At 72.5% G+C, this 55,757-nt stretch carries 56 protein-coding genes and 1 pseudogene (1 of these 57 only partly in view); 25 read left to right on the forward strand and 32 right to left on the reverse strand.

The window, feature by feature from the left end:
- Positions 1–139 precede the first annotated feature (139 nt).
- Complete coding sequence (locus ACZ6TI_RS37600; protein ID WP_465350009.1) at positions 140–1,726, forward strand: tetratricopeptide repeat-containing diguanylate cyclase; 1,587 nt, start codon at positions 140–142, stop codon at positions 1,724–1,726.
- Here ACZ6TI_RS37600 and ACZ6TI_RS37605 read toward each other — a convergent pair.
- Entirely contained in the window at positions 1,723–2,592 is an 870-nt protein-coding gene (locus ACZ6TI_RS37605; RefSeq protein WP_465350010.1) for a hypothetical protein, read from the reverse strand. The two genes, ACZ6TI_RS37600 and ACZ6TI_RS37605, sit on opposite strands and share 4 nt — an antisense overlap.
- The gene (locus ACZ6TI_RS37610) at positions 2,589–3,104 is read right to left on the reverse strand and encodes a SigE family RNA polymerase sigma factor (RefSeq protein WP_465350011.1); all 516 of its coding nucleotides are present in this window, start codon (positions 3,102–3,104) and stop codon (positions 2,589–2,591) included. Before ACZ6TI_RS37610 ends, ACZ6TI_RS37605 begins: the two co-directional genes overlap by 4 nt.
- Before the next feature lie 284 nt (positions 3,105–3,388).
- Between ACZ6TI_RS37610 and helR the strand changes: the two genes are divergently transcribed.
- Positions 3,389–5,530 (forward strand): RNA polymerase recycling motor ATPase HelR, encoded by a 2,142-nt coding sequence (gene helR / locus ACZ6TI_RS37615; protein ID WP_465350100.1) that lies wholly within the window; start codon positions 3,389–3,391, stop codon positions 5,528–5,530.
- Here helR and ACZ6TI_RS37620 read toward each other — a convergent pair.
- From ACZ6TI_RS37620 to ACZ6TI_RS37640, 5 genes are read right to left on the reverse strand one after another with little or no spacing between them, the layout of a single operon-like run.
- Positions 5,527–6,687 (reverse strand): thaumatin family protein, encoded by a 1,161-nt coding sequence (locus tag ACZ6TI_RS37620; protein ID WP_465350012.1) that lies wholly within the window; start codon positions 6,685–6,687, stop codon positions 5,527–5,529. The two genes, helR and ACZ6TI_RS37620, sit on opposite strands and share 4 nt — an antisense overlap.
- Before the next feature lie 21 nt (positions 6,688–6,708).
- Positions 6,709–7,464, reverse strand: a complete 756-nt coding sequence (locus ACZ6TI_RS37625) for an endonuclease/exonuclease/phosphatase family protein (protein WP_465350013.1) — start codon at positions 7,462–7,464, stop codon at positions 6,709–6,711.
- On the reverse strand, positions 7,461–8,879 hold the full coding sequence (locus tag ACZ6TI_RS37630; RefSeq protein ID WP_465350014.1) for a phosphatase PAP2 family protein: 1,419 nt from the start codon (positions 8,877–8,879) through the stop codon (positions 7,461–7,463). The genes ACZ6TI_RS37625 and ACZ6TI_RS37630 overlap by 4 nt, the downstream gene beginning before the upstream one ends.
- A 30-nt stretch (positions 8,880–8,909) precedes the next feature.
- A complete protein-coding gene (locus ACZ6TI_RS37635) occupies positions 8,910–9,872 on the reverse strand; it encodes a YihY/virulence factor BrkB family protein (protein ID WP_465350015.1) in 963 nt (320 codons plus the stop codon).
- Positions 9,869–10,840 carry a diacylglycerol/lipid kinase family protein gene (locus ACZ6TI_RS37640; RefSeq protein WP_465350016.1) on the reverse strand — a complete coding sequence of 324 codons (972 nt, stop codon included), beginning with the start codon at positions 10,838–10,840 and terminating at the stop codon, positions 9,869–9,871. The genes ACZ6TI_RS37635 and ACZ6TI_RS37640 overlap by 4 nt, the downstream gene beginning before the upstream one ends.
- Positions 10,841–10,898: 58 nt before the next feature.
- Here ACZ6TI_RS37640 and ACZ6TI_RS37645 point away from each other — a divergent pair, with 58 nt between their 5' ends.
- The 4 genes from ACZ6TI_RS37645 to ACZ6TI_RS37660 all read left to right on the forward strand — a co-directional run bounded on the left by ACZ6TI_RS37645 (position 10,899) and on the right by ACZ6TI_RS37660 (position 14,580).
- Complete coding sequence (locus ACZ6TI_RS37645; RefSeq protein ID WP_465350017.1) at positions 10,899–11,693, forward strand: MBL fold metallo-hydrolase; 795 nt, start codon at positions 10,899–10,901, stop codon at positions 11,691–11,693.
- On the forward strand, positions 11,690–12,349 hold the full coding sequence (locus ACZ6TI_RS37650; protein ID WP_465350018.1) for a DedA family protein: 660 nt from the start codon (positions 11,690–11,692) through the stop codon (positions 12,347–12,349). Before ACZ6TI_RS37645 ends, ACZ6TI_RS37650 begins: the two co-directional genes overlap by 4 nt.
- Entirely contained in the window at positions 12,346–13,299 is a 954-nt protein-coding gene (locus ACZ6TI_RS37655; RefSeq protein WP_465350019.1) for a DUF2332 domain-containing protein, read from the forward strand. The genes ACZ6TI_RS37650 and ACZ6TI_RS37655 overlap by 4 nt, the downstream gene beginning before the upstream one ends.
- A gap of 96 nt (positions 13,300–13,395) precedes the next feature.
- Entirely contained in the window at positions 13,396–14,580 is a 1,185-nt protein-coding gene (locus ACZ6TI_RS37660; protein WP_465350020.1) for an MFS transporter, read from the forward strand.
- 93 nt (positions 14,581–14,673) lie between these two features.
- Here ACZ6TI_RS37660 and ACZ6TI_RS37665 read toward each other — a convergent pair whose 3' ends face one another.
- Both ACZ6TI_RS37665 and ACZ6TI_RS37670 read right to left on the reverse strand, forming a co-directional pair.
- Entirely contained in the window at positions 14,674–15,219 is a 546-nt protein-coding gene (locus tag ACZ6TI_RS37665; protein ID WP_465350021.1) for a carboxymuconolactone decarboxylase family protein, read from the reverse strand.
- Positions 15,220–15,235: 16 nt separating this feature from the next.
- The gene (locus ACZ6TI_RS37670) at positions 15,236–15,730 is read right to left on the reverse strand and encodes a TetR/AcrR family transcriptional regulator (RefSeq protein WP_465350022.1); all 495 of its coding nucleotides are present in this window, start codon (positions 15,728–15,730) and stop codon (positions 15,236–15,238) included.
- A 54-nt stretch (positions 15,731–15,784) separates the two neighbouring features.
- Here ACZ6TI_RS37670 and ACZ6TI_RS37675 point away from each other — a divergent pair, with 54 nt between their 5' ends.
- The 3 genes from ACZ6TI_RS37675 to ACZ6TI_RS37685 all read left to right on the forward strand — a co-directional run bounded on the left by ACZ6TI_RS37675 (position 15,785) and on the right by ACZ6TI_RS37685 (position 19,029).
- Positions 15,785–16,114, forward strand: coding sequence for a VOC family protein (locus ACZ6TI_RS37675; protein WP_465350023.1), 330 nt, complete (start codon positions 15,785–15,787; stop codon positions 16,112–16,114).
- The gene (locus ACZ6TI_RS37680) at positions 16,111–16,536 is read left to right on the forward strand and encodes a DoxX family protein (protein WP_465350024.1); all 426 of its coding nucleotides are present in this window, start codon (positions 16,111–16,113) and stop codon (positions 16,534–16,536) included. The genes ACZ6TI_RS37675 and ACZ6TI_RS37680 overlap by 4 nt, the downstream gene beginning before the upstream one ends.
- A gap of 75 nt (positions 16,537–16,611) precedes the next feature.
- Positions 16,612–19,029, forward strand: coding sequence for a P-loop NTPase fold protein (locus ACZ6TI_RS37685; protein WP_465350025.1), 2,418 nt, complete (start codon positions 16,612–16,614; stop codon positions 19,027–19,029).
- Between the two features lie 26 nt (positions 19,030–19,055).
- Here the strand turns inward: ACZ6TI_RS37685 and ACZ6TI_RS37690 are convergent.
- Positions 19,056–19,649 (reverse strand): annotated as a pseudogene (locus tag ACZ6TI_RS37690) (DUF2306 domain-containing protein); the annotation flags it as partial.
- Between the two features lie 109 nt (positions 19,650–19,758).
- Between ACZ6TI_RS37690 and ACZ6TI_RS37695 the strand changes: the two are divergent.
- Genes ACZ6TI_RS37695 through ACZ6TI_RS37705 form a run of 3 tightly spaced genes read left to right on the forward strand, consistent with a single transcriptional unit; the run spans position 19,759 to position 22,762 of the window.
- The gene (locus ACZ6TI_RS37695) at positions 19,759–21,039 is read left to right on the forward strand and encodes a sensor histidine kinase (protein ID WP_465350026.1); all 1,281 of its coding nucleotides are present in this window, start codon (positions 19,759–19,761) and stop codon (positions 21,037–21,039) included.
- Positions 21,040–21,044: 5 nt separating this feature from the next.
- Entirely contained in the window at positions 21,045–21,722 is a 678-nt protein-coding gene (locus tag ACZ6TI_RS37700) for a response regulator (RefSeq protein ID WP_465350027.1), read from the forward strand.
- Positions 21,723–21,775: 53 nt separating this feature from the next.
- Positions 21,776–22,762 carry an NAD(P)-dependent alcohol dehydrogenase gene (locus ACZ6TI_RS37705; protein ID WP_465350028.1) on the forward strand — a complete coding sequence of 329 codons (987 nt, stop codon included), beginning with the start codon at positions 21,776–21,778 and terminating at the stop codon, positions 22,760–22,762.
- A 48-nt stretch (positions 22,763–22,810) separates the two neighbouring features.
- On the opposite strand, the gene ACZ6TI_RS37710 is transcribed toward ACZ6TI_RS37705, so the two are convergent.
- Complete coding sequence (locus ACZ6TI_RS37710) at positions 22,811–23,644, reverse strand: phosphotransferase family protein (RefSeq protein WP_465350029.1); 834 nt, start codon at positions 23,642–23,644, stop codon at positions 22,811–22,813.
- Between the two features lie 178 nt (positions 23,645–23,822).
- On the opposite strand from ACZ6TI_RS37710, the gene ACZ6TI_RS37715 reads away from it, so the two are divergent.
- Entirely contained in the window at positions 23,823–25,199 is a 1,377-nt protein-coding gene (locus tag ACZ6TI_RS37715; RefSeq protein ID WP_465350030.1) for a right-handed parallel beta-helix repeat-containing protein, read from the forward strand.
- A 34-nt stretch (positions 25,200–25,233) separates the two neighbouring features.
- On the opposite strand, the gene ACZ6TI_RS37720 is transcribed toward ACZ6TI_RS37715, so the two are convergent.
- Genes ACZ6TI_RS37720 through ACZ6TI_RS37730 form a run of 3 tightly spaced genes read right to left on the reverse strand, consistent with a single transcriptional unit; the run spans position 25,234 to position 26,850 of the window.
- On the reverse strand, positions 25,234–25,647 hold the full coding sequence (locus ACZ6TI_RS37720) for a DUF998 domain-containing protein (protein ID WP_465350031.1): 414 nt from the start codon (positions 25,645–25,647) through the stop codon (positions 25,234–25,236).
- A gap of 59 nt (positions 25,648–25,706) precedes the next feature.
- A complete protein-coding gene (locus tag ACZ6TI_RS37725) occupies positions 25,707–26,183 on the reverse strand; it encodes a DUF3291 domain-containing protein (protein WP_465350032.1) in 477 nt (158 codons plus the stop codon).
- A gap of 22 nt (positions 26,184–26,205) precedes the next feature.
- Positions 26,206–26,850 (reverse strand): helix-turn-helix transcriptional regulator, encoded by a 645-nt coding sequence (locus ACZ6TI_RS37730; RefSeq protein ID WP_465350033.1) that lies wholly within the window; start codon positions 26,848–26,850, stop codon positions 26,206–26,208.
- Here ACZ6TI_RS37730 and ACZ6TI_RS37735 point away from each other — a divergent pair.
- Complete coding sequence (locus tag ACZ6TI_RS37735; protein WP_465350034.1) at positions 26,849–27,115, forward strand: hypothetical protein; 267 nt, start codon at positions 26,849–26,851, stop codon at positions 27,113–27,115. The two genes, ACZ6TI_RS37730 and ACZ6TI_RS37735, sit on opposite strands and share 2 nt — an antisense overlap.
- A gap of 22 nt (positions 27,116–27,137) precedes the next feature.
- On the forward strand, positions 27,138–27,383 hold the full coding sequence (locus ACZ6TI_RS37740) for a hypothetical protein (RefSeq protein WP_465350035.1): 246 nt from the start codon (positions 27,138–27,140) through the stop codon (positions 27,381–27,383).
- Positions 27,384–27,393: 10 nt separating this feature from the next.
- Here ACZ6TI_RS37740 and ACZ6TI_RS37745 read toward each other — a convergent pair whose 3' ends face one another.
- Entirely contained in the window at positions 27,394–28,311 is a 918-nt protein-coding gene (locus ACZ6TI_RS37745) for a serine hydrolase (protein ID WP_465350036.1), read from the reverse strand.
- Positions 28,312–28,448: 137 nt separating this feature from the next.
- Here ACZ6TI_RS37745 and ACZ6TI_RS37750 point away from each other — a divergent pair, with 137 nt between their 5' ends.
- Both ACZ6TI_RS37750 and ACZ6TI_RS37755 read left to right on the forward strand, forming a co-directional pair.
- The gene (locus ACZ6TI_RS37750; RefSeq protein ID WP_465350037.1) at positions 28,449–29,123 is read left to right on the forward strand and encodes a hypothetical protein; all 675 of its coding nucleotides are present in this window, start codon (positions 28,449–28,451) and stop codon (positions 29,121–29,123) included.
- Between the two features lie 137 nt (positions 29,124–29,260).
- Positions 29,261–32,287 carry a glycosyl hydrolase gene (locus tag ACZ6TI_RS37755; protein WP_465350038.1) on the forward strand — a complete coding sequence of 1,009 codons (3,027 nt, stop codon included), beginning with the start codon at positions 29,261–29,263 and terminating at the stop codon, positions 32,285–32,287.
- Positions 32,288–32,361: 74 nt separating this feature from the next.
- Here the strand turns inward: ACZ6TI_RS37755 and ACZ6TI_RS37760 are convergent, their stop codons facing one another.
- Together ACZ6TI_RS37760 and ACZ6TI_RS37765 are read right to left on the reverse strand one after the other, a co-directional pair.
- The gene (locus tag ACZ6TI_RS37760; RefSeq protein WP_465350039.1) at positions 32,362–33,399 is read right to left on the reverse strand and encodes a S1 family peptidase; all 1,038 of its coding nucleotides are present in this window, start codon (positions 33,397–33,399) and stop codon (positions 32,362–32,364) included.
- Positions 33,400–33,603: 204 nt separating this feature from the next.
- Positions 33,604–34,956 carry an FAD/NAD(P)-binding protein gene (locus ACZ6TI_RS37765; protein ID WP_465350040.1) on the reverse strand — a complete coding sequence of 451 codons (1,353 nt, stop codon included), beginning with the start codon at positions 34,954–34,956 and terminating at the stop codon, positions 33,604–33,606.
- A 148-nt stretch (positions 34,957–35,104) separates the two neighbouring features.
- Between ACZ6TI_RS37765 and ACZ6TI_RS37770 the strand changes: the two genes are divergently transcribed.
- Positions 35,105–35,632, forward strand: coding sequence for a GrpB family protein (locus ACZ6TI_RS37770; RefSeq protein WP_465350041.1), 528 nt, complete (start codon positions 35,105–35,107; stop codon positions 35,630–35,632).
- A gap of 138 nt (positions 35,633–35,770) precedes the next feature.
- Here the strand turns inward: ACZ6TI_RS37770 and ACZ6TI_RS37775 are convergent, their stop codons facing one another.
- The 8 genes from ACZ6TI_RS37775 to ACZ6TI_RS37810 form a co-directional block, all read right to left on the reverse strand.
- Positions 35,771–36,490, reverse strand: coding sequence for a winged helix-turn-helix domain-containing protein (locus ACZ6TI_RS37775; RefSeq protein WP_465350042.1), 720 nt, complete (start codon positions 36,488–36,490; stop codon positions 35,771–35,773).
- Between the two features lie 353 nt (positions 36,491–36,843).
- The gene (locus tag ACZ6TI_RS37780) at positions 36,844–37,533 is read right to left on the reverse strand and encodes a hypothetical protein (RefSeq protein ID WP_465350043.1); all 690 of its coding nucleotides are present in this window, start codon (positions 37,531–37,533) and stop codon (positions 36,844–36,846) included.
- On the reverse strand, positions 37,530–37,958 hold the full coding sequence (locus ACZ6TI_RS37785) for a hypothetical protein (RefSeq protein WP_465350044.1): 429 nt from the start codon (positions 37,956–37,958) through the stop codon (positions 37,530–37,532). Before ACZ6TI_RS37785 ends, ACZ6TI_RS37780 begins: the two co-directional genes overlap by 4 nt.
- 54 nt (positions 37,959–38,012) lie before the next feature.
- Complete coding sequence (locus ACZ6TI_RS37790; RefSeq protein WP_465350045.1) at positions 38,013–39,356, reverse strand: S8 family serine peptidase; 1,344 nt, start codon at positions 39,354–39,356, stop codon at positions 38,013–38,015.
- A gap of 391 nt (positions 39,357–39,747) precedes the next feature.
- Complete coding sequence (locus ACZ6TI_RS37795) at positions 39,748–40,374, reverse strand: response regulator (protein WP_465350046.1); 627 nt, start codon at positions 40,372–40,374, stop codon at positions 39,748–39,750.
- Positions 40,371–41,540: a sensor histidine kinase gene (locus ACZ6TI_RS37800; protein WP_465350047.1), complete on the reverse strand. Its 1,170-nt coding sequence runs from the start codon at positions 41,538–41,540 to the stop codon at positions 40,371–40,373. The genes ACZ6TI_RS37795 and ACZ6TI_RS37800 overlap by 4 nt, the downstream gene beginning before the upstream one ends.
- Positions 41,541–41,550: 10 nt before the next feature.
- Complete coding sequence (locus ACZ6TI_RS37805) at positions 41,551–41,973, reverse strand: ABA4-like family protein (protein WP_465350048.1); 423 nt, start codon at positions 41,971–41,973, stop codon at positions 41,551–41,553.
- The gene (locus ACZ6TI_RS37810) at positions 41,970–42,863 is read right to left on the reverse strand and encodes a hypothetical protein (protein ID WP_465350049.1); all 894 of its coding nucleotides are present in this window, start codon (positions 42,861–42,863) and stop codon (positions 41,970–41,972) included. The genes ACZ6TI_RS37805 and ACZ6TI_RS37810 overlap by 4 nt, the downstream gene beginning before the upstream one ends.
- Before the next feature lie 87 nt (positions 42,864–42,950).
- Between ACZ6TI_RS37810 and ACZ6TI_RS37815 the strand changes: the two genes are divergently transcribed.
- From ACZ6TI_RS37815 to ACZ6TI_RS37845, 7 genes are read left to right on the forward strand one after another with little or no spacing between them, the layout of a single operon-like run.
- Complete coding sequence (locus ACZ6TI_RS37815) at positions 42,951–44,264, forward strand: hypothetical protein (protein WP_465350050.1); 1,314 nt, start codon at positions 42,951–42,953, stop codon at positions 44,262–44,264.
- A gap of 9 nt (positions 44,265–44,273) precedes the next feature.
- On the forward strand, positions 44,274–44,825 hold the full coding sequence (locus ACZ6TI_RS37820; protein WP_465350051.1) for a nucleotidyltransferase family protein: 552 nt from the start codon (positions 44,274–44,276) through the stop codon (positions 44,823–44,825).
- Complete coding sequence (locus ACZ6TI_RS37825) at positions 44,818–45,921, forward strand: XdhC family protein (protein WP_465350052.1); 1,104 nt, start codon at positions 44,818–44,820, stop codon at positions 45,919–45,921. The genes ACZ6TI_RS37820 and ACZ6TI_RS37825 overlap by 8 nt, the downstream gene beginning before the upstream one ends.
- Positions 45,922–45,930: 9 nt before the next feature.
- Positions 45,931–46,893 (forward strand): DUF389 domain-containing protein, encoded by a 963-nt coding sequence (locus ACZ6TI_RS37830; RefSeq protein ID WP_465350053.1) that lies wholly within the window; start codon positions 45,931–45,933, stop codon positions 46,891–46,893.
- A gap of 9 nt (positions 46,894–46,902) precedes the next feature.
- Positions 46,903–47,790, forward strand: a complete 888-nt coding sequence (locus ACZ6TI_RS37835) for a pyridoxal-phosphate dependent enzyme (protein WP_465350054.1) — start codon at positions 46,903–46,905, stop codon at positions 47,788–47,790.
- 21 nt (positions 47,791–47,811) lie between these two features.
- Positions 47,812–48,525 (forward strand): glucose 1-dehydrogenase, encoded by a 714-nt coding sequence (locus ACZ6TI_RS37840; RefSeq protein WP_465350055.1) that lies wholly within the window; start codon positions 47,812–47,814, stop codon positions 48,523–48,525.
- Positions 48,522–49,316: a class I SAM-dependent methyltransferase gene (locus ACZ6TI_RS37845; RefSeq protein ID WP_465350056.1), complete on the forward strand. Its 795-nt coding sequence runs from the start codon at positions 48,522–48,524 to the stop codon at positions 49,314–49,316. Before ACZ6TI_RS37840 ends, ACZ6TI_RS37845 begins: the two co-directional genes overlap by 4 nt.
- Here ACZ6TI_RS37845 and ACZ6TI_RS37850 read toward each other — a convergent pair.
- From ACZ6TI_RS37850 to ACZ6TI_RS37880, 7 genes are all read right to left on the reverse strand, one after another.
- Positions 49,289–50,086 (reverse strand): SAM-dependent methyltransferase, encoded by a 798-nt coding sequence (locus ACZ6TI_RS37850; protein ID WP_465350057.1) that lies wholly within the window; start codon positions 50,084–50,086, stop codon positions 49,289–49,291. The genes ACZ6TI_RS37845 and ACZ6TI_RS37850 overlap by 28 nt on opposite strands.
- A gap of 172 nt (positions 50,087–50,258) precedes the next feature.
- Positions 50,259–51,212 carry a nucleotidyltransferase domain-containing protein gene (locus ACZ6TI_RS37855; protein WP_465350058.1) on the reverse strand — a complete coding sequence of 318 codons (954 nt, stop codon included), beginning with the start codon at positions 51,210–51,212 and terminating at the stop codon, positions 50,259–50,261.
- Entirely contained in the window at positions 51,212–52,057 is an 846-nt protein-coding gene (locus ACZ6TI_RS37860; RefSeq protein ID WP_465350059.1) for a DUF72 domain-containing protein, read from the reverse strand. Before ACZ6TI_RS37860 ends, ACZ6TI_RS37855 begins: the two co-directional genes overlap by 1 nt.
- Positions 52,041–52,964 carry a sugar kinase gene (locus tag ACZ6TI_RS37865; protein ID WP_465350060.1) on the reverse strand — a complete coding sequence of 308 codons (924 nt, stop codon included), beginning with the start codon at positions 52,962–52,964 and terminating at the stop codon, positions 52,041–52,043. Before ACZ6TI_RS37865 ends, ACZ6TI_RS37860 begins: the two co-directional genes overlap by 17 nt.
- Positions 52,961–53,617: a bifunctional 4-hydroxy-2-oxoglutarate aldolase/2-dehydro-3-deoxy-phosphogluconate aldolase gene (locus tag ACZ6TI_RS37870; protein WP_465350061.1), complete on the reverse strand. Its 657-nt coding sequence runs from the start codon at positions 53,615–53,617 to the stop codon at positions 52,961–52,963. Before ACZ6TI_RS37870 ends, ACZ6TI_RS37865 begins: the two co-directional genes overlap by 4 nt.
- 21 nt (positions 53,618–53,638) lie before the next feature.
- Positions 53,639–54,223 carry a hypothetical protein gene (locus ACZ6TI_RS37875; protein ID WP_465350062.1) on the reverse strand — a complete coding sequence of 195 codons (585 nt, stop codon included), beginning with the start codon at positions 54,221–54,223 and terminating at the stop codon, positions 53,639–53,641.
- A gap of 26 nt (positions 54,224–54,249) precedes the next feature.
- Positions 54,250–55,757, reverse strand: the 3' portion of a protein-coding gene (locus tag ACZ6TI_RS37880; RefSeq protein WP_465350063.1) for an AfsR/SARP family transcriptional regulator. Its footprint extends 1,414 nt past the window's final position; the window shows 1,508 of its 2,922 coding nt (coding positions 1,415–2,922); its start codon lies off the right edge, out of view — the gene reads right to left on this strand; it ends in the stop codon at positions 54,250–54,252.

Here is a 55,757-nt window from a genome sequence, read left to right on the forward strand (position 1 = left end):
AGAACACGAGAAGGCAGCCAGAAGCGGGAAGCCACCCCCCCCCCCCCCCCCCCCCTCCCCCCCCCCCCCCCCCCCCCCCACTACCGTTCTGCAACCGAATGACGCCCGAGAGTGACCGGCCGAGCGTCAGAATGGGAAGGTGACGACAGAGGCACCGACGTCCGGCGCCGTCACCGCGGACGACCGCGCGGCGGTTGCCGCCCTGGTGGCCGACCTCGAGAGCCGGCCGATGTCGCAGTTCCGCACCCTGCCCGAGCCCGCCGCCGACGCGGAGGCCAGCGCCACCCGGATCGGCGACGAAGACCTCGCACACCGCGCCCGCCTGCTGATCGCCTCGTCGCTGCTGCGCGCCGGCCGGTCCGAGGAGGGTGGCCGGAACGCGCATCAGGTGCTCGCCTGGGCGGAGCGGCACGGCACCCCCTATCTGCTCGCCCGCGCCCACCGTGAGCTGGGCATCTTCTATCGGCAGGTGGGTGACATGTCGGCCGCGCTGACGCACGCGGTGCAGTGCGTCGCCAACCTCACCGACGACGTCGCGCCGGTGATCCGCGCCCGCCACCTGCTGTCGCTGGCCACCGCGCTGGACGAGACCGGCTCGAAGGAGGAGTCCGAGCGGCGGTTCCGGGAGGGGCTGGCGGTGTCGACCGAGGTCGGCGACCACGAGCTGACGCTCTACATCCTGAACAACATGGCCTACGCGGCGTACGAGCGGGACGACGCGGAGGCGGCCGGCCGGCACATCGAGCACATGCGCGCCGAGCAGGCCCGGTCCGGGGCGGAGTTCAGCGCCAACGAGCTGGACACCATCGCCCGGGTGGAGATGATGTCCGGGCGCTACGACGCGATCGAGGAGACGTTGCGGCCGGTGGTCGACGCCGGCCCGGACACGGCGATCGGGCACGAGGGCGACGCGCTGGCCGAATGCCTGCTGACGCTGGCCGAGGCGCGCCGCCGGGCCGGTCGGGAGGAGGCCGCGCAGGAGACGCTGGACGCGGCGTTGCGGATGTGCGCGGAACGGGGGCTGCACGCTGTGCGGGCACGGGTGCGCGAGGAGCAGTCCGTCCTCTATGCGGCGACCGGGCGGTTCCGCGAAGCGTACGAAGAGCATCGGGCCTTTCATGCCGAGGCCACCGCGCTGCATTCGGCGCAGCGGGAGGCCAAGGCCCGCGCGTTGCAGGCGGTGTTCGAGGCCACCGAGGCGCGGCGGGCCAGCGAGCACTTCCGCGAGATGGCCCATCGGGACGCGCTGACCGGTCTCTACAACCGGCGGTACGTGAACGAGCGGCTGCCCGCCCTGATCGGGGAGGCGGCGGTCCGGCGCACCCCGCTGTCGGTTGCCATCGTGGACCTCGACCACTTCAAGCGGATCAACGACACGCTCTCGCACAGCACCGGCGACGAGGTTCTGCAGCACGTCGCGGAGCTGCTGATCGAAGTGGCGACCGGCCCGGCGATCGCGGCCCGGATGGGAGGCGAGGAGTTCCTGCTGATCTTCCCGGGCGCCGGGCTCGCCGAGGCGGCGTCGCGCTGCGAGGCGTTGCGCCTGCGGATCCGGGCGCACGCCTGGGAGCCGGTCACCGGCACCCTCGGCGTGACCACGAGCATCGGCGTGACGACGGTCGCGGCCGGCCGGGGAACTCCGAGCACGCTGCTCTCCCAGGCCGACCGCAACCTTTACGCCGCCAAGCGGACGGGACGCGACCGGGTGGTCGCGGACACCCGCTAGTTCGCGGGCACGACGTCCTTCGGCCGCTCGACCTTGACCTTCAGGCCGTAGTCCCAGAGCTTGAATCGCATGTCGCTGGTGCCGGTGTGCAGCTTGCCCTTGGCCCGGTAGCGGTACTTCTCGGTGATCGTGACCCCGGCGATCCGGTCGTCCTTGTCGAGCGAGACGTCCCCGCTGACGGCGGCCGTGCCGATCACGCTCCCGCGGTCCACGATCTTGCGGGTGAACTCGAAGTGCAGGCTGCCGTCCGGGTTCTCGGTGACCTCCGCGTCCTTCAGCACCTTGAGCAGCCCCGCTGGGTTGGGCGCGATCGCGGCGAGCAGGGGGTCGCCGCTGGAGTACAGGATCAGGCTGTCGTGCTTGCCGGGGTACTGCCCGTACCGGCCGTACTTCTCGCCCGGGCCCTTGTCCGGCGGCAGCGGCTGCAGCGGTGGTTCCCCGCCCATGTAGCGGGTGCCGTTGATCAGCAACTCGGTGATGACCGAGTCGTCCTGCGGGCTGCGCACATATCCGGTGTCGGTCCGCGGATCGAACGCGCCCTCGTAGTCGTTGCCGATGGTGGTCAGCCGCAACCGGTAGCTGATGTTGTCGGAGGCTCGAGCCGCGCTGACCAGCTTGACCGAAGCGGCCACCGGCGCCGGCGCCGGTGGCGTCGCGGCCTGCGGCCCGGGCGCCGCGCCCGGGGTGAGTCCGATGGCCAGCGCGCCGGCCAGACCAACCGCGCCGAGCGCGTAGCCGGCCCGCATCGTGTGCACCCGCCGCCGGTGCCGCTTGGTGGCGTTGCCGAGGACGTCGCCGGTGAGCGCGATCCCGGCCACCTCGCGGCGCATGCTCTCGGTCAGCTGCTCTTCGAGCTCAGTGCTCATCGTCCTGTTCCTTTCGCAGTCGTCAGGTCCCAGGCGGCGGTCAGCTCGCGGAGGCGGGACAGTCCTCGCGAGGCGGTCGACTTGACGGTGCCCACCGAGCAGCCCAGGGCCTCGGCGGCCTCGGCCTCGCTGAGCTGCTCCCAATAACGCAGCACCAGCACGGTCCGCTGCCGCGGCGGAAGCTGGGCGAGCGCCTGGCTCAGCGCGTCCCGCAGGTCCAGGGACTCGGTGGCGTCGGCCCGGCCGGCCGGCTCGTGCTCGGTGAACACCTCGGGCCGGCGTTTCCGCTGCCGCCACTGGTCCACCGCCAGGTGGTACATGGTTCGTCGCAGGTACCGCTCGCGGTCATCCCGCACCCGGTCCCACGAACGCATCAACCGTTCCAGGGCCGCCTGCAGCAGGTCCTCGCCCGCTGCCCGGCTTCCGGTGAGCAGCACCGCGGTCGCCAGCAGGGCGTTGCCCCGCTCCGCGACCAGCGTGTCCAGCCCATCGAAGCGTCGGCTCCACAACATCGCGCTCCCTTCGTCACGGTCAAGACGACGGCAGCGGGCGAAAGGTTGACTACCGCTGTTCCCGAACTTCCGCGACGTGCCGGGCCGGCAGGTGCTCGCGCAGCCTGGAGCTCGTTTGCGAGGGTTTTCCATTTCTGGCTGGGGTGGGATTCCGAAAGAGGGCTGGTCACTCTTCTTCCCTCTTTAACGTATATCGCACAGGGGGACTTGCGGCAAGGCCCCGGTCGGACCGGAGAATCGTCGGTCGTAGGCCTGAAGAACGGAGCCGAAATCTCGTGAATCCCCTGGCCACCAGCGCGTTCGAGCTATCCGACGAGCTATCCGCCAAGGCCGACGCCAAACTGATCGCCGCCGACGAGCGGCACTTCGCGGCCATCGCCGAAAGCCTCGCGCGGTCGATCGCCGACCTGTCCGACCGGCTCGACATCGAGCGGAAATCCCCGGCCGGCTCCGGCCGCCGGGCCTCCGACCGCGACCAGGAGATCCGCCGGCTGAGCAGCCGGCTGCGGGCGCTGCGCCGGTTCGGTCTCGACCTCTGCCTCGGGCACATGGTCGGCGACGACGGCGAGGCGACGTACGTCGGGCGCCTCGGCCTCACCGACGGCGAGGGCCGCCGGCTGCTGCTCGACTGGCGGTCCCCGGCCGCCGAGCCGTTCTTCGGCGCCACCCACGCCAACCCGATGGGCCTGACCAGCCGCCGCCGGTACCGCTGGAACCGCGGCCGGATCACCGACTACTGGGACGAGGTCTTCACCCCGGACGGCTTCACCGGGCACGCCGCCGCGCTCGACGACCAGTCCGCGTTCATCGCCAGTCTGGGCACCAACCGGTCGGCGAAGATGCGCGACGTGCTCGGCACCATCCAGGCCGACCAGGACGCCATCATCCGGGCCGGATCACGTGGCGCCCTGATCGTCGACGGCGGCCCGGGCACCGGCAAGACCGTCGTCGCGCTGCACCGCACGGCGTACCTGCTGTATTCCGACCCGCGGCTCGGTCACCGGCAGGGCGGCGTGCTGTTCGTCGGGCCGCACGAGCCCTATCTGGCGTACGTGGCGGACGTGCTGCCCAATCTCGGCGAGGAGGACGTGCAGACGTGCACGCTGCGGGATCTGGTGACCGAGGGGGCCGCGGCGGCGGTCGAGCCCGATCCGGAGGTGGCCCGGCTGAAGTCGTCCGCCGCGATGGTGCGGGCGATCGAGGCGGCCGTCCGGTTCTATGAGGAGCCGCCCGCCGAGGGCCTGACGGTCACCACCGACGAGGCCGACATCCATCTGACCGCCGAGGACTGGGCCGAGGCGTTCCGGGCCGCCGGTCCGGGCACCCCGCACAACGAGGCGCGCGACCAGGTCTGGGACGAGCTGCTCACGATCCTGCTGGCCAGATACGACGGTGACGAGCCGGAGGATCTGCTGCGCCGGTCGCTGACCCGCAACCGCGAACTGGCGAGCACCTTCGCCCGGGCGTGGCCGCTGCTCGAGCCGACCGACCTGGTCGGCGATCTGTGGTCGGTGCCGGCCTACCTGCGCCGGTGCGCGCCCTGGCTGAGCCTCGACGAGGTGCGCCGGCTGCAGCGCGGCGACGCCCGGGCCTGGACGGTGTCCGACCTGCCGCTGCTGGATGCGGCCCGGCAGCGGCTCGGCGACCCGGAGCAGTCGCGCCGCCGGCGCCGGCAGGAGGCCGCCCTGGCCACCAAGCGCGAGGGCATGGCCCGGGTGGTGGACGACCTGCTCGCCTCCACCGAGTACGACGACGGCGAAGGCCTGATGATCATGTTGCGTCAGGAGGATCTGCGGGACGTCCTGGTCGAGGACGCCGCCCGGCCGGACGTCGACCCGGACCTGCTGGCCGGCCCGTTCGCGCACATCGTCGTGGACGAGGCGCAGGAGTTGACCGACGCGGAGTGGCAGATGCTGCTGCTGCGCTGCCCGTCCCGGAGCTTCACCATCGTCGGGGACCGCGCGCAGGCCCGGCACGGCTTCACCGAGTCGTGGCCGGAGCGGCTGGAGCGGATCGGGCTGCACGACATCGACATCGCCACGCTGAGCATCAACTACCGCACCCCGGAGGAGGTCATGGCGGAGGCCGAGCCGGTGATCCGGGCCGTCCTCCCGGACGCCAACGTGCCCACCTCCATCCGCGGCGGCGGCGTTCCCGTCGTACACGGAAATGCCGTTGATCTGAGCTCGATCCTGGACGCCTGGCTGGCGGCCCACGCCGAAGGCGTCGCCTGTGTCATCGGAGACGACACGTTCCGCGGCACCTCGCGGGTGCGGAGCCTGACGCCGGAGCTGTCCAAGGGGCTGGAGTTCGACCTGGTGATCCTGGTCGACCCGGAGAACTTCGGCGACGGCATCGAGGGCGCGGTCGATCGTTACGTGGCGATGACCCGGGCCACGCAGCAGTTGGTGATTCTGGAAAGTTAGGCGCGGTGCCATTTCTGGTTGGCGAAGCCGTTGCAGGTCCAGATCTGCAACGGCGCGCCATTGTCGGGATTCCAGCCGCCGATGTCGACGCACTTGTTCGACTGTGGATTGACCAGATCGCCGGCCGCGGTGAGGACCCATTGCTGCGCGCCGGTCTGATTGCAGGTGTAGAGCTGCACCGCCGCCATGTCCGCGGACGATCCGCCGTCCACGTCGACGCATTTGCCGCCGATCCGGATGGTGCCGTCGGGCACGAACGTGAAGCGTTGCATCGGGCCGTTCCAGCAGTCCCAGACGATCAGGCGCACCCGGTCGGAATAGTTGCCGTTGGGCACGTCGATGCACTTTCCGTGCCAGTTGCTGACGATCATGCTGGTGGTCCCCGGCTCCGGCGGCGGAACGGAGGAGTTGGCGCCGAACGTGACGGTCAGGCCGGTGCACTCGCGGCAGTTGTACATCACCTGGTTGCCCGGCTCGGTGTCGTGTTTGGACCAGCTGTACGCCCGCGGGCAGGCCGCCTTGATCGCCTCGCTGTAGTCGGTGCGCGCGTCCCGGTTCGGGTTGGTGCACAGCAGCGGCCGCCCTTGCCCGTCCCGGGTCAGGTACGCGGGCGGGCAAGCGTCCAGCATCGGCTTGGCGCATCCGGCCACCGCGCAGTATTGCGACCCGGGCGCCGGCGGCGGCGCCCCGGTCGGCGCGATCGTGACCGGCAACGACACCGCGTTCACATAGCTGACGTTGTACCAGGGCGCGCCCCACGGATCGTCCGGGTCGAAGTTGAACTCGGCCAGGCTGGCCGGCTGCTCGGAGTTGATCGCGCAGTGGTCCTCGGCGGTGCCGCAGTCCCCTACCGCGCAGTGGAACGTGCTGCCCGGCACGCCGGTGCAGCCCTGCCGCGCGAAGAACTTGCCGCGCCAGTGACCGGGGTCCGCGTTCTCCGGGACGGTGATCGTGGCGGACGCGCCGGCCTCCAGGATCGGCAGGTGGGCGAAGTTCACCGACCCGTCCGAGTTGACCGTGCTGCCGATCCAGATCTTCTCGGTGCTCGCGTTGACGAAGGTAATGGTGTGGTCGGCGACGGCGGGGGCGGGTGCGGGTGCGCCGGCGCCGAAAACGGCGGCCGCCGCGACGACGGCCAGTCCGATGAGGGGCGTCATGCCCTCATCATCGCGAAGACATCAATCGATGTCGATGAATTCGGCGAGAACCGGGTAGTGGTCCGACGCGTATTCGGTCTCGTCGCCGCGCAGCACCCGGATGCCGTGCAACCGCGGCGCCAGCGCCCGGCTGGCCAGCAGGTAGTCCAGCCGCATGCCGGAGAACTCCGGACCACCGAGCCCCTTGGTCGGCGCGGTCGGGCCGAGTCCCTTGCCGAGATCGGTGAACCCGGCCTCTTCGAAGGCGGCGATCGCGCGGGTGTCGACCTCCGCGGACGGCGTCACGTGCCGGCTGCGATAGCGCGGCGCCAGCCGGGACAGCGTCTCGGTGTGATCGGTGCCCGGGTCCAGCGAGTTCAGGTCGCCGGCGATCAGCACCATCCGGCGACGCGAGCCGTAGCGGGCGCCGAGCCACCGCGCCTCGCGGTAGCGGCGCTGCGGCGAGAACGGGTTGAGATGCGTGGTGGCCACCGTGAGCGGCCCGACCCTGGCCACCGCCGCGGCGTGGTGCAGCCGCCAGCGCACCGACCGCTTCCCGGTCAGCTGCAGGGGCGGCCGGGCCAGCACCGCGACCGGCTGGCCGAAGGTGGACGGCGCCAGATGCGCGGTCATCCCCAGCGCCTCGGCCACATCGCGCATCTTGCGTCCGGAGTGCCGCCCGAAGCCCCGCAACTCCTGCAGGGCCAGCACGTCCGGCGCCGCGCGCTGGATCACCGCCAGGATCGCGGACAGCCGCCCGCCACCGCCGACCAGGATGTTCCAGGTCATCACCCTCATGACTTCGCGTCGGCGTTGGGGCGCAGCACCCACCACAGCAGCGTGACCCACATGGCGGTGAGCAGTGCCGCGCCCAGCACGTCCGTCGGGTGGTGCATGCCGCGGTACATCCGGGACAGCGCCACGCCCAGCGGCATCACGATCGCCGGCGCGAGGGCCAGCCAGCGGTACCAGCCGCGCACGTGGCCGATCACCAGGATCGCGATCGCCAGCCAGATGCACATGGTCGCGGCGATGTGCCCGGACGGGAACGACGACGTCGGCATCTGGCCGTCCAGCTGCTCCACCTCGGGCCGGGGGCGTTGCACGGCGGCGGCCGTACACAGGAAGAGCGTGAGCTCGCCCGCCATGGTGAGCAGCAGGAAGAGCACCGGGCGCCAGCGGCGCCAGAGGGCCAGCGCCAGCGGGCAGGCGACCAGCAGGATGAGGGTGATCGCGTGGGTGTCGCCGGCCTTGCTCCACGCGTAGCTCAGGTCGTCCAGCGACGGTGTGCGGAAGGTCTGCATCCATCGGTTCACGCCGTCGTCCGCGCGCCCGAACGCTGTGCCTTCGGTGAAGTTGTTGAAGAAGTAGCCGATCGCATAGAGCACGCCGAAGATCAGCACCCAGCCGGTGACGATCTCGGTGGCCTGCAGCCACGGGTGCGCGGTGCGGTGCCGGGTGTCCGGCGCGAGTTGCACCTCCTCTCGGGCCTCGGGTTCCAGGCCTTCGGCGAGCGGCGGCGCCGGCTTTCCGGCTTCCTGGCGCCAGAGCTGGAACGCGTACGCCGTGACGCCGAGCCAAGCCGCCCCGAGCATCCAGCCGGCCAGCACGTCCGACGCGAAGTGCACGCCCAGCGCCACCCGGGTGATCCCGATCAGCAGCACCAGCACCGCGGGCACGGCGATGAACAGCTTGCGCCACCGGGGCGCCACCGCGGGCAGGAAGACCAGCACGAGCGCGCCGTAGACCACCGTCGAGCCGAGCGCGTGACCGCTGGGGAAGCTGTTGCCGGGGGCGGTGGCGATCGGCACGTCGACGATCGGGCGTACCCGTCCGACCAGGGTTTTCAGCGACGGGTCGAGCAGCAGCGCACCCACGCCGGTGACCACCAGATAGAGCGCGAGGCGCCAGCGCGTGCGGATCAGCAGCAGCACGACCGCGAGCACGACCAGCCACAGCATGATCGGGCGGCCGCCCAGCCGGGACAGCGCGGTCAGCGCGTCGACCAGTGCCGGATGCGGCGCGACCAGGCCGTTGAGGGCCGCGGCGAGACCGTGATCAAGGTCGGCGAGCGGCGTCCAGCGCGCCCGGACCAGCAGCAGGAGCACGCCGAAGGCGAGGCCGGCCGCGGTCACCACCAACAGGCCGGCGGCGCTGCGCTCGGCGAAGTGTCGGGCGGGCGCGCTGCTACGTTCGGTCGTGGTGACGGACATGGGCCGGTTGGTACCCGGACGGCGCGAAACTCAATCTGCGGACGGATGCCAGCGATCCTGCTGGGCCGGCTCGGTCACGCCGACCCGTTGCGCCTCGAGTTGCGCCGCGAAGGCCAGGCCGAAGAAGAACGCGATGCCGGTCAGGTTCGACCAGATCAGCAGCGCCATGATCGCGGTCAGCGGACCGTAGGTGGCGGTGAAGTCGTCGCTGATCCGCACGTAACCGGCCAGCCCGATGCTGGCCAGCCACCACAGCAGCGTGGTCACCCCGGCGCCGAAGAGCAGCCAGGACAGGGCCGGCTGCTTGCGCCGCGGCGACTGCTCGAAGAGCACCCCGATGGCGACCACGATCAGCACCAGGCTGAGCGGCCAGCGCACCCAGTCCCACCCGGTGCGCATCACGTCGCCCCAGCCCAGTTCCTTGGCCATCGAGTCGCCCGCCGAGCCGCCGGCCACCAGCAGCAGAAAGCCGAACAGCGCGGGCAGCCCGGCGACCACCGCCAGGATCGCCGCCCGCAGATACTTCTTCAGCGCCGGGCGGTCCCGCTCGACGCCGTAGATCCGGTTGGCGCCACGCTCGACCTGCGCCATCGCCTGGGTCAGCGCGAAGAGCCCGGTGATCAGGCCGAGCACCAGCGCGAGCTCGCCGGCGTCCTCATTGCCCTCGCTGGTGTTCAGCAGGTCGCGGACCAGCGGCTCGCTCTGGCCCGGGGTCAGCGCGACCACGGTGTCCGCGACCACCTGCCCGCCCGACTCGACGCCCAGGTCGGTGGCCAGGCCGGAGAGTGCGATCAGGAACGGCACGATGGCCAGGCAGAGCTGGAACGCGAGCGCCCGGGAGTGGCTGAAGCCGTCGCCGTAGCGGAACCGGACGAACGCGTCGCGCAGCAGCGGCCAGCGCCCGTAGTGCCGCAACGCCTCCAGCGCGTCGTCCGCGGAAAGCTCGTCGCCCGGCATCATCCGGGTCTCGGGCACCGGCTCGGTCGAGCTCACTCGGCCTCCTTCGCGGCGGCGCGCACCCCCTCGGCCGCACGCTTCACCGCGCCGCTGTCGTACGCGAGGTCGGGGTCGGACTCCGGCCTCGGCACGCACAGCAGCAGCGCGCGGTGCTTCACGTGGATCTTCATGCTGCGTCCCGGCTCGATCAGGTCTCCGTCGAGCTGGCGCGGCTGCGCGCGGTTGCTGTGGATCTCCACCCGCTCGGCGGTGTAGGTCTCCATCCGCGGGACCCGCTTGCGCCGGCGCACGACCGCCCAGCCCAGCTGCGCCCAGTGCCGCAGGTTGCCGGGGCTGAGGATGGCCACGTCGAGCTTGCCGTCGTCCGGCTTCGCCTCGTCGAGCAGCCGCATGCCGCCCTGCAACCGGCCCACGTTGCCGACGATCACGGTGCGCGGGCGGCGCGGCATCGGCGCACCGCCGTCCAGCACGATCCGCACCCGCATCGGCCGGTTGCGCAGGCTCTTCACCGCGCCGCCGACATAGGCCAGCCAGCCGATGTGCTTCTTCGCGGTGTCCGAGGTGCCCTCCAGCATCTCGGCGTCGAAGCCCATCCCGGCCATCACCGCGAAGCACTGGTCCTCGATCGTGCCGACGTCGATCCGCTTGCGGCCGCCCTCGAGCGCCACCTCCACGCCGGCCGCGGCGTCGGCGCCCAGGCCCAGGTTGGCGGCGAGCAGGTTGCCGGTGCCGGCCGGCAGCACGGCCATCGCGACGTCCGTGCCGGCCAGCGCGGTGACCACCGCCATCACGGTGCCGTCCCCGCCGCATGCGAAGATCAACTCGGCGCCGTCGGCCATCGCCTGCTCGGCCTGACCACGCCCGGCATCCTCCGGGGTGGTCTCCAGCCATGTCGGTTCCGGCCAACCGGCCTCGGCCAGCCCTTCGCCGATGGTGCGGCGCAGCAGATCCATGTCGGGCACCTTGGTGGGGTTCACCACGACGGTAGAGCGGGGTCCGGTCACGGTAGGAGTGTGCCGGAGCCAGGTCACGTCGGCATGTCGGGGTGGGTACCGTGTGAGCGTGAGCGAGACGAGTGTCACCTGGTGGGGGCACAGCACGATGTGGCTGAGCGAGGCCGGCACCACACTGCTGACCGACCCGGTGCTCGTCGACCGGTTCGTCCACCTGCGCCGGATGGCCGGCCCGCGGCCGGTGCTGCCCGGCGCGCCGGACGCCGTGCTGCTCTCCCACCTGCACACCGACCACTTCCACCTGGCGTCGCTGCGGCTGATCCCGGGCTCGCCGACGCTGGTCGTGCCGCGCGGGGCGGCCGCGTTCGTCGCCCGCGGGCTGGGCCGGGACGCGGCGGCGCGCTGCGTGGAGCTGGCTCCCGGCGAGGACACCAAGGTCGGCAGCGTCAAGGTGCGCGCGGTCAAGGCCGCCCATCCGGGCGGACGCGGGCCGTGGTCCAAGCTCCAGGCGCCCGCGCTCGGCTTCGTCGTGGAGGGCACGGCCCGATCCTGGTACGCGGGCGACACCGGCCTGTTCGACGAGATGTCCGAGCTCGGCCCGATGGACCTGGCGCTGATCCCGGTCGGCGGCTGGGGTCCCACCCTGCACGTCCACGACCACCTGGACCCGGGTCAGGCCGCCGAGGCGCTGCACCGGGTGCGCGCGCGGTGGGCGGTGCCGGTGCACTACGGCACGTTCTGGCCGGCCGGGATGGGCCGGGTCCGGCGGCACATGTTCGACGGCCCGGGCGACGACTTCGCCCGGCAGGCCGCCGAGAAGGCGCCGGACAGCCAGGTCAGGGTGCTGCGGCAGGGCGAGACCCTGTCCATCCGGCCGGTCGCCCTGACCGGGGACGACGCGTGATCGAAGCGCTCGGCTCCCTCGGCTGGCTTCTTCTGGTGGTGGCCTTCGGCGCGATCGTGCCGATCATCCCCACCGGCGCGGCGGTCAGCGGCGCCGCGGCCCTCGCCTTCCACGACAACGACCCGGTGGTGATCGTGCTGGTGATCGCGGCCGGCGCCGCCGGGGCGTACGCCGGCGACCTGGTGATGTACGCGATGTGCCGGGCCGGCGGCGAGCAGCTCGCCCGGCGGCTGCGCTGGCTGCGCGACGAGGAGCACCTGGCCGCGGTGAAGGAGCGGCTGGTGGCCGGCCAGATCCCGGTGCTGCTGGTCTCGCGGCTGATCCCGGGCGGGCGGGTGCCGGTGCTGCTCGCGGCCGCCTTCCTGGGCATGCCTTGGCGCACCTTCGTGATCGCCAACCTGCCGGCCTGCGCGCTGTGGTCGACGGTCTATGCCGGCATCGGCGTGGCCGGCGGCTCGATCTTCCCGGAGCCGTGGCAGGGCGTCATCGCGGCGGTCCTGCTGATCCTGATCGTCAACCAGAGCATCAGCCTGTGGAACAAGAAGCGGGCGGCCCGCGCGGAAGCGGCCCAGTCAGAACCGGCCCCATCGAAATCGGCCCCATCGAAATCGGCCCCGTCCAAACCGGCCCCGTCCGAATCGGCCCAGGACGGGTGACCGCGGCCGGCGTCTACCGGGAGTTCGGCGCGGTCGAGGCGCGTGGGGTGTCGCCGCTCTATGAACGGCTGTCCCTGGCGGTGGCCGCCGACCCCGCGGTGCTGGCGCTGATCGAGGCGCTGCCGCAGCGGTCGCAGCAGCCCAACCTGCTCTTCGGCGCGGTCCGGCTGCTCGGCGGGCCGGTCTCCGGCTGGGCGCGGTTCCGGGCCTTCGTCCTGGCGCACTGGCCGGCCGTCGCGCACGAGATGCGGACCCGGGTCACCCAGACGAACGAGTCCGGGCGGTGCGCGGTGCTGCTGCCGGTGCTGGCCGCGCTGCCGCAGCCGCTGGCGTTGCTCGAGGTGGGCGCGTCGGCCGGGCTGTGCCTCTATCCGGACCGGTACTCGTACCGGTATGTGTCGCCGGACCGGCCGGCGGTCGAGCTCGGCGCCACCGGGCCGGTGCTGACCTGCGAGACCGACGGGGTCGAGCCGCCCGCCCGCCGGCCCGAGGTGGTGTGGCGGGCGGGGCTCGACCTCAACCCGCTCGACGTCACCGACCCGGACGACATGGCCTGGCTGGACGCGCTGATCTGGCCGGAACACACCCATCGCCGCGAGCGCCTGCGCGCCGCGGCCGCGATCGCCGCCGCGGACCCGCCGCTGCTGATCCGCGGCGACCTGGTGGACGACCTCCCGGCGCTGGCCGCCCGGGCGCCGGCCGAGGCGACGCTGGTGATCTTCCACAGCTCGGTGCTCTACCTGGTGCCGGCCGACCGCCGGGCCCGGTTCACCGCGCTGGTCCGCACGCTGCCCGGGCACTGGGTCGCCAACGAGTCCCCGGCCACCCTGCCCTACGACCGGCTCTCTGCCCGGCCCAGCTTCAACGTGCTGGCCCTCGACGGTGAGCCGCACTACTGGACTCGCGGCCACGGTCAGGGCATGAGTTCGCTCGTACAAAAAACAATTTGACGGCACCGATAATCTGATCCTCCGTATCTCGGGCCGGTCTGAACGGGCCGTCGGGTGTCGAGGGGGCTACCGCCTCCCCGACACCCAGGAGCTCCGATGCGCCGGGCACCAGCCCTCTCCTTCCTGCTCATCTCCGTCTTCATCGACATGCTCGGCCTCGGCATCGTGGTGCCGATCGTGCCCGCGTTGATGGTCGACCTCACCGGCAGCGACGCCGGCGCGGCCCGGTGGTCCGGGCTGATCGGGTCCGGCTACGGGCTGCTTCAGTTCCTGACCGCACCGCTGCTCGGGCGGATCGCGGATCGCTACGGGCGGCGGCCCGTCCTGCTGCTGTCGCTGGCCTGCCTCGGCGTCGACTGGCTGGGACACGCCACCGCGAACAGCATGGTGCTGCTGATGGCGTTCCACGCGTTCGCCGGGGTGTGCGCGGGGACGACCACTGTGGTCAACGCCTACGTCGCCGATGTGACGGTGGCGGAGAAGCGCGCCGAAGCGTACGGAATGATCGGCTCTGCCTTTGGTCTGGGTTTTGTGGCGGGGCCGGTGCTGGGCGGACTGCTCGGCGCGGTGGACGTGCGGCTGCCGTTCTATGTGGCGGCGGGGCTCGCGTTCGCGAACGTCCTCTATGGCTGGCTGATCCTGCCGGAGTCACGACCCGGCGACCGGGTCACGCCGCTGACGCTGCGGGCGGCGAACCCGATCGGCGCGCTCGGCCGGGTGCTGCGCCGGCCGGTGCTCGGACGGCTCACGCTGGCCCGGTTCTGCGCGGACATCGCGCGGATGACCCACCAGGCGATCTGGACGTTCTTCGTCACCTATCAGTTCGCCTGGAACACCGCGCAGATCGGCCTGACCATGTCGATCGGCGCGGTGGCCGGCGCCGTCTTCCAGGCCCGCGCGGTCGGTCCGGTGGTGCGGGTGCTGGGCGACAAGCGGGCGGCCGTGTTCGGGGGCATGTTCAGCGTGGCGGCGCTCGGCGGCACCGCGTTCGTGACCGAGCCGTGGCTGGTCTATCCGCTGCAGGCCCTCGGCGTGCTGGCCGGCATCGGCGCGGCCGCGACCCAGTCCTGGATCTCCACCGCGACCGGCGCCGACGAGCACGGCACGGTCAACGGCGCACTGACCGCGACCGCGGCGATCGCCGAGATGGCCGTGCCGGTGCTCGCGGGCGCGGCGTTCGCGTGGTCGCTGACGTCGGCGACCCCGGGCACGGTGTTCGTCGGGGCGGCGGTGTTCGCGGGCGCGTCGACCCTGCTGCTGGCGGCCACCCGGGCCGGCTAGCCTCGGCACGCTGACGGCCGATCCGTCCGAGGCCGTGGCGCGAGCTGCCGCCGCCGCTCCCGCGCTCGCCGTCGCGGCCGGGTTTTGAACGGGTCAGCGAGCCAGATAACCGTCGTTCACCACGCGGTCGACGCCCCGCAGATAGGCCTCCGGAGCGTCCGGCGCCGACGTGGCCAGACCGTCCACATAGCGGTTGAACATGCTGAACGCCGCGGCGATCAACACCGTGTCGTGAATCTCCAGGTCGGTCGCCCCCGCAGCGCGCGCATCGTCGACCAGCGATCCGGTCACGTCTTGCCCGTCGTGCCGCACGGCCGCCGCGATGCGCAGCAGGGCCGTCAGCTTCGCCGGGATCGGCGCCGTCTCCGGATCGGCTCGCACCCGGTCGACCAGGTCCCGCCCGCCGGGCAGCTGAGCCGCGGCGAAGGCCGAGTGCGACTCACGGCAGTAGGTGCAGTCGTTGAGGCCGGAGACATAGGCCGCGATCAGCTCCCGCTCCCCCGGCGAGAGCGAACTCGGCCCCCGCAGCAGCACCTCGGCCAGCTCCATCAGCGGTTTGCCGGTCTCCGGCCGATATCGCAACAGCCCCTGGATGCCCGGGAACCTGCCCTCGTCCGGGCCAAGATCGATGTGCGCCACCGGCCGAGGATAGCCGTCACCGCCGGCCGAACAGCTCCCGAAAAGCCGCCCGGGCCGAGGTGGCGTCCTGGCCGGCCGACTCCAGCGCCGCCCGCCACGCCGCGAGAATGATGCGGCCGACCGGCATGCCGTCGCGGTCGGCCTGAGCGGACAGGAACGCCTCCACCGGATCGCCCGGACGCTCGGGGTGCGGCTCGGACAGCAGGCGAGTGAACCCGGCGCGCACCAGATAGTCGAAACCGACCAGCAGGACGTCGCCGAGCTCGGCCGGGCCCATCGCGGCGGCGCCCTCCATCCGGTCCAGCAGGCGCCGCTCGACGTCCTCGCGCACCACCGTGTAAAGCCCGACCTTGCTGCCGAAATGGTGATAGAGCGAGCCGATCGTGACGTCCGCGCCGCGGGCCAGCTCGGTCACCCCAACGTCGGCGAAGCCACGCGCACCGAACTCGGCCAGCGCCTGATCGACCAGCCGAGCCTTCGTCGTTCCCGGAACGGGTACCCAACTGCGCACGAGCGTGACTATAGTCGGTCTCGGTTATGGCGTAACTGAGTTATGGAGGTCGTCGTGAAGCTCACGTTCCTTCTCGCGCCGGTGCCCGACCTGGCCGCCGCGCTGCCGTTCTACCGCGACACGCTCGGCCTCGACGAGGCCTGGCGCGAGGGCGAGGACACCGTCGCGTTCCATCTGCCGGATCGAAAGGCGCAGATCATGGTGGTCGCCGACGGTGACCCGGCCGGGCCGATGTACCGGGTCGACAGCGTGCCAGCCTTCTTCGCCGACCACCCGGAGATCAAGATCTTCATGCCGGCACGCGAGATCCCCGGCGGTTCGGTCGCGGGTTTCCACGACCCGGCGGGCAATGTGGCATACGTGTTCGACCAGGTCGAGGAGTGAAGCGCGGCATCGCGAGCGCGGTCGGGCAGGCCGCCCTGGGCTCGTTCCTGGCCTTCGCCGGCACCGCACACCTGACGTTCGGCCGCGAGGACTTCCGGGCACAGGTGCCGACCTGGGTCCCGCTCGACACCGACCTGGTCGTGCTGGCCTCCGGTGTGGTCGAGATCGGCCTCGGCCTGACCCTGCTCAGCACCTGGAAACAGCCGGCCCGGGGCCTCGTCGGCGCGACCGCGGCGGCCTTCTTCATCGCGGTCTTCCCCGGCAACATCGCCCAGCTCACCGAGCACCGCGACGCGTTCGGGCTGGACACCGACACCAAGCGAGCGGTCCGGCTGGCCTTCCAGCCACTGCTGGTCGGCTGGGCGCTCGGCGCGACCGACGCGATCCGCACGGTGCGCGCCCTGCGCCGGTCACGCCGCTGAGCACCGCCGCCGGGTCAGCACTCGGGTGCCGTATGCTCCGCCGACCGGTGGTGCTGCACGGCGGAAGGCGGGTTCATGACTGTTCCGCCCGGGCCCGCACGCCGCGGAGCGGTCCTGCGGATCCGGAGTGGAGAAGTGACCGGCACCGGCTTCTTCATCGGTCCGGGGATGGCTCTGTCCACCGCCGAGGTCGCTTCCGGCGCGACAGCCGCCGTGCACTGGCAAGGTGAGACGCTCACAGCCGAGGTCCTCGCGAAGGATGCGCAGCGCGACCTCGCCCTGTTCGACGTTTCCTCCTCGCTGATCACGCATCCCGACATTCCTCTCGGCGACACCGACCCGGCGCCCGGCACCCAGCTGACCGCGTATGGCTTCACCAGATTGAATGACGGCACACCCGCGCTGATGTCGGCGCCGATCGTGGTCGGCCGTGCGGTCGGCAGCCGCCTCAGCATCGACGGCGAGCTCGAGTTCGGTCTCTCCGGAGCACCGGCGATCGACGACGCGGGACGACTCGCCGGCGTGGTCGGCGGCAGCGGCCTGATCCCGGTCAGTGAGGTCTACCGGTTTCTCAATGATCCACCGCAGGTCTCCGCGCCCGTTCCGCCTCGAGAGCGAGCGGCGGTCGGCACGCGCGGGTTTCCGGACGGCCCGGCCGCGGAGGATCGTCTCGGGCGCCGGGTCATCGTCGACGTCCTCGTCGACCTGCTGTCACCCGCCGACGGCGAGCCACGGCAATCCGGCCCGGCAAGCACCGACGACGGCACCCCGCAGTGGCCGACCGAGCACCAGGGCCCGCGGGTGATCGCGGTCGACGGCCCGTGGGGCAGCGGCAAGACCACCGTCATGCGGTTGGTGCACGACCGCCTGGAGGAGGGGTTCCAGGCCTGGCGCGGCCGGCACCGATCCGGCCTGAGCCACTGGCAGCGCTGGGCCGAATGGCGTCGATCGCGGCGGGTGAGCGCCATCGGCGCCCACCGGATGCTCTCGGTCTGGCGCCGAGCCGCCGCGGACCGCCCCGCACCCGCACCCGGCCCGATCGTGTCGCGCCCGCCGATCGTGGCCCGGTTCGAGCCCTGGGCACACCAATCGAGTGAGCAGGTCTGGGCCGCGCTGACCAAGGTCATCACCCGGACCGCGGTCACCGCCATCTGCGGGAGCCCGGGCGCCGCCCGCCGGTTCTGGCTGGCCCGCAACGCCGAGCGCCTGGACCTGTCCCGGCTGCGCAGGCAGCTGTGGAAGGGAGTCGCCTCCCCGCTGCTGCGCGTCTCGGTGTTCGCCACCGTCATCCCGATCGTGGTGCAGTTCGTGCGGCCGGAGTCGGCGATCCGGCCGTGGGGATTGGCTCCCACGACGCTGGCCTGGCTGCTGCCGCTCGCGCTGCTCGGCGCAGGCCTGCTGCACACCGCGGGTCGCTACCTGTTCGGCCGGGCCTCGGCGTTCCTGCCGGCGGAACTCTTCGAGGGACCGGTCCTCAGCGGCGGCCTGGCGATCGCCGCGCCCGACCCCGCGCTGCGGGACCCGCTCTACCACGCACAATCCGGCCAGTTGTACCTCGTGCAGCACGACGTCGCCCTGGTGCTGCGCCACCTGCACGAGTCGGGCCATGAGCTGGTGGTGTTCGTCGACGACCTGGACCGGTGCAGTCCGCACACCAGCGTCGAGGTTCTGCAGGCGATCAACCTGTTCCTGTCCGGCAACCTCACCGGCTGCCGATTCGTGGTCGGCCTGGACCAGGTCGCGGTGGCCGCCCAGGTCGACGTCGCCTACGCGCACATCACCGACAGTGAACCGCTTCGGCACGGCGATGATCCGACACCGGGCTGGAGCTTCCTGCGCAAGCTCATCCAGCTGCCGGTCACGCTCCCCCGCCTCGCCGACACCGACCTGGAGACGTTTCTCACCGGGCTGCTGGAGCCCGGTTCACCGACCCCGGCGGCGCCGACCGCCGAGCCGGCCACCACGACTGCGCCGACGCCCGACGTGGAACCCACTGTTCCAGCGCCGAACCGGCCGGCGCCGGCCGTGGTGGTGGCGGCGCAGACCCGGTATCTGGAGCGGAACGACGACGTGCGCGCGATGTTGCTGACGCGCGTCCGCGCCGCGGCGGACCCCTCCGGCCGGGAGACCAAACGCCTGGTCACGATCTGGCAGTTCTACGTCCGCATCCTGCTGCTCGAAGACCAGGACACCGACTTCGCCGACCGCGTCGATCAGGCCCGGCGGCTGGTGGTGGTCGCCGAGATCGTGGCACGGTGGCCCGCCCTGGCCCGCCGGCTCCGCACGGTGGTGGACGGGCGCCACGGCATCTGGCGGCTGGCCGAGACCGCCGGCGACTACCTGGAGTGGAACCGCACCGCCAACCGGCTCAAGCTGGACGTCACGACGAACCGGGCCGCCATCGACAACCTCCGCGAACTGCTCGGCGGGCCGGAGGGCAGAGAGATCGCCGCGCTGTTCGAGCGGGCCGACTTCCGCATCGCGGGAGGGTGAGGCCGGCCGCGGCGGATGATCCACTCGGCCACCACGGCGTTGATCAGCCAGGCGACGGCCATCGTGCCGGTCCGGCTGGCGACAGTGAACGAGCCCACCGCGATCAGCCAGGACGCCTGGGTGAGGAACTGGGTGCCGGCGCCCATGCCGATCGCGTAGCCGCGGATCACCCAGGCCCGGTGCGCCGGGAAGTCGCGCCGGCGGACCATCACCAGGCCGAGGATCAGCGCCGCCGTCATGTAGACCCCGACCACCAGGCGGATGCTCGCCAGCAGCGCGCCGTCGATCTCCGCGGGCGGCAGGAAGAAGGTCAGCCACAGACCGGTCAGAGCGGCGAGGAGTCCACAAGGGATCACGATCCGCCCGGCGATGCGATGCCGGCGGCGGTGGCGCCGTCGGTAGCGGGGCGCGAACTGGAACGCGCCGAGCACGCTGAAGACGGTGACCGACACGATGTGCAGGATCACCGGCACCGGCGCCGAGGTGATCCGGTCGCTGTCCGGCAGCAGCTGGGCGCCGCCCGCGAACTCGGTCAGCCGGAGACTGCCGGCCAGTGCGGGCACGGCGGCGAGCAGCAGCAGCCCGGTCGGGATCAGCCAGTTCGACTTCTTGTCAGCCATGCTCCGATCGTCACGGCCGGCGGGCCTGGGCTCATCGGAGCGCAGGCCGGAGAATCGGGCGTACTTTCGGCCGGTTCGGCAAACCAAAGTTCTCGCCTACGATCGGGACGTGCGTGACCTCCTCCGCTCGGCGTGGACCGAGCCCCGTCCCCCGGACCCGCCCGCGCGGGCCGCCCGGGACTGGGTGCTGCTCGGTGTGGTCGTCGCGCTGGTCGTGGTCGAGAGCCTGATCAAGCAGAGCTATTTCTTCGGGATCGTCGCGGTCGTGCTGGCGCCCACCCTGCTGTGGCGTCGCACCCGCCCGCTGCCGATGGTCGCGATCGCCTTCCTGGGCAACTCCCTGGCGGCGTTCGTCGCCGGCCAGGAGCACGATCTGATCTCCATGGCCTATGGTCTGCTGCTGCCCTATGCGTTGTTCCGCTGGGGTTCCGGGCGCGAGGCGCTGGCCGGAGCCGGGATCATCCTCGGCAAGATCTCGCTGGCCGCGAGCGTCGGCCATCTCGGCGTCGGCGACCTGGTCGCGGGCTTCGTGTTCATGTTCGCGATCTTCGCGCTGGCCCTGGCGATGCGTTACCGGGCGAGGCTCCGGGTCCGCGAGCTCGACCAGGCCAAGCTGCTCGAGCGCGAGCGGCTGGCCCGCGATCTGCACGACACCGTGGCACATCACGTCTCGGCGATGGCGATCCGCGCGCAGGCCGGCATCGCGGTGGCCCGCACCCGGCCGGAGGCCGCCGTCGAGGCGCTGCACGTGATCGAGGCCGAGGCGTCCCGCGCCCTGACCGAGATGCGCGCGGTGGTGCACGACCTGCGCGAGCGGCAGGACGACCTGCGCACGAGCATCGAGCGGCTGGCCGCCGGCGAGCACACCGGCGCGGTGGTCGACGTCGAGGTCGCCGGTGACCTGGACGACCTGTCGCCGAGCGTGGGGTCGGCGATCTACCGGCTCGCGCAGGAGTCGGTGACCAACGCCCGCCGGCACGCGCGAAACGCCACCCGCATCGAGGTGCGGGTGGCCGCCGACGCCGGCTCGGTGCGCCTGCGGGTCAGCGACGACGGCGAGGTGCCCCACCCGGCTGCGCCTGCCCGCACCACCACTCTCGCTGGGGGAGACGGCGGGTTCGGCTTGGCGGGCATGGTCAAGCGTGCTGGTTCCGCTGGGAGAAACGGCGGGCTTGGGCTGATCGGCATGGACGAGCCTGCTGGCCCTGCTGGCAGAGACGGCGGGCTCGGGCTGGCCGACATGGATGAGCCTGCTGGTCCTGCCGAGAGCGACGGCGGGTTTGGGTTGGCCGGCATGGTTGAGCGGGCCGGCCTGCTGGGCGGGACGGTTGTCGCCGGTCCGGGTGTGGAGCGCGGCTGGACCGTGACCGCGGCGCTACCCCGACGATGAGCAAGATGCCGGCGGTGGGGGCGGTTCGGGTTGTGGTTGCTGACGATCAGGAGATCGTGCGCACCGGGTTAACCATGATCTTGAATGCTGAGCCGGACATCGAGGTCGTCGGCGAGGCCCGGGACGGCCGCCAGGCCGTCGAGATCGCACAGCGGCTGCGGCCCGACGTGTGCCTGCTGGACATCCGGATGCCCGGCATGGACGGCCTCGAGGCCACCCGCCGGCTCGCCGGTCCGGCGGTCGCCGATCCTCTCGCGGTCGTCGTGATCACCACCTTCGATCTGGACGAGCACGTCTATGCCGCGCTGCGGGCCGGGGCCCGCGGGTTCCTGCTCAAGGACGCCGGCGCCGCGCTGCTCGCCCAGGCCGTGCACGCGGCCGCGTCGGGCGACGCGCTGATAGCCCCGAGCGTCACCACCCGGCTGCTCAAGGCCTTCGCCGACGCCGGGCCGGCCGCGGCGCCTCCGGTGCAGCCGATCGAGCCGCTGACCGACCGCGAGGAGGAGGTGCTGACCGCGGTCGCCCGGGGCCGCACCAACGCCGAGATCTCCCGCGAGCTCTACATCAGCCTCAGCACGGTCAAAACACACATCGGCAGCCTGATGGCAAAGCTCGGAGTCCGTAACCGGGTGGAGATCGCACTGTGGGCGTTCGAAACCGGGCGCACCAATGGACGGTGGTGATCCGGCCTCCGGTCCGATGAGGACCGCCCGGCGCAACCGTCACGCTGGCTGCCATGAAAGCCATTCTGCACAACCGATACGGCTCCCCTGACGTCCTGCGGCTCGCGGAGATCGACCGGCCGGCGCCCCGGGCCGGTGAGGTGCTCGTGCGGGTGCACGCCGCCTCGGTGAACGCGCGCGACTGGCACCTGCTCCGCGGCGACCCCCTGCTGGCCCGGCTGGCCCTCCCCAGGGTGCTGGGTTTGCGCGGCCCCAGGCGAAGGATCCGCGGCACCGATGTCGCCGGCCGCGTCGAGGCGGCGGGGCCGGGTGTGACGCGTTTCCAGCCGGGCGACGAGGTGTTCGGCGACCTGGGTGACGCGCACGGCGCCTTCGCCGAATACGTGTGCGCGCCCGCCGCCGACCTCGAGTTCAAGCCGGCCAACCTCAGCTTCGAGCAGGCCGCCGCGATCCCGCTGGCCGGCACCACCGCGCTGATCGGCATCCGCGACCTGGGCCGGGCCCGGCCGGGCCGGCGCATCCTGATCAACGGCGCGTCCGGTGGCGTCGGCACGTTCGCCGTGCAGATCGGCAAGGCGCTCGGCGCCGAGATCACCGCGGTGTGCAGCACCAGGAACGCCGGCCTGGTGCGGTCGCTGGGCGCGGACGACGTCATCGACTACACGCGGCAGGACTTCGCCCGCCTCGGCCGGCGCTTCGACGTGGTGCTCGACCTGGTCGGCAACCGCTCGCTGGCCGACCTGCGGCGGGCCCTCGCGCCGGGCGGCACGCTGGTGCTCTCCGGCGGCGGCTCGTTCCGCGGACGCCCCGGCCTGGTCGGGCCGATGGGCCTGATCATCCGGTCCCGCTTCACCCGCGGACGGATCCCGGTGCTGGCCGCGCCGCCCAGCCAGGCGATGCTGGCGACCCTGCGCGAGCTCACCGAGTCCGGCGCGGTGATCCCGGCGATCGACCGCACCTACCGGCTGAACGAGGTCCCCGACGCGATCCGATACGTGGAGACCGAACACGCCCGCGCCAAGGTCGTCATCACCGTGTGAGGCCGAGGGAAGGTGTATCGGGCGTTCATGAGGCGGGCCGGGTCTTCGTCAGAGCTGTGCGATCGCGGCTCTGAGGAAGTCGTCGCGCCGGCGGGTGGCGTGCGGACTGTAGGACTCGGTCGGTGTGTTGAGCGCTGCTGTCGCGTCCCAATAGGCGATGTTCTCGGCTCGGGTGCCGGTGGCCTGTTCCCAGCTGGCCAGGACGTGGCCGGGGGCCTCGTCGTGATAGCTGATCGCGGCCTGTTTGCGCAGCTCGCCGAGGTCTACGCCGGGGTCGCCGACGCCCGCCGTCTTCCAGTCGATCAGGGCGTGCACGGTGGCGTCGGCGATCAACGTGTTGCCGGGCCACACGTCGCCGTGCACGAAGACGACCGGCCGATGCGGGGGCTCGATGGCCTGGATCCGGTCGTCGGCCAGCTTCAGCAATGCGGTGGTGGGGATTCGGCCGGCCCGGCGGTCCGCGGCGAAGTCGTCGACGGCGATCGGGCGGGGGCGGAACGGGAGGTGCAGTTGCGGGGCGAGGCTGATGGTGTGGACCCGCGCGATCGCCGCACCCGCTGATCTGAGCAGCGCGACCGACGGCGTGCCGGGCCAGGTGCTGGTCCCGGGCAGCACGGTCTCCAAGGTTGCCGCTGTCCCGGCCTCGCGACCGTCGAGATCGGCCGCCAGCAGGCGCGGAGCCGGCAGCCCGTGTCGCTCGGCGACCTCCAGCGCGGCCGCGTTGGTGGCGATCTGATCGGGTGTGATGCGGCTGCTCGGGGTCCGGAGGATCACCGGGCGCGTGGCCGCATCGATCCACCACGGGCTTTCGCTGCCGTGCAACGAACGGACGGCGCCGATCGCCTCGCCACAGCCCAGGCGCGCCTCGACCCAGGCGAGCAACCGCTTGCGTTGTCTATCTTTCCCGCACCGGATGAATCTGGACCACGCCTCCCCGGCTGTCAAGGTGCCGCGAAACGCGCACTTCAGATTGAACGTTTGCGCTGGTCAGAGCGTTGCGGGATAGTGCGTTTCCGGGACCTGCGGCTCAGGGGTGACAGCGATGCGTGGTGGTCGAAGCTTGACGTTCGTGGCCTGTCTGATGCTGCTGGCAACCGCGCTGCCGGCACCCGCGCAGGCGACTAGTGAGCGGACGTTGTTCGTCTCGCCGCGCGGCTCGGACAGCGCGACCGGGACGCGCCACGATCCACTCCGGACGCCGCAGATCGCCGTCGACCGGCTCGGTCGCGCGGGCGGCACCGTGATCTTCGCCGGCGGCCGGTACGCCGGCCGGCGGATCGTGCTGAAGGGCCGCTCGCACATCACGCTGCGCGCCGCCGCCGGGGCGAAGCCCGTGCTCGACGGCGCCGGGATCACGCCGCCGCGCGGGCAGAGCGGCATGATCGAGATCCGGAACAGCTCGGACGTCACCGTCTCCGGGCTGGCCGTCACCGGCTATCGCACTCGCTCGCTCGAGGCCGTGCCGATCGGCATCCTGGTCACCGGCGCCGGGCACGGGATCCGGCTGCGCGGCAACCACGTGCACCATCTCGGCAACGACAACGGCACGCTGGGCAGCTTCGACATGAACGCGCACGGCATCGCCGTCTATGGCACCAGCGCGGCCGAGTCGCTCTCCGACGTGCGCATCGCCGGCAACGAGCTCGACCATCTGGTGCTCGGCGCCAGTGAGAGCCTCGTGCTGAACGGCAACGTGGACGGTTGGGCGGTCACCGGCAACACCATCCACGACAACAACAACATCGGCATCGACGCCATCGGTTTCGAGGGGACGATCTCCGGCCCGGCCCGCTTCACCGAGGTGAACCGCGCCCGCAACGGGGTCATCGCGGGCAACCGGGTGTCCCGGATCATCAGCGAGGGCAACCCGGCCTATTGGGAGGACGGCGTCTGGTGCAACTGCGCCGACGGCATCTACATCGACGGCGGCGCGGACATCACGGTGGCCGGCAATCGGGTGGACGCCTCGGACATCGGCATCGAGGTGGCTTCGGAGTGGCGCCAGGGCCGCACGAACGCCATCCGGGTGGCCGGCAACACGATCACCCGCAGCCGATACACCGGCCTGGCGATCGGCGGTTACGACGAGGACCGCGGCGAGGCCTTCGACATCACCGTCACCGGCAACCACCTGCGCGGCAACAACACCCTGAACGACGGCTCACCGGAACTGCTGCTGCAGTACTACGTGCACGACACGTCGATCACCCACAACACGATCGTCGCCACGAAGCCCGGCGAGGCCGTCCTGCTCCAGCGCTACCGGCCGGTCGGCGGCGCGGCCAGGAACGCCCGGGTGACGCTGAACCACAACAGCTATCGGGGCCGCGTCCCCGCCGGCGAGGAGCGCTACATCTGGAACGGCGTCGAACGAACCGGCCTGACGGCCTACCAGGCCGCCAGCGGCCAGGACCGGTCGAGCACCTACCGTTCCTGACCCACGCACGGACCCGGCAGGGCCCGGGCCGCCGTCAGGTGGGCCCCGGCCCGGTGCCCGCGGGAGCATACGGTCCGCACCCCGACGGACGTGGGCAGATGTGTTGCTTTCCGATCTTGATGGTGGCGGCCAGGAGCCAGAGCAGGTCGGTCGCGATGGCAGTGCGTTCGGCGATGCCCGCGAACGCCGGCGCGGCGCCGAGGAGGATCGCCAAGGCCGCCGTGGCCAGCAGTGATGCGGCGGCGAGCAGGCGCAGGGCGGTGGTTCGCGACACGACGGTGACGGCCACCGCGAAGATCGTCAGCGAGGTCAGGGCGGCGACGTGGTGGACCGTGCCGAGGATGGCGGGCTGATGCCATCGGCCGGACGGATTCGCCGGGAACGCGCCGGCCACCAGGGCGCCGGCGGCCCAGGTCGACAGTGCCCAGCGGATCCACATGCGACGCATGTGAAGGACGGTAGGGATCGTCCGCCTGCCCGGCGTCCTCCCGGGGGCGTCACTTCGGGCTACGCCGTTGGGCGGCCTGCTACGTCGTGGGGAGTAGGCGCCGGGTGCGGGTCGCGGAAGGTGAAGGCGTGCGGGGTGGGGCCGTCGCGGCCGAGCAGCTCGAGGCGATCGCCGGCCTCGGCCAGGGTGGGCAGGTCGCCCGCCGGGATCCACCACAGAGTCAGGTGCGGCCCGTCGAACGGCACGAACCACCCCCGCCGGCGCCGCATCACGTCGAGATGACCCGAGCGGTAGGAATATCCCCGCAGTGCGTCGAGCGACTCCCACACGGTCAGGTTCACGATGATGTCCGGGCCGAACGGGCGGAACGCGGTCGCGTCGCCGGACGTGTCCTGCAGCCGCCACACATAGCCGGGTGACGCCTCGGCCAGCGCGTTGATCTCGGGTTGCAGCGCGACGAAATCGGCCAGCACGGGACTGTCCAGGGGCGCGCGGAGGCGGGCGATGTTCAGCTGGGCGAGGTGGTGGGCTGCCATGCGGGCAGCGTACCGGTGTATGTCAAGAGTTTTTGTTTTTAGAAGTGATCACGACGCAGCAGCCGGTCGCCTCGGGGGCGAGTCGGGCGACCCGGCCCGCGTCGCCGACCAGACCTTCGAGCAGGGCGAGGTTCGAACCACAGACCAACGGCGGGTACGCCTGGGCGAGCGCATGGAACGGGCAGTTGCGCAGGCGGATCGTGCCGTCCGGCTCCTCGACCGGCTCGTACCCGAGCGTTTCCAGTCCTTTGCGGACTCCGCCGCCGGCCAGCGCCGCGCCCTGCTCGCGGGCCGCCGCATAGGCCGCGGGTTCCGCACCCGCCCGCTCCACCGCGGTCGCCAGCACATCGGCCAGCATCCGGTATGCCCGCGGCGGCAACGTCACCTCGTGCTCGGCGTCGGACCGGCGGTAGAGCTTGGCCGGGCGCCCGGCGCCGGGACCGCCCTGACGCCGCGGGGTGATGGTCTCCAGCAGCCCGGCCTCGACCAGCTTGTCGAGATGGAACGCGGCCAGCGTGCGCCCGATGCCCAGCGCGTCGGCGACATCGTTGCGGCTCACCGGCTCGGCGCTCGCCGCCGCGTGCTCATAGGCGGCGCGGCGCAGCGGATCCCGCAGCGCTCCGATGGCATCCAGCGACATGCCGCCGACGCTACGCTTCGCGGTCATGACCGCCACCGGTGCCATGCCGATGCTCGCCGCGCTTCGGGCGATGCGGGTGGAACGGGCCGGGCCGCGGCTCTCCGGGTACGCCGCCCTGGCGGTTCCGCGCCGCTATTCCGCACCGAACGCTCGCCGGGAGGCGGTCCTACGGGTGTTGCTCGATGATGTCCGGGTCGCGGAGTTCGTCAGCGGCGACAGTGCCACCGTGTCACTGGACGCCGACGCCGTCGTGATCGGAGTCCGCGGCGGCATCCGCGCCGAGCTCAGGTGATCGAAAACGGTTCAGACCGAACTTGCCGCGCGCGGCCACCACCCCACCGGATCGGGCACAACTCACGCTCGCCGGCTGGGACACGGGCCGCGGCACCTCAGCGCTGGTCAACGTCGCCGTGCGGGAGGATGACGGCCGGTGGGGCCTGCGGTCCACGAGCTTCGAGGAGGCGTCGCACCTCGCGCTGACCACCGCCGCGTTCACCGAAGCGCACGCCGTCGCCCGGGACGACTTCTCGCTCGGTGACGCGTTCCGCGTGCGGCGGTGATCGCCGCTGCTCAGTATTCGAGGTATTGCCTGGTCATCTTGGCGGTCTTCTCGACCGCGGAGATGCCGCTCGCCATGTCCGTGTTGTTGTGCGAGAGGACGGCGATCGAGACGTCGACATCGTCGCCCGTGATGCGGCCGACCGAGTTGATGATCCACAGGCCGTTGTCGGTCGAGCGGGACAGCCAGCCATTTTTGACCGTGAACTGCTCGCCGGTCGAGGCCACCGCGGGGACGCCCCAGTCCTGGTCCTCGAGGACCGAGTTCATCAGGGTGAAGGCCAGCTTGCGGGAGTCGGCGTCGAGCGGGCCCTTGGTGTCGACCAGCTCGCCGAGCAGTTTGACCTGATCGCGGACCGTGGTCTGGGTCAGGCCCCAGGCGCTGTTGACCTTGGTCTCTTTCAGGCCGAGCCGTTTGTTGGTCTTGCTGACGCCGGACACCGCACCCAGCCGGCCGAAGAGCGCGGTGGTGGCGTCGTTGTCACTGGCCCGGATCATGCGCTTGGCCAGCGCCAGCTCGTCGGCGGTGAGGTCGCGCTCCTTGTCCTGCGCGGTGAGCAGCAGGCAGGCCAGCACCTGGACCTTCACGATGCTCGCCGTCTCGTATTTCTCGGCGCCGCGGAAGGAATAGGTCTCGCCGGTCTTCTTGTCGAGCACCGCGACCGAGAACTCGGGGGCCGTCGTGGCGTATTTCTTGAGGGCCGCATCGAGCGCCTTGACCTGCTTGGCCCGCTCGATCTTGCGGAGCTCCTCGGGGCTGGGGCCGGTCGGGGTCGGCGAGGGCGTCGGTGACGGGGCGTCGTTGAACACGCCGGACAGCGGCAGGACACTCTGCCCGCCGTCGCCGCTCATGCCCACGGCCACCAGCGCGCCACCCCCCAGAATCACCACGGCGGCCACGCCCAGGATCAAGTTCCGCGTTCCAAGCACCCAGACATACTGCCGCGCCCGATAGCCGAATCGTCACCCGTGGGGGCCTCCGGGGCAAGATTGACGCGAACTTTGACCCAGCGGCGTGTTTCGTGCACGGAGGGTAGGGCGGGCGGCGAGGGGGCAGTATGGGTGTCATGGCCTTCGGAATCCCGTCCCCGTCCACCGTCGTCGAGCTGGCCCGCGCCGCGGTGGGGCAGGTGGTGGAGACGGCGGCCACCGTGGCGACCGTGCCGTTCCGGGTGATGAGCCTGGTCGGGCAGGCCGAGCTGCTCGCCAGCCGGATCACGATGATCACGGAGAACGCGGAGGCCCTGGTCGAGCGGATCGCGCGGATCGCGGAGGAGGCCGAGTTCGTCACGACCGGCGCCGCCAAGGTCGTCGGCTCGGCGGCCGCGGCCACCGACGCGGCGACCGCGATCATCACCGACGCCGCGGCCACCACCGGCGCCGCTTCCGCGGTCGTGGTGCGCGCGGCCACCGCGACCGGCGAGGCCGAGGAGATCCTGCACGGGTACGGCGACACGCTGCGCAAGGCGGCGCCCCTGGCCCAGCGGTTCGTGGACGAGCTGTCACCGGAGGAGATCTCCGCCGCGATCAAGATGGTGGACACCTTCCCGGACCTGCGCCGGCACCTGGTCGACGACGTGATGCCGCTGCTCGGCAAACTCGACCAGGTGGGCCCGGATCTGCACAAACTTCTCGAAGTGACCGAGGATCTGCACCTGGCCATCGCCGGGCTCCCCGGGCTCAAGATGCTGAAGCGTCGCGGCGAGGAACGCACGGAGGAAGGGTCCACGATCGGGCGGTAACGACCAATTACGCCCAAGGTCGAAGAGCGTCTCGCCAAGGCGAAGGCCCCGGCCGAAACATTGACGTAACTCGCTGTACGCAGTTAGCCTTCCGGCACCCCGGAGAGCGCTCTCTCCCCAATTCCGGAGGCATCCCCATGCCCAGTCCCCGCCGCCGGCTCGCCGGCTTCGCCATCGCGACCCTGGTCGCCTTATCCGGCGGAACTCTCGCCGTCGTCCTGTCCGGCACCGCCGAGGCCGCCACGGTCGGAGCCGGCAGCTACACCGAGACCCTCCCGGCCGGCGCCAAGCTGCCCACCGGCTGCGGCGACCTGGCCACCAACCCGCGGCAGTTCCTCACCGCGAACGCCCCGGCCGGCGCGGTGCCGACCAACGACTGGTGGTCCTCGCTGGTCTTCAAGAAGGGCGACGACTGCGCGTTCTCGCAGCCGCTGTTCGCCGGGCCGGCCGCCTACCGGCCGGTGGCGAGCGGGCTCGGGCTCTCGTACCAGACCGAGGCCGCGATCAGTGGCAGCGCGACCGGACTCGGCGAGTACCACTACCCGTATGCGCAGCATGTGGTGGTCGGGGTCGCCGGGCTGAACGCGCCGCGCGCCCTGGTGGACGGCTGGAGCGACTGGACCGTCACGCCCTCGTGGAGCGACGGCGCCCGCACGCTGAAGGCGACCATCGGGCACGGCCTGCCGCTGTCCTTCTACCAGGTCACCGGCGGGGACGCACAGATCTCGATCGTCGGGCCGCCGACCGTGTGGCAGAACGCCAACGGCCGGGTCGGCTGGTCGATCGGTGGGCACGACTACGTGGCGTACGGTCCGGCCGGCTCGACCTGGTCGCTCAGCGGGACCACCCTGCGGTCCTCGCTCAACGGACGCGGCTACTTCTCGGTCGCGGTGCTGCCGACCACGTCGGGCACCAGCACGGCGGACAAGATCGCGCTGGCCGACCAGTTCGGCACCTACGCGCACAGCCACGTGACCGGCAGCCGGATGAACTACTCGTACAACCAGTCGGCCGGCACGGTCACCACCACCTACACGCTGACCACGACCGCCCGCGAGGGTTCCGCCACCGGCTCGGTCATCGCGCTGTACCCGCACCAGTGGCGCTACCTGACCGGCGCCTCGCCGCTGGCCCAGACCTACGTGTCCCCGCGCGGCCAGATGAAGGTGCTCACCGGCGCCTCGTTCACCACGTCCATGAAGTACACCGGCGTGCTGCCCGAGATCCCCGCGGTCGGCGACTCCGCCGGCGCCGACCTGTCCACGGTCAGCGCCTTCCTGCAGAGCGAGCTGAACGACCCGGCGCAGTTCAAGGGCGACGACACGTACTGGACCGGCAAGGGTCTGGGCCGGGCCGCCCGGATCGCGGAGATCGCCGACCAGCTCGGCCTGACCGCGGTGCGCGACTCGGCGCTGAACGTGATCCGGACCCGGATCACCGACTGGTTCACCGCTTCCAGCGGCAAGAGCGCGCGGCTGTTCTACTACGACCGCAACTGGGGCACGCTGATCGGTTACCCCGCTTCCTACGCCTCCGACGAGGACCTGAACGACCACCACTTCCACTACGGCTACTTCATCGCGGCCGCCGCCACGCTGGCCAAGTTCGACCCGACCTGGGCGTCCTCGGCGCGCTACGGCGGCATGGTGGACCTGCTGATCCGGGACGCCAACAACTACGACCGCACCGACACCCGGTTCCCCTACCTGCGGGACTTCGACATCTACGCGGGCCACGACTGGGCGTCCGGGCACGGCGCGTTCGGCGCGGGCAACAACCAGGAGTCGTCCTCGGAGGGCCAGAACTTCGCCAACGCCCTGATCCAGTGGGGGCAGGCGACCGGCAACAACGCGGTGCGCGACGCCGGCATCTGGATCCACACGACCCAGGCCGCGGCGATCAACGAGTACTGGTTCGACGTGCGGAACGAGAACTTCCCGGCGAGCTGGGGGCACAACTACTCGGCGATCGTCTGGGGTTCGGGTGGCGCGTACGCGACCTGGTTCTCCGGCGAGCACGCGCTGATCGTCGGCATCAACATGCTGCCGATGACCGGCGGGCAGCTCTATCTGGGCGACTACCCGGCCTCGGTGCGGAGCACGTACGCCGAGCTGGTCCGCAACAACGGCGGTGAACCGACGCTGTGGCGGGACATGCTCTGGCAATACCTGGCACTCGGCGATCCGGACGCGGCGTTGTCGAAGTTCCGGGCCAACTCCAGCTATACGCCGGAGGAGGGCGAGAGCAAGGCGCACACCTTCCACTGGATCCGCAACCTGGCGGCGCTGGGGCAGGTGGACACCGCGGTGACCGCCAACCACCCGCTGGCCAAGGTGTTCTCGAAGAACGGCGCCCGCACGTACGTGGCCTCGAACATCACCGCGAACGCGCTGACCGTGACCTTCTCGGACGGCCGCGTGGTGAACGTGCCGGCCGGCCAGACGGTGGCGACCGGGGCGCAGAACTGGGCCGGTGGCAGCGCGACCGGCGGTGGCGTGACGCCGCCGACCGACCCGCCGACCGACCCGCCGCAGGGCTGCACGGACAGCACGCTCGCCTCGCAGGGCCGGCCGGTCACGGTGTCGTCGACCGAGGCGGGCTACCCCGGCTCGAACGCGGTGGACGGGAACGCGGCCACCCGGTGGTCCTCGGAGTTCGCGGATCCGCAGTGGATCCAGATCGACCTCGGTTCGACCCGGTCGCTCGCCCGCGCGGAACTGTCGTGGGAGGCGGCGTACGGGAAGGCGTACCGGATCGAGACCTCGACCAACGGCACCGCCTGGACCACCGTGGTGAACGCCACCGGCCGCACCGGCGGCGCGGAGACGCACGCGCTCACCGGGACCGCGCGCTATGTGCGGCTCTCCGGCACCGAGCGGGGCACGCCGTACGGCTACTCGCTGTGGGAGTTCAAGGTGTTCGCCTGCGGCGGCACGACGCCGCCGACCACACCTCCGACGACTCCGCCGACGACCCCGCCCACCACTCCCCCGACCACGCCGCCCACGACCCCGCCGACCAGCGGGGCCTGGGCGCCCAACACGGCCTATGCGGTCGGCACCGAAGTCACCTACGGCGGGGCTCGTTACCGCTGCCGGCAGGCGCACACCTCGCTGCCGGGCTGGGAGCCGCCGAACGTGCTGGCTCTCTGGCTCCCGCTCTGACGCAAGTAAGCACGTGAGAAGGGGCCGCGCTCCGGTAAGCGCGGCCCCTCTTCCTGCGGTAAAGAAAAGCCGGATCAGTAAACGGCAACCCCGTAGACGCCCAGCGGCTCGGTGACCGGCTGGAAGTACGTGGTGCCGCCCGAGGAGCAGTTACCGCTGCCGCCCGAGGTCAGGCCGTGCGCGGTGCTGCCGCTGTAGAGCGAGCCGCCGCTGTCGCCGGGCTCGGCGCAGACGGTGGTGCGGATCAGGCCGGAGACCGAACCCTCGGCGTAGTTGACCGTGGTGTTCAGCGCGGTGACCCGGCCCGAGCGCAGGCCGGTCGTGCTGCCGCGGCGGTAGACGGTGGAGTTCACCGTCGGGTTGGCCGCGCGGGTGATGTCCACCGAGCCGACCGCACCCGGCTTGGCGATCGTGGTGTTCGTGTAGCGCACGATGCCGTAGTCGTTGCCCGGGAAGCTCGAGCCGGTGCGAGTGCCCAGCGTCACCGAGCCGTTGGTCCAGGTGGCGCCGATGTTGGTGCAGTGCCCGGCGGTCAGGAAGAAGCTCGTGCCCGAGGGGTTGCGCACGTTGAAGCCCAGCGAGCAGCGCCCGCCGCCGGTGTAGATCGCGTCGCCGCCGGAGATGGTGGTGGACAGCTTGCCGGACTCGATCTCCAGGCGGGCCGTGTCGCCGAGCCCGGCGACCAGGTCCTTGACGGCCTGCAGCTTGGCGCCGGTGACCGTGGCGTCGGCCGTGACGACGACCTGGTTGGACACCGGGTCGGTGCCGAACGTGGTGCCCGGCGTCTTCAGCTTGGCGGTGAGCGAGTCGAAGCTGGCGGCCAGCGTCTCTCCGCTGCGGCTGACGTAGCGCGGGGTCGCGCCCGCGGCCTTGACGGACGACGCGGTGGCCGCGTCCGTCACGTTGACGACCAGCTTTCCGCTCGCGTCGAGGTAGGACCCGGAACTGCGGTCGCCGAGCGACCGGTCCAGGGTGGTGGCGAGCGTGGAGGCGGCGAATGCCGCGTCCGGGCCGATCGGGGCAGCCGCCGCGGGTGACGCGACGAAGGCGCTGCCCACCAGAATGCCGACGGCCAAGCCGACGATCGGCCGGCAAAGCTTCGGGTTGAGCACGGTTCCTCCCAGGGGGGTGGGACGGCGCACCGGGGGTTCGGCGTGCCGGAAGGTGCTCTCGCAGTATTGAGGCTTCTCGATGGCGACTCAAGGCTCGTTAAGGTTTACACAATGTTTTCTAGACACCCATCAAACATGTCCTGAGCTGCGGAAAGCCCTTCGTCATACGCCGGTCTTATTACTCAACTGGGATGCAGACCCCGCTTAGGCCGCACTTTCCAGGGCCGCCTCGACGGCCGGCGCGATGTCCCGGGCGAGCCGCCGCGCCTGTTCGCGGATCTCCGGCACGGCGGTGGTCTCCCACCGCGCCCCACGGCGCAGGGGCCCCAACACCCAAACCCTTTCCCGGGTACGCGCGTCCGCGCCGATCAGCCGTCCGCTGTGGTCGATGTCCAGTCCGAGGGAGTGCGGACCGACCCGGGCGGCGCCGTCGGCGAGCAACGCCGCGGCGAGCGATCCCGCGGCGGCCGGCAGCAGCCCCGGCCCGGCGCAGTTGACCACCGCACCGACCGCGAGCGGCCCACCGGCCAGTTCCACCAGAAGCCCGCCGTCCGCGGCCGGGGTGATCCCGCGCAGCCCGCCGGCCCGCACCCGAAGCCGGTCCTCGGTGCGCAGCGCCGCGATCCGCTCGGTCACCTCGGGCGCCATCCGGTGCCGGTGACACTCCCACGGCCGGGCCAGGTGCCGCAGGAAGGCATCCTGTTCGGCCGGCGTCATCGCGCCCCACAGGCGATCGAGGTCCGGCCGCAGACCGTCCACGATGGCCCGCCAGTCGCCGGCCTCCCCGGCCGCCGCCCGCACCACCCGGATGACCTCCCGCAGACTGGCGCAGTCGTCGAGGGCGGGCTTGCGCGGCGGCGCCGCCGTGACGGTGTGGCTGAGCGGCAGCAGGCCGCGCCGGCTGACCGCCACGACGGTGCGCCCGGAGTCGGCGGTGAGCGTGAGCGTCACGTCGACCGCGGTCAGCCCGGTGCCGATGAGCAGCACCGGCCGATCCTCCGGCAGTGCCTCGAGCACGCCCGGCCGCCAGGGGTCGGCGGCATAGGCGGGGTGGTCGCGGATCGCCTCGGGCACGGCGGCCGGCTGTGCGCCGGCCGGGTTGCCCACGGCCAGCACCACGTGGTCGGCCCGGAGTTCCCAGCCGTTCTCCAGCACGACCACCACGTCCCGCCCGCCGGGGGCCAGGGCCGGGCCGTCGCCGGTGCGCACCGAGACCGCCCGGGCCGCGATCACCCGCAGCCGGTGCGGGCCGGCCGCCTGCGACGCCTCGTCGAGCACCGACCGCAGATAGGCGCCGTAGGTCAGCCGCGGCGCGAAGTCCTGCGGCGCCACCCCGGCCCAGCGCGCGAAGTGACCCGGATCCTCGGGGTCCGCGCTCATCGCCCCGGCGCGCGAGTTGAGCAGGTGCCACGGCTTCGCCATGCCGTAGGCGACCCCGCCACCCACCTCCCCCGGCTCGATCAGCAGAACCTCGACACCGGGCGTGCGCAGCAGCTCACGGGCAGCCAGCACCCCGGAACACCCGCCACCGATCACCGCCACCGTCTGCCGGGACATCGCGCCACCCCATACCCATATCGCGCCCAATTCCTATAGACACGATAGGCGTGATGGGTTAACCGGGTCCAGGACACACCGGAGCCGCGATCGGCCGTCACCCGGACGAGCGGCAGCGCCGATCAGTGCCGATCAGTAGAGTCCCCTGGTGATCATCGAAGTTCGCGACTACGACCCGGCCTGGCCGGAGTTCGCCCGGCAGGCCATCGGCGAGCTGACCACGGCGGCGCCCGGGTGGCTGGCCCCGATCGAACACATCGGCAGCACCGCCGTCCCCGGCCTGGCCGCGAAGCCGGTGATCGACCTGATGGCCGCGACCGGCTCGCTGGACGTGCCGCCCCCGGTCGAGGACGCCGTGCGGGCGCTGGGCTGGCGCCGGATGGACTCGACGATGTCCGAGCGCCTGTGGTTTCGCCGCGAGGGCGAGCCGGTCGCCTACCACCTCCACGTGGTCCTCGCGCCGTCCTGGGACACCCGCAACGAGCGCCTGCTCCGCGACCACCTCCGGACCCACCCGGCGGACCGCGAGGCCTACGCCCGGCTCAAGCGCGACCTGGCCGCGGCCGGCCACGACGGCGACGCCTACACCCGGGCCAAGACCACCCTGATCCAGCGCATGATGGACGACGCCCGCACCGCTCGCGGCCTCCCCACGATCAACGTCTGGGAGGAGTAGGCCACGCGAGGCCGGGTCCGGCCGATCGAGAGAGGCCGCGGCGCGCCCCGGACGCCGCCCGCGATTCACGAAAGACTCAGGTCGAGGAGTGACCCCCGGACCCCGGACCTCGTCTCGTCTCGTCTCGGCTGGACGCGGCTAGACGATGCGCAAGGGAGCCGCGTCCGCCAGGCGGTAGCCGATGCCGTAGACCGTGGTGATCAGTTCGTGGTCGGCGAGCTTGGAGCGCAGCCGGCTGATGTGCACGTCGACCGTGCGGGCGCCGGTGTGCACGTGACCCCAGACCCGGGCCAGCAACTGCGCCCGGGTGAAGACCTGCCGGGGGTGCTCGGCGAAGAACAGCAGCAGGTCGTATTCGAGGCGACTGAGCTCGAGCAGCCGGCCGTCGCGGAACGCGGCCCGCGGCGCCGGGTCCAGATTGATCACGCCGGGCTCGCCGGCCGGACCCGCGACCGGTGCGCGCAGCGCCACGTCGGCGCCCGGTCCGGCCGCCTCCACCAGCTCACGCAGCGCGGCCAGGACGCGGTCACGGTTCTCCCGCGCACCCCCGTCGATGCTGATCGTCACGGTGAGCGGCACATCCGCCGACACGTCGTCCACCAGACCGACCGCGGCGGCCGCGGCGGCCACGGACGGAAGGACGGCCACCGACGCGGGCGACGGATCGGCGGGCGCGGCAGATCCGGCGGGAGGGGCGGTGCCGACCGGCGGGGCGGTGCCGACCGGCGGGGCGGTGGACGGGACCGGGCGCAGGCGGGCTCGCGGACGGCGGCGCGGGGCGCGGGCCGCCGAGGCGACATCGGGCCTGGCGGTGGCGGGCGCGGTGATGTCGGTGCGGGCTACGGCGGGAGCGGTCATGATTTCCTCCGGGTGGGATGGTCGGGACGGGCGAGCCGCCGGGTCTCGGCGGGCGCTTACGATACTTTTCCCATATGCGGGATAGGCTTTGAGACGCGCGGAACGCGCCGGGAAAGCGATCGCATGGATGACCCGTCAGCGGGTCAGAGGCAGCGCGGACACCGAGCGCTTGCGCACCGCAGAAGGTCGATGGCAAGGCGGGTGGTGAGTCGCTCACGCCGCTGCATGAGCCCATCGTCGTCAAGCCGAAACGCCCCGTCAAAGCCTGTCCAACAGATGGGAATGATGTGACATGGCTTACCGCACGCGAAAAGGCGCGCCCCACCGGTGCGGAGCGCGCCTTTCGCCGGGGATCAGGCGGCTCGGCGGCGGCCCCAGAGCTTGACCGCCGCGACCACGACGGCCACGCCACCCATCATGAGCGCGCCCCACAACAGCAGGCCGGCGTCCTGGTCGCCGTCGAACCAGCGGGCCCAGGCCAGCACCGTCGCCGCGGCCACCACCAGCGCGCCGGGCAGGCTGCCGAGCGCCCGGCGGCGAGCCGCGGCGCGGAACAGACCGGCCGCGGTGTCGGCCACCACCAGCAGGGCGGCGACCAGGCACCCGCCGAACGTGTAGGACCGCACCGCGATCGTCACGTCGGCGTCGTCCAGCCGGAAGACGAACAGCAGCAGTGCGACCCCGAGCACGATCGCGGGCACCACGGCCGAGCCGAGCTCCCACAGCCGTGGCGGCGGCCGTTGCCGATCCTGTCGTTTGCGCGGGATGTAGTCCCACGCCCGGTCGGTGAACCACCGGGCGGACAGGGCGCCGAACACCGACAGCGCCAGGAACACGATGATCGGCGGCAGCACATGGCGGCTCGCATAGGCCGCGATGGCCGCCACCAGGGCCGCCACCGGCAGGCTGGTGAAGGCCGCCACCAGGCGCGCGTTGCGGAACGACGCGCGGGCCTCGGGCAGGTCGAGCGGGTGCACCAGCGGCTGCACCGCGGGGTCGGGGAGCTGGACCCCTTCACGGATCTCTTCGGACGCGGCGTTCACGCGGACCTCCACGGGGCCTGATCGAGGAAACTGGCGGTGGCATGAGGGCGGGCGATGTCGTAGACCTTCTGCCGCGAGACGCCCAGTCGCCCGGCGACGGTGACGGCGCTGAACTCGTCGAGGAGCGCCTCCACCGCGACCGCCCGGATCGCCGAGCTGCGCGACGTCAGGTGCGCGGTCAGCGCGCCGACCTCGGCGGCCAGCAGGGCCACGGCGAGCGGGCCGCCATGCGACTCGGCCCAGTCCTCGACACCGCTGGTGGCGGCGGCGAAGAGCTGGTCGCCGCCGTCCGCCAGCGCGGCCCGCACGTGCGCGGGGCCGACGCCGGCCGACACGAGCCGCTCGCGGATCGAGTCACGGACATCGGTGGGGCGATGCGCCAGGACCTCGTCCCAGCCGATGTCACCCCCGGGTTGACTGCTCATGCGGAAATGATGTGTCACCCCGGGGGTTACTGTCAACCCGGGGGCGACAAGCAGCTATCGGACGGTCAGGGTGTAGGTGCGGGAGGTCCGCTTCGGCACGTAGTCGAGGAAGGTGATCGTGACCCGGCGGGCGGCGGCGGCGCGCGGAGTGCCGACGATGCGGCCGTTCGGGGCCAGTCGCAGGCCGGCCGGCAGCGTGCCCGCGCCCACCCGCCAGGCGCCCTGGCGCGAGCTCTTCAGGGCCAGCCGGGCCAGGTAGGGCTTGCCGACCGTACCCGGGGGAAGGGTCTTGGTCTTGATCTTGGCGCGGGCCGGCGGGCGCGGGACGTAGAGCAGGCGGTTCGGCGAGCCCCGGCGGGCGGTGACCTTCTTGCGCGTGGCGTTCTCGACCAGGGTCGCGCGGACCTGGGCGGGACGGTAGGACGGGTGCGCGTCGAGGATCAGCGCGACCGCGCCGGCCACGTGCGGCGCGGCCATCGACGTGCCGCTGAGCACCCGGGTCACGGTGCGGCTGCCGATGAAGGCGGACCGGATGGCGACGCCGGGCGCGAAGAGGTCCACCGACGAGCCGTAGTTCGAGAAGTAGGCGCGCTGATCCTGCTTGCCGGACGCGGCCACGGTGATCGCCGCGGGCAGACCGGCCGGGCTGTAATCGCCCGCGTTGCGGTTGCTGTTGCCGGCCGCGACGACGTAGGTGATGCCGCGCTTGATCGACCGGGCCACCGCCGACTCCAGGGCGGGTGAGTAGCCGTCGGCGCTCAGGCTCAGGTTCGCCACCGCGGGCCGGATCGCGTGCGCGGTCACCCAGTCGACGCCGGCGATGATGTCCGAGACGTAACCGACGCCGCGGCAGTCGAGCACCCGCACGGCGACGATGCTCGCCTTCTTCGCGACGCCGTGGGTGCTGCCGCCGATCGTGCCCGCGACGTGCGTGCCGTGCCCGTCGCAGTCGTCGGCCACCGCGTCGTCGCCGACGAAGTCGTAACCGTAGGAGGCCCGGCCGGCGAACTGCCGGTGGTTGATCCGCACGCCGGTGTCGATCACGTACGCGTGCACCGCGCTGCCGTCGTCGGTCGGCGTGAACGACTTCGAGCGCTTCCTCTTGCGCTGGTCGATCCGGTCGAGTCCCCAGGTCGGCGCGGCGTCGGCGCGCACCGGGCGGTCCTGCTCGACCGCGATCACGCCGGGTCGCACGGCCAGTCTCCCGGCCTCGGCGGCCGATATGGCAAGCGTGGCCGAGCCGGACGCACGCGTGACGATGTAACGGCCGGGCACCGCGTCGAGCGCGTCGGCGCCGAAGACGACGCCGCTGCCCGGCTCTTCAACGGCGGCCGCGGGCGCGGCGACCAGGGTGGACAACAGGGCGGCGGCGAGGCCGAGGCGCGCGATCGGGGGCATCGTGCCACCGTCCCCGGGCCCGGGAGCAGGACGGTTGCAACAGAGGCGCGGCCGGGTTGCGACGCAGAAAACAACACTGAACGTCATCGATGCGCAACAGTCCGCTCTTGATTTGGCCCCATCCCGCACCACGAACGCGCTCTGGGGCATCGGCGTCTTCGCCGTGGTCTGGCCGGCCCGGGCTGGGTGATCTTCGGCGCGATCAAGCAGGCGGCCGGACATGGTGGCGTGCCGGACGCACGACGCGTGCGTCTGCTCGCTCTGCCTGAGCACCGACAAGGTGGCGGATCACGTTCTTCCGGAGCAACCTGCCGACAGGAACGCCGCATCCGCGATACCGTGAGAACAACAGACCGGGAACCCGCCGCCACGGGTTCCCGGTCTTTGTGTCTCAGAGGCCCTTGGCCTGCAGCGCGAGGCGCACCCGGTTCGGCGCCCCGGTCTTGGCCATCAGGCTGGTGACGTGCGTTTTCACCGTCGTCACGCCGATGTGCAGCCGGTCCGCGATCTCGCCGTTCGACAGGCCCTCGGCGACCAGGTCCAGCACGTCCCGCTCGCGGTCGGTGAGCCCGCGCACCTCCCGTGGCGCGCCCGAGCGCGTCTGCACCGCGCGCTGCACCAGCCGCCGCAGCACCTCCTGGCTGAACGGGCTGTCCCCGGCCGCGGCCCGCCGGATGCCGTCCAGCAGTTCCTCCGGCGGCGCGTCCTTGAGCAGGAAGCCGGTCGCGCCCGCGGTCAGCGCCGGATAGAGGTGATCGTCGTCTCCGAACGTGGTGAGCACCAGCACCCGGGCGGCCGGCCGCTCGGCGAGGATCCGGCCGGTCGCGGTGATCCCGTCCACCCCGGGCATCCGCAGGTCCATCACCACCACGTCCGGCGCGAGCCGGCCGGCCAGGGTGACCGCCTCGCGGCCGTCGCCCGCCTCGCCGACCACCTCGAGGTCGGGCTGGGCGTCGCAGAGCATCTTGAGCCCGGCGCGGATCATCTTCTGGTCGTCGACCAGCAGCACCCGGATCATGCGGTGCTCGCCGCCGGCAGCACGGTCGCGACCCGCCAGCCGTCGCCGTGCGGCCCGGCCTCCAGGCGCCCGCCGAGCACCTCGACCCGCTCGCGCATGCCGGTCAGGCCGTGCCCGCCACCCTGCGGCGCCTCGTGCGGGGCGGCGCCGCCGTCGTCGGCCACCTCCCACTCCACGTCGCCGTCCTCGACGGCCACCCGCAGCCGGACGTGCGCCGACGCGCCCGCGTGTTTCGCCACGTTGGTCAGAGCCTCCTGGGTCAGGCGCAGCACGGCCAGGCCGCGCACCGCGTCGAGGGTGCCGACCGGGCCGGAGATGTCCGCGTCGACGACCAGGCCGGAGCGGCGGGCCGTCTCCACGGCGCCGTCCAGCGCGACGGGCAGGGTGCCGGGTTCGATGGCGGTGAGCGCGGCGTCCCCGCGTACGCCATCCGGGTCGCGCAGCACCGAGACCAGCCGGCGCAGGTCCGCCAGGGCCGCGGTGCCGGTGTCGTGCACGTCGTCGAAGACCTCACGCACCGGCGGCTCGAGGCCGGGCAGCACGTGCCGCACCACGCCCACCCGCAGCACCATCGAGGCGACGTGGTGGGCGACCACGTCGTGCAGTTCGCGGGCGATCGCGGCCCGCTCTTCGGCGCGCGCCGCCCGGCTCTCCGACTCGCGCCGGCGCTGCTCCTCGACGGCCCGCTCGGCCTCCTGCCGGCCCAGCTCACGGGTGGTGCGGATGACCATGCCGAGCAGCACCGGCAGGCCGATGACCACGGCCAGGCCGAACAGCGTGTTGGCCGGCTCGATCTCGCCGTCGGCGACCGCCTCGACCAGATAGACCGTCAGCACCAGGCCGCAGGACCACCACACCCGGGACAGCCGCGGCGCCCACAGGGCCAGCTCGAGCAGCGCCCAACTGGCGCCGACCTGGTTGATGGTCTGATCGTCGAGGAAGCAGAACGCGGCGATCAGCAACGAGGTCTGGGCGAGCAGATTGAGCACCGGACGCCGGTGCAGCACCAGCGTCGCCGTGAAGGCCGCCACCGCCAGCGCCCACTGCAGGGCGGTCCGCTCCTGGCCGGGGTGCCCGAACAGCAGGTAGCCGAGGCCGCTGAGGTTGAGCAGCAGCATCCGCACGAGGGTGTCGCGCGCGTCGAACAACCGGCTCACCCATCCCACGGCGGACAGCCTAGGCCGCTTTCGGCCAGCGCGGCCGCAACAGCAGGTAGGCCAGCAGGCCGACCGGGCCGAGCAGGATGGTCAGCAGCAGCACCGGCGCCATCACCAGGGCGGGGACGCCGCGCTCGCGGCTGTCCAGATATGCCCACCGCCCGACGAACAGGTCGAAGGTGACCATGTGCGCCCAGGCCGCCGCGGCGCCGTCGGCCGTGCCGAGCAGCTCCCGGATGCCTTCCAGGGTGGGCTGGGCGACCGCCGGGAAGATCTCGCCGAACGAACCGGCCACCAGCACGAGATAGATGATCAGGCCGGGCGCCACGATCCACGGCGAGCCGGCGATGCGCTTCGTCCAGGACCAGTGCGGCAGCACGATCATCAGCGCCCAGAACGGCGCGGCCACCAGGAACGTCAGCGAGAACAGCGCGCCGGTCATGCCGCCAGCTCCATCTCGTGCTTCCGGTTGAGCACCAGCAGGGCGGACGCGGCCGTCACGCCGACCAGAACGCCGACCGCCGCCAGGGTGATCGCATCCGGCCTGATCACCGACTGCCCGCGCAGAGCCTGCCAGGTCAAGAGCAAGGTCATTCCGGCGTACGCCCAGCCGGCGACGCGCAGCAGCCCGACCTTGGCCCGCTCGTCCAGCCGGACCGCGAAGCGGGTCAGCAGGAACGCCAGGATCGGCAGCGCCTGCAACGCGTGCAGCCCGACGAAGTGGCCGATCCGCAGGTCGCCGGCCACCGTGCTCCAGCCGACCACGGGCAGGCCGGGCCCGCCGTCCAGGGCGCCGACGGTGTGCGCGCCCGCGGTGTCCTCGTCCGGCACCTGCATCGTCATCGGGAACGCGGCCAGCATGCCGACCAGCGCGCCGCCGAGCCCGAACCGGACCCCGGTGGCGGCCACCCGATCGGCGATGCGGGCCCGCAGCACCACGATGGCGATCACGAAGTGCGCGATGAACAGCACCAGGATCGCGATGGCCATCACCCGCCAGAGCGCCGAGTTCAGCGCCGAACTCTCGTTGTAGTGGCTGGCCTGGCCGCGGATCACCTGGCCCACGATGACCAGCATCTCGGCCAGCAGCGCGCCCACGATGACCACGGCCGACCGCTCGGCGACCCGGCTGCGGCCGGGCAGCAGCGAGAGCATCCAGGCCAGCGTGGCGGCATAGAGCGTGATGGAAACCGAGAACTTGAACGGCTTGAGCCAGATCGCGGCGCCGATCAGCATCCGGTCGTCGGTGAAGGTTCCGATCGCGGTGCCGACGGTGAGCACCGCCATGGCGGCCACCAGCACCATGAGCGGGCGATTCCAGGTCTTGGTCATGCCCCTGAGCCTTCTGCCCCGCGGAGATCGAATCGCCCACCCACGAGCCCGCGCGCTCCTACCCCGGTAGGAGGCGATACTCATCCCATGAACGACGTCGATCTTCCGGTGGCCGCAGACGGGCGGCGCAGCAGCGCCGCGTTCGGGCGGGCCGTGGTCGCCGACGCCCTGCGGGCGGTGGATCCGGCGGCGGCCGCGGCGTGCGAGCGGGAGAGTGACTGGCGGCGCGGCTATCTGCGCCACTTCCGGGCGCTGACCTCCGCTGACGGTGCCGGCGAGATCGCCGCGGCCGGGCTGGCCTCGGTGCACGCACGGATGGAGATGCCGTCCCTGTCGGCGGGTGGCGACCTTCCCGAGGAGACGATCGTCGGCACCGGCACGCCCGAGCGTGAGCTGACCCTGCCCTACCGCGGCGAGCTGCTCAGCGGCGACCGCCTCCGGCGGCAACTCGACGCGTGGGTGGCGGCGGGCACGATCGAGGAGTCGTGCGCCGCGGCGGTGCGCGAGGTGATCGCGCATCCGGACTGGCTGGACCTGGCCGGGCTACGGCTGGTCGTGCTCGGGGCCGGCTCCGAGATGGGCCCGCTGCCGGCCGTGCTGGGCTGGGGCGGCAGCGTGGTGGCGGTGGACCTGCCCCGGCCGGAGCTGTGGGAGCGGGTGGCCGCGGTGGCCGCCAAGAGCGCCGGGCGGCTGCTGGCGCTGCGTGCCGATCTGCTGTCCGACCTGCCCGCGGTCGCCGGCTGGTTGCGCGCGGCGGAGGGGCCGCTGGTGCTCGGCAACTACGTGTGGGCGCCGGGCACGGCGTACGTCCGCCTGTCCGCCGCGGTGGACGCCCTGACCACGGTGCGCGACTACGCGGGTCTGGCCGGCCTGGCCACCCCGACCGACGTGTTCGCCGTGCCGCCCGAGGCGGTCGCGGAGAGCCGGGCCCGGTGGCAGCGGCGGTCCCGGCGGGCCAGGACGACCGGCCTGCTCTCCGGCGGCCGGCTGTTGCGGCCGAACTATCCGGACGGCGCGCCGCCGATCAACGACAGCCTGGTGCCGCAGCAGGGGCCGAACTACGCCCTGGCCAAGCGGATCCAGCGGTGGCGCGCGACGGTCGCCTGGCAGGCCGGCGACACGGTCAGCTTCTCGGTGGCGCCGCCGACCCGCACCCGGTCGGTCACCGGCAACCGCCTGCTCGCCGCCGCGTATGCCGGGGCGTACCTGTTCGGCGTCGAGGTGTTCGAGCCGGCCACCGCGAACAAGCTGATGGCCGCGCTGCTCGTGCACGATCTGCGCAATCCCGGCGCGACGACCGGCGAGGCCGCCGGTGCGGCGCACGGCGGGCTGTGGCGGGTCGCCTATCAGCCGCGCAGCTGCCTCGGTCTGGCCGCCGTCCGCGGCCTCGCCAAGCGTTAGGCTCGGTGAATGGAGATCGGCGGGCTGGTGCTCGCGGCCGGGGCGGGGCGCCGCTACGGCATGCCCAAGGCCCTGATCGAGCGGGACGGGCGCCGCTTCGTGCAGCGCGCCGCCGACACGCTTGCCGCGGCCGGCTGCGAACCCGTGCTGGTCGTGATCGGCGCCGGCGCCGGCGAGGTGCGCGCGGCCGCGCCCGGCCTGACCTATGTGGATAATCCGGACTGGGATTCCGGCATGGGCTCGTCGTTGCGCGCCGGGCTCGCCGCCCTGACCGCCACCCCGGCGCAGGCCGCCGTGGTGCTGCTGGTCGACATGCCCGGTGTCAGCACCGCCGCGGTCCGCCGGGTGATCGCCGCGGCCGGCAGAAGCGCCCTGGTCATGGGCGGATACGACGGACGACGCGGCCATCCGGTGCTGCTCGGCCGGGAGCACTGGGCGGGCGTGGCGGAGACGGCGGTCGCCGATCGGGGCGCCCGCGACTATCTGCGATCCCACCCGGTCGAGGTCGCCGAGGTGGGCGACGTGGCCGACGACGTGGATGTGGACGTGCCCGATGCGTGACGTGCTGGACGACCTGCTGCAGTGGTGGACCGCGGAGGTTCCGGTCGGCCTGGCCACGGTGGTGGAGACGTGGTCGAGCGCGCCCCGGCAGCCGGGCGCGGCGCTGGTGGTCGGGCCGGACGGAGTGGTCTCCGGCAGCGTGTCCGGCGGCTGTGTCGAGGGCGCGGTCTACGAGCTGTGCGCCGCCGCGGCCGCCGATCCCGGCTTCACCGCGCGGACCGTGACCTTCGGCGTGACCGACGACGACGCCTATGAGGTCGGCCTGCCCTGCGGCGGCACCATCAAACTGCTGATCGAGCGGGTCGACCGGCGCACCTTCCCGCATCTGAGCGAGCTGGCCGCGGCGATCCGGTCCGGCCGCCCGGTCGCACTGGTCACCGGCGTCGAGGGCCCGGCCGGGCAGCACCTGGTGCTGACCCCCGACGGCCGCACCGGCACGCTGGGCGGCGAGCGGTTGAACGACGCGATCAGCGACGACGGGCGCGGGCTGCTCGGCGCCGGGCGCACCGGGCTGCTGCACTACGGGCCGGACGGGCAGCGCCGCGGCGACGGCACCACGGTGCTGGTGCACGCGTTCGCGCCGCCGGCCCGGATGCTGGTCTTCGGCGCCACCGACCACGCCGCCGCGGTGGCCGAGATCGGCGCGTTCCTGGGCTACCGCGTGACGGTCTGCGACGCCCGCCCGGTGTTCGCCACGGCGCGGCGGTTCCCGCACGCGGACGAAGTGGTGGTCGACTGGCCGCACCGCTATCTGGCCGCGGAGGCCGAAGCCGGGCGGGTCGACGGCCGGACCGCGGTCTGCGTGCTCACCCACGACCCCAAGTTCGACGTGCCGGTGCTCGAGGTCGCGCTGGAGCTGCCGCTGGGTTATGTCGGCGCGATGGGCTCCCGCCGCACCCACGACGACCGGCTCAAGCGGCTGCGCGAGACCGGCCTGTCCCCCGCCGCGCTGGCCCGGCTCACCTCGCCGATCGGCCTCGACCTCGGCGCCCGCACCCCCGAGGAGACCGCGGTCAGTGTGGCCGCCGAGATCGTCGCGCTGCGCTGGGGCGGTTCGGGCCGCCGGCTCACCGAGACCGAGGGACCGATCCACTAGCTTGGGCGCGTGCTGCATCTGCGGATCATCAGTCCCGCCGACCGGACCGAGCGGGTCACCCGACTGCTCGCCGCCGACCCGGCGGCCACCCACGTCGTGCTGCTGCCCGGCGTCGCCCACGACCCCGAGGGCGACCTGATCACCTGCGACGTGGCCCGCGAGGGCGCCAGCGAGACCCTCGACCGGCTGCGCGACCTCGGGCTGGAACGCGACGGCTCGATCATGATCGAGCGGGTGGACGCGGTGCTCTCCAGGTCCGCCGACCGGGCCGAGAAGCGCGCGCCCGGCCTGGGCGTCGACGCCGTGGTGTGGGACGAGATCGAGCACACCACCGACGAGGAGTCGGCGCTGTCCGCGGCGTACTTCGTCTTCATGGTGGTGGCGACCATCATCGCCGGCATCGGCGTGCTGCTCGACCAGCCGATCCTGATCGTCGGCGCGATGGTGGTGGGCCCGGAGTTCGGGCCGCTGGCGGCGTTCTGCGTCGGCGTGGTGCGCCGCCGGCCCCGGCTGGTCCGCCGGGCGACGGTGGCGCTGCTGGCCGGCTTCGCCCTGGCCATGGTGGCGACCGTGCTGGCCACCTGGCTGCTCACCACGATGGGCCTGGTGAACCGGGCGATGCTCCTCGAGGAGCGGCCGCTGACCAGCTTCATCTGGCAGCCGGACGCGCTCAGCTGGGTGATCGGCTTCCTCGCCGGGGTGGCCGGCATGCTCTCGCTGACCTCGGCCAAGGCCGGCACCCTGGTGGGCGTGCTGATCTCGGTGACCACGGTCCCGGCGGCCGCCAACGCGGCGGTCGCGCTGGCCTACGGAGTCTGGTTCGAGGCCGCCGGCTCGGCGCTGCAGCTGGTGATCAATATCGCCGCGATCATCGTCGCCGGCGTGCTCACCCTGCTCGTGCAGCGGATCGCGTGGCATCGCGCGAAAGGCGGGCACAATTCGTTACTGCGCGGGGCATCCCCGGCCGAGTAGGGTCCGATCATGGTCGACTTCGTCCCGCTGGGCGCCTGGCCGACACCGCTGGAATCCGCACCGCGGCTGGCTGCGGCGCTGGGCCTGCGTGAGTTGTGGTTCAAACGGGACGACCTGGTCGGTCTCGGCGGTGGTGGCAACAAGGTGCGCAAGCTGCAATACACCTGCGCCGAGGCGCTGGCCGCCGGCGCGCACACGCTGATCACCACCGGCGCGCCGCAGAGCAACCACGCCCGGCTCACCGCGGCCGCCGCCGCCCGGCTGGGGCTGCGCTGCGTGCTGGTGCTGGCCGGGCACGAGCCGCCGGCCTGGCGGGGCAACCTGATCCTCGACTCGCTGGCCGGCGCCGAGGTGGTGTGGGCGGGTGACGCGTCACCCACCGAGCTCGCCCGCGAGGAGGCGGCGCGGCACGAGGGCGGTTACGTGATCCCGTTCGGCGGCACCGCGCCGGTGGCCGTGCAGGCCTATGTGGACTGTGCCCGGGAGCTGATCGAGCAGCTGCCCGACTTCGACCGGGTGGTGGTCGCGGTCGGTTCCGGCGGGACGATGGCCGGGCTGGTCCGCGAGCTGGGCCCGGAGCGGGTGCTGGGCGTCGACGTGGGCGCGGTGGCCGACCCGCACGCCGCGGTGGCCGCCTTGCTGCCGGCGCCGCCGTCCAGCCTGATGATCGACCGCGGTCAGGTCGGGCGGGGCTACGCGGCGTTCACCGAGCCGGTCCGCGATGCGCTCAAGCTGGCGGCGCGCACCGAGGGGATCTTCCTCGATCCCACGTACACCGGGCGCGCGATGGCCGGGCTGATCGCGCACAGCGCGGGAAACGGCCTCTCCCGCACCGGCCGGATGGTCTTCCTGCACACCGGCGGCCTGCCGGCCCTGTTCGGACACCCGGAGCTGTAGGCCTGCCGGTAGGGTCGGGGCATGGCCGATCTCCGGGGAAAGACGGCAGTGATCACGGGCGGTTCGCGCGGCATCGGCCGGGCGATCGTCGAGCGACTGGTCCGCGACGGCGCGACGGTCGTGTTCAGCTTCCACACCAACGAGGAAGCGGCGCGCGAGGTGGAAAAGTGCGGCGCCCGCGCCGTGCGGGTCGATCTGGCCGCACCGGACGCGATCGAGCGGCTCTTCGAGGGCGTCGACGAGCTCGACATTCTGGTCTGCAACGCGGCCGCGCAGTTCGCGCCGACGCCGGTCGCCGAGGTGACCGAGGAGGAGTTCGACCGGATCGTGACGGTCAACGCGAAATCGGTGTTCTTCGCGATGCAGCACGCCGCCCGGCACATGCGTGACGGCGGCCGGGTCATCACCATCTCGTCCTTGAACACCACGATGGCCGCGCCCGGCGGGGCGGTCTACGGCGGCACGAAGGGCGCGATCGAGCAGTTCGGCCACTCGCTGGCGAAGGAGCTGGGCCCGCGCGGCATCACGGTGAACGCGGTCTCCCCCGGCGCCACCGACACCGACCTGTTGCGCAGCACGAACGCGCCGGAGCAGCTCGAGGCGGTGAAGGCGTTCACGCCGCTGGGCCGGCTGGGTCAGCCGTCCGACATCGCGGACGTGGTCGCCTTCCTGGCCGGCCCGGACGCGCGCTGGATCACCGGGCAAAATCTGCACGCCGGCGGCGGGCTGGCGTGACCGATCCCGTCATCGCGCACTTCGAGGGGGTGGCCGACGTCTACGACCAGGTGCTCCCGTTCTTCGAGGAGTTCGCGGCGGCGACCGTCGCGCACCTCGACCCGCCGGGCGGGGCCCGCGTTCTCGACCTCGCGGCCGGTCGCGGCGCGCTCACCGGCAAGCTGCTCGACCGCGGCTGCGAGGTCACCGCGGTGGACGCCGCACCGCGCATGGTCGAGCACCTGGCCGCGGACTTCCCCGCCGTCGGCGCGCACGTCATGGATGCCGACCGCCTCGATCTGCCGGACGCGGCCTTCGACGCGGTGGTCTGCGGCTTCGCGATCCACATCATGGCCGATCCGCACGCCGTCCTGGCCGAGGCGATCCGGGTGCTCGAGCCCGGCGGCCGGGTCGCGTTCACCGTGCCGGGCCGGGCCGACGGCGAGCCGGACCCGTGGACGGATCCGCTGGTCGATCTCTATGCGGAATACCGGCGTTTCCACGCCGACGGCTCCGGCCGGCACGGCAACGAGGTCGAGGAGAGCGATCTGCTCGCGGAGTCCGGACTGGCGGACGTGTCGGCCACCACGCTGGAGGTGGCGATCCCGGTGCCCGACGGCGAGACCTATTGGCGGTGGAGCCGCTCGCACGGGTCCGGCCGCTTCATCGACGGCCTCCCCGGACCCCAGCGCGACGAGATGCACGAGCGCCTGCTCGCCCGTCTGGGCGAGCTCCCCGGCTTCGTGCTGCGCCGCTCCGCGACGCTCTGGACGGCCCGCAAGGCTCAGTCTTTGCGGCCGACCGCGCCGTAGGCCTCGATGGTCTCCGGTTCCTCGCCCTCGGGCGCGCCCCAGGCGCTGATCTGCACCATGCCCGGCTCGATGATCGTCAGGCCGTCGAAGCAGCTGGCGAGCTGCGCCGGGCTGCGCAGGATATATGGCGCCCCGCCGCTCTCGGCCAGCTTGTGCGCGCCCTCGACGACGGCCGGCGTGGTGTCGGTGCCGTCCCAGAAGACCAGGTAGCTGCCCGGCGCCGCGCGCTCCATCATGGTGCCGATGATCGCCCGGACCAGGCCCAGGTCGGGCTCGTAGCCCATCACGCCCATGAACATCACCGCGACCGGCTCGCTGTAGTCGATCGACCGGGCCGACTCGGTGAGGATCTTGTCCGGGTCGTGGTAGTCCGCGTGGACATAGGTGGTGATTCCCTCGAGGCTGCTGCCACCGAGCAGCGCCCGCGCGTGCACCAGCACCATCGGGTCGTTGTCGACATAGACGATCCGCGACTCGGGCGCGATGCCCTGCGCGACCTCGTGCGTGTTCTCCATGGTCGGCAGCCCGGTGCCGATGTCGAGGAACTGCCGGATGCCGGCCTCGGCGGTCAGATGCCGCACCACCCGGTGCAGGAACACCCGGGACAGCCGGGCCATCGCCACGATCTCCGGATAGACCCCGGCCACCGCGTCACCGGCCGCCCGGTCCGCGGCGAAGTTGTCCTTGCCGCCCATCCAGTAGTTCCAGATCCGCGCCGCGTGCGGCACGTCCGGCTGAAGGTGGGCGGATAGTTCCTCGTCCGGCTGCATGGCCAGGTTTCTACGCGACCAGATGATCCAGCGCAACCATTGCCGTCCACATCGGAACCGAACGACGAAGATCAAAAACCGTCCGAAGGATACGAGCCACCGACAGTAACCGTGGTCCCAGCGGGCCACCGTCGTGGCAGAGGCCGCACGCCGCTTCCGGCCCGCGGACCACTCACGCCAGGAGTTCCCGCAGCTCAGCAAGCTGCGCGCCCAGCGTCGGCGACGGCGTCCCGATCCACGGCCCGCCCAGATCGGGACGTTTCCGCTCCACATGCAGCGCATAGGCGACCAGCTGATCCCGGGCGTTCTCCTCGGCGCTGACCTCCTCACCGACGGCCATCCGCGCGCCCAGGCAGAGCTCGATCCGCTCGACCAGCCAGGCCGGCGCGATCGACGCCCGCGCGGCAGCGCCCGCGGCATCGGCGCCCGCCAGCGCCGCCACCCGTGCGGCCGGCGCCGACTCCCCGTGCCGGGCGGCCATCCGCTCGAACCGCGTCCACTCCCGCCCCATCGACCCGAGCCGCTCACCCCACCCTTCGAGCAGCACCATCCGCAGCGCTCGCGCCGAGTCCCGCAGCAGCCGCGTCGCGAGCACCGGGTCGTCCGTGCCGCCGGCCGAGTCCAGCGCGGTGACCGCCTGCTGCCGCCACACCGCGATCCGCGCCTCGACCACTTCCGGAGCGAACCGCGTCGTCGTGATCCACTCGGCGAACGCGCTGGTCAGCTCGTCGTCCACCCCGGACCGCCCGCCATAGGCCTTGTCCAGCGCATGGAACCACCGCGCATCGACCGCGATCCGCGAAGCGATCTCGGCGGCCGGTGTGTCGAGCGCCGCCCGTGCCTCGTCCACGGTGAACGACAGCCACCCCACGTCCAGCGTCTGCGCCCGCCCCGACCCGGCCCACCAGTCCACGAGCTCGGCGCGGCGCTCGTCGAGCCGGGTCTCGGGCTCACCCCGATGCGTGTAGATCGGCAGCAGGTCGATGTCGGACATCGGCCACGGCCCGCCGCGCCCGAGGCTGCCGGCCACGATCAGCCCGTGCACGCCCTCGGCTCCACCCAGCCGCCGCACCGCCTCGGCGAGCCGTTCGTCGATCAGCTGCCGCCAGCGGGGAGTGGGTCGCATCAGAAGAGTGTGGCCTGCCCGCCCACCGGCGTGGGGGACGGCAGCGGCGCCAGCCCCGGCACCAGCGCCCGCACCTCGTCGTGGAAGCGGCGGGCCAGCGCCGGCGCGTCCGCGTTGTCCGGGGTGTGCAGGAAGACCGTCGGCGACCGCCCCTCGCGCAGCCAGTCCGCGGCGATCCCGACCCACGGCCGCCACCCGGCCACCGTCTCGGCCACGCTGTCGCGGCCCAGGTAGCGGATGATCGGCCGGTCGGTCAGCGCCACCGTGCGCAGCGGCATCCGCGGCTTCTTGGTCCAGGCGTCCCGCTCGGCGGCGCTGGTCGGCGGGCTGCGGAAGAACACCGTGGTGTCGAACGGGATCCACTCGGCGCCGAACCCGCTCAGTGCCCGTTCCAGCGGTCGCGGCTGCTCGAAGAACGCCCTGTCCCGCACCTCCACCGCCCACCGCTGCCCGGCCGGCGCCTGCGCCAGGAAGCGGGTCAGCACGTCGACGTCGGACGCGGCGAACGATCCCGGCAGCTGGATCCACAGGGCGTGCAGCCGCGGCCCGAGCGGCTCGATCGCGGCCAGGAACGCCCGCAGTTCCGCCTCGGCGCCGACCAGCCGCCGCTCGTGGGTGATCACCTTGGGCAGCTTGATCACGAACCGGAACGCCGGGTCGGTCTGCTCGGCCCAGGTCGCGACGGTGTCCCGGCTCGGGGTGGCATAGAACGTCGTGTTCCCCTCGACCGCGGTGCACCACTCGGCATAGGTCCGCAGCCGCTCCTTGGCCGGGAAGGGCCAGGCCTTGTGGGTCCACATCGCGCACCCGACGTGCAGGCGCGCGCCCTCAGCGGGTGACGTCATCCGACGCCGCCACCAGGTCCGCCCGCCGCGGCAGGCTCTCGCAGTCGCCCGGGATGGTCACCGCGAACGCGCCGGTCGCGATCGCCGTCCGCAGCCGGGCCTCGGGCGCCGCGCCGGCCATCCGATCGGCCAGGTAGCCCGCCACGAACGCGTCGCCCGCACCGACCGGGTCCACCACGGTGACCGGCAGCGCGGGCAGTTCGTGGCGCTTGCCGTCGATCAGCGCGACGCAGCCGTTCGCGCCGTCCTTGATCACCACCTCGGCCGGGCCGAGCGCGGCGATGCCGTCGACCGGGTCCTCGCCGCCGAGGAAGAGCGCCGCCTCGGCCGGGCCGGCGAACGCGATGTCGGCCCGGGACACCAGGTCGCGCAGCACCGGGGCGGCATCGAACCGGGACCACAGCTTGGCGCGGTAGTTCACGTCCACCGACACCAGCACCCCGCTCGCCCGGGCCTGCTCCACCGCGTTGAACACCGCCGCCCGGGCCGAGTCGCTCAGCGCCGGCGTGATGCCGGTGACGTGCAGGATCTCGGCCTCGGCAAGCTCGGGGCCAACCAGGTCGGCCGGGCTCACCCGGGAGCCGGCGCTGCCCGCCCGGTGGTAGTCGACGTGGGTCAGGCCGCTGGTCCGCCGGGTGCGCACCATCAGCCCGGTGAACGCCTCGTCCCGGATGGCCAGGGTGCGCACGCCGTCCGCCCGCAGCCGCCGCTCGATCAGGTCGCCGGTGGCGTCCGGACCGACCCGGCCGAGCCAGGTCGCCCGTCCGCCGAGCCGGGCCACGCCGATCGCCACGTTCGACTCGGCGCCGCCGATGCCGAAGGAGAAGCTCCGGGCGAATTCGAGCAGCCCGATGCTGTCCGCGGCGACCAGCCCCATCGTCTCGCCGAAGGTGAACAGCCCGGTCACGGGGCGGACCTGGCGAACGCCACCGCCTCGGCCGCCCGGCGGGCCCGGATGGCGAGGTCGGACAGGCTGCCGCCGGACGCGGCGTCGCCGATCAGCGGACCGCCGAGACCGACCGCGGACGCGCCGGCGCCCAGCCAGGCCGCGATGTCGTCGATGCCGATGCCGCCGGTCGGCATGATCCGGGTGCCGGGCAGCGGGGCGTGCAGGTCCTTCAGATAGCCGGGACCGACCGCGGACGCCGGGAAGAGCTTGACCAGCGGCGCGGACTGCGCGGCCCGGTAGATCTCACTCGGGGTCAGACCGCCCGGATAGAACGGCACGCCGAACCCGCCGGCCGGCGGCAGCAGAGCCGGGTCGAGCACCGGCGACACCAGGAACGCCGCACCCGCGTCCACCGCCGCCTTGGCCTGGTCGGCGGTGAGCACCGTGCCGGCCCCGATCACCGCGGACGGCGGCAGCTGGCGGCGCAGCCCGGCCAGCGCGTCGATCGCGCCACGCGAGGTCAGCGTCACCTCGATCGCGGTGATGCCGGCGCCGACCAGCACGTCGGCCACCGCGGCGAACCCGTCGGCGGTCGGCGCCCGCAGAACGGCCACCACCCCGCTGCGGACGACCGCGGCAGTCGTCCCGTCCAGCACGGACAAGTCGGACATGATCCCTCCCAGGGCGACGATTCAGTCCCGATCCTGCCCCACGAGCGACGAGTCCACCGCAGCACGTGACGGGCGCCGCAGCAGCGACCGGGTCCGGGAGCGCACCGCGGGCAGCGCGGCCGGCGGCGTGGTCTCGATGTTCAGCTCCTCGCGGATCGCCACCTCGAGCTCCTGCATCACCAGCGGGACCTGGGTGAGCAGCTCGCGGAAGTGCTTCTGCGGCTCCACCCCGGGCACCGAGTTGGTGCCGCCGCCCGCGTGCAGCTTTTCCAGCAGCAGATGGACGGCGAGCGCGGCGCTGCGGACCGGGCCGGAGGCGAGCAGCCGCACCTGGGCCAGCGCCGGGCCGACCTCGTCCAGGTAGACCAGCGGGTCCGGCTCCCGGCCGCCGGCGGCCTGCCCGGCGCGCAGCCGGTAGACCACCCGCTCGAAGACCGCCATCAGCTCGACGTACGCGTCCTTGCGCTCCGCGTACCACCGCTTGGTCTTGCGGGCACGGCTGCGGGCATAGTCGTTGCGGGCCGTCACGATGATCGCGACACCGGCTCCGGCCAGGGCAAATACGGCGGCGATGAGGGGCAGCCCCCACCACGGGATCTCAGACACGCGACTACGGTAGCGGCGACCGGCGACTACCTCCGCAGCGCCGTCTCGATCGCGGCCATCGCCTCCTCGACCACCTGCGCCGGGGTGAGCAGCGCGGCCCGCCGGCGCAGGGCGGCCAGCCGGTCCGGGCCGAGCCGCTCGGCGACCGCCGCCCGCGCCCGGTCCAGGCGCGCCGCCTCGGCCGGATAGAGCTCGGCGGCCGGCAGCGCGGCGTCGACCAGGGCGGCGGCCTCGTCCGCGCCCACCCGGGCCAGCAGCACGAGCAGGTTGCGCAGGGCGTTCGTCTGCAGGGTGTCGTTGCCGGCCCGCTGCCACAGGGCCAGCACGTCGCGGAACGAGGCGAGCGCCGTCGCGGGGTCGCCGTGCCGGCCGGCGATCGCCGCGGCCGCGGTCTCCGACGCCCCGGCGAACAACCGGTCGTCCACCGACGCCGCCAGCCGCGCCGCCGTGGCCAGGCTCGCCAGCGCCCGCGGCGGATCCAGGTCGCCGAGCACCTCGCCCAGCGCGTAGTGCGCCTCGGCCAGGGCGCTCGGATTCCGCGACGCGACCGCCACCTCGAGCGCCGCGCCGGCCAGCCGGACCGCCTCGTCGTCCCGCCCGGACCAGGCCAGCACCAGCGCCTCGGCGCTCATTCCGGAGGACCGCACGGCGGCCCGGCCGCTCGCCACCCCGGCGGCGGCCATCGCGCGGTAGTGCCGGGCCGCCTCGGGCGCGTCGCACGCCACCAGGGCCACGTCGCCGAGCACCTCGTGCGCGCCGGACGTCTCGGCCGGCGACGGCGCGGCCCGCAGCGCGCGCTCCCCGAGCTCGCGGGCCACGGCCAGGTCGCCGCGTCCCCAGGCGTGCGTGGCGCCGGCCGCGAGGGCGATCGGCAGCCGCGGGTGGGCGGCCACCGGCGCCGCGTCGTAGCCCCAGGCCAGCACCTCGTACTGCTGGCAGTGGTAGCCGTAGCGGAACATCGCGGCGGCGAGCCGGACCAGCACGTCGTCGTCCTTCGAGAGCCGGGCCCGGCGCAGGTCGGGCAGCAGCGCGTCGATCTCGCGTACCGCGGAGATCTGGTCCGGGCCGTGCATCCGGGCGTCCAGTTCCTCCGCGGCCGCGACCATCGCGGCAGCGTGCCTCCGATAGGTCGGGGCGGCGTCCGGCGACGCGGCCAGCCGTTCGCCGGCGAAGGCCCGGACGGTCTCCAGCAGCCGGAATCGGCGCGGCCCGTGCCGCACCACCAGCGACCGGTCGACCAGCACCGCGACCGAACCGGCGACCCCGTCGAGATCGGCCGCGACGGCTTCGGCCAGGCTCAGCGTGAAGCCGCCGGCGAACGCCGCCAACCGGCACAGCACCGCGCGGTCCCGAGGTTCGAGCAGCCCGAAGGACCAGTCCACGACCGCGCGCAGGGTGCGGTGCCGGGCGGCGCCGGTGCGCCGGCCGCGGGTCAGCAGGTCGAGCCGGTCACCGAGCCGGTCGCGCAGGTGCGGCACGCCCAGCCCGGCCGCCTGGGTCGCGGCCAGTTCGATGGCGAGCGGCAGCGCGTCCA

Source organism: Actinoplanes sp. NPDC051388 (assembly GCF_055586225.1).

Bases quoted from the DNA above. Each gene is read 5' to 3' on its own strand.
- ACZ6TI_RS37835 (WP_465350054.1), top strand. From the start codon at position 46,903: ATGGTCGACTTCGTCCCGCTGGGCGCCTGGCCGACACCGCTGGAATCC.
- ACZ6TI_RS37805 (WP_465350048.1), bottom strand. From the start codon at position 41,973: ATGACCGGCGCGCTGTTCTCGCTGACGTTCCTGGTGGCCGCGCCGTTC.
- ACZ6TI_RS37730 (WP_465350033.1), bottom strand. From the start codon at position 26,850: ATGACCGCGAAGCGTAGCGTCGGCGGCATGTCGCTGGATGCCATCGGA.
- ACZ6TI_RS37685 (WP_465350025.1), top strand. From the start codon at position 16,612: ATGACTGTTCCGCCCGGGCCCGCACGCCGCGGAGCGGTCCTGCGGATC.
- ACZ6TI_RS37725 (WP_465350032.1), bottom strand. From the start codon at position 26,183: ATGGCAGCCCACCACCTCGCCCAGCTGAACATCGCCCGCCTCCGCGCG.
- ACZ6TI_RS37735 (WP_465350034.1), top strand. From the start codon at position 26,849: ATGACCGCCACCGGTGCCATGCCGATGCTCGCCGCGCTTCGGGCGATG.
- ACZ6TI_RS37795 (WP_465350046.1), bottom strand. From the start codon at position 40,374: ATGATCCGGGTGCTGCTGGTCGACGACCAGAAGATGATCCGCGCCGGG.
- ACZ6TI_RS37755 (WP_465350038.1), top strand. From the start codon at position 29,261: ATGCCCAGTCCCCGCCGCCGGCTCGCCGGCTTCGCCATCGCGACCCTG.
- ACZ6TI_RS37820 (WP_465350051.1), top strand. From the start codon at position 44,274: ATGGAGATCGGCGGGCTGGTGCTCGCGGCCGGGGCGGGGCGCCGCTAC.
- ACZ6TI_RS37840 (WP_465350055.1), top strand. From the start codon at position 47,812: ATGGCCGATCTCCGGGGAAAGACGGCAGTGATCACGGGCGGTTCGCGC.
- ACZ6TI_RS37815 (WP_465350050.1), top strand. From the start codon at position 42,951: ATGAACGACGTCGATCTTCCGGTGGCCGCAGACGGGCGGCGCAGCAGC.
- ACZ6TI_RS37700 (WP_465350027.1), top strand. From the start codon at position 21,045: ATGCCGGCGGTGGGGGCGGTTCGGGTTGTGGTTGCTGACGATCAGGAG.
- ACZ6TI_RS37610 (WP_465350011.1), bottom strand. From the start codon at position 3,104: ATGTTGTGGAGCCGACGCTTCGATGGGCTGGACACGCTGGTCGCGGAG.
- ACZ6TI_RS37810 (WP_465350049.1), bottom strand. From the start codon at position 42,863: ATGACCAAGACCTGGAATCGCCCGCTCATGGTGCTGGTGGCCGCCATG.
- ACZ6TI_RS37790 (WP_465350045.1), bottom strand. From the start codon at position 39,356: ATGCCCCCGATCGCGCGCCTCGGCCTCGCCGCCGCCCTGTTGTCCACC.
- ACZ6TI_RS37765 (WP_465350040.1), bottom strand. From the start codon at position 34,956: ATGTCCCGGCAGACGGTGGCGGTGATCGGTGGCGGGTGTTCCGGGGTG.
- ACZ6TI_RS37630 (WP_465350014.1), bottom strand. From the start codon at position 8,879: ATGTCCGTCACCACGACCGAACGTAGCAGCGCGCCCGCCCGACACTTC.
- ACZ6TI_RS37850 (WP_465350057.1), bottom strand. From the start codon at position 50,086: ATGCAGCCGGACGAGGAACTATCCGCCCACCTTCAGCCGGACGTGCCG.
- ACZ6TI_RS37625 (WP_465350013.1), bottom strand. From the start codon at position 7,464: ATGAGGGTGATGACCTGGAACATCCTGGTCGGCGGTGGCGGGCGGCTG.
- ACZ6TI_RS37825 (WP_465350052.1), top strand. From the start codon at position 44,818: ATGCGTGACGTGCTGGACGACCTGCTGCAGTGGTGGACCGCGGAGGTT.
- ACZ6TI_RS37870 (WP_465350061.1), bottom strand. From the start codon at position 53,617: ATGTCCGACTTGTCCGTGCTGGACGGGACGACTGCCGCGGTCGTCCGC.
- ACZ6TI_RS37860 (WP_465350059.1), bottom strand. From the start codon at position 52,057: ATGACGTCACCCGCTGAGGGCGCGCGCCTGCACGTCGGGTGCGCGATG.
- ACZ6TI_RS37775 (WP_465350042.1), bottom strand. From the start codon at position 36,490: ATGACCGCTCCCGCCGTAGCCCGCACCGACATCACCGCGCCCGCCACC.
- ACZ6TI_RS37705 (WP_465350028.1), top strand. From the start codon at position 21,776: ATGAAAGCCATTCTGCACAACCGATACGGCTCCCCTGACGTCCTGCGG.
- ACZ6TI_RS37605 (WP_465350010.1), bottom strand. From the start codon at position 2,592: ATGAGCACTGAGCTCGAAGAGCAGCTGACCGAGAGCATGCGCCGCGAG.
- ACZ6TI_RS37750 (WP_465350037.1), top strand. From the start codon at position 28,449: ATGGCCTTCGGAATCCCGTCCCCGTCCACCGTCGTCGAGCTGGCCCGC.
- ACZ6TI_RS37855 (WP_465350058.1), bottom strand. From the start codon at position 51,212: ATGCGACCCACTCCCCGCTGGCGGCAGCTGATCGACGAACGGCTCGCC.
- ACZ6TI_RS37660 (WP_465350020.1), top strand. From the start codon at position 13,396: ATGCGCCGGGCACCAGCCCTCTCCTTCCTGCTCATCTCCGTCTTCATC.
- ACZ6TI_RS37785 (WP_465350044.1), bottom strand. From the start codon at position 37,958: ATGAGCAGTCAACCCGGGGGTGACATCGGCTGGGACGAGGTCCTGGCG.
- ACZ6TI_RS37620 (WP_465350012.1), bottom strand. From the start codon at position 6,687: ATGACGCCCCTCATCGGACTGGCCGTCGTCGCGGCGGCCGCCGTTTTC.
- ACZ6TI_RS37720 (WP_465350031.1), bottom strand. From the start codon at position 25,647: ATGCGTCGCATGTGGATCCGCTGGGCACTGTCGACCTGGGCCGCCGGC.